At 69.9% G+C, this 55,790-nt stretch carries 59 protein-coding genes, 1 pseudogene and 1 riboswitch (1 of these 61 running past the window's edge); of the genes and pseudogenes, 40 read left to right on the forward strand and 20 right to left on the reverse strand.

Annotation, left to right across the window (positions count from 1 at the left end):
- Window positions 1–128: 128 nt before the first annotated feature.
- Entirely contained in the window at window positions 129–1,106 is a 978-nt protein-coding gene (locus tag AB0I53_RS15950; protein WP_358602584.1) for a glycosyltransferase family 2 protein, read from the reverse strand.
- Window positions 1,103–2,803, reverse strand: a complete 1,701-nt coding sequence (locus tag AB0I53_RS15955) for a hypothetical protein (RefSeq protein WP_358602587.1) — start codon at window positions 2,801–2,803, stop codon at window positions 1,103–1,105. The genes AB0I53_RS15950 and AB0I53_RS15955 overlap by 4 nt, the downstream gene beginning before the upstream one ends.
- Window positions 2,804–3,221: 418 nt before the next feature.
- On the opposite strand from AB0I53_RS15955, the gene rplU reads away from it, so the two are divergent.
- The 4 genes from rplU to proB all read left to right on the forward strand — a co-directional run bounded on the left by rplU (window position 3,222) and on the right by proB (window position 6,626).
- Window positions 3,222–3,530, forward strand: coding sequence for a 50S ribosomal protein L21 (rplU, locus tag AB0I53_RS15960; RefSeq protein WP_358377510.1), 309 nt, complete (start codon window positions 3,222–3,224; stop codon window positions 3,528–3,530).
- A gap of 14 nt (window positions 3,531–3,544) precedes the next feature.
- Complete coding sequence (gene rpmA / locus AB0I53_RS15965) at window positions 3,545–3,802, forward strand: 50S ribosomal protein L27 (protein WP_358602590.1); 258 nt, start codon at window positions 3,545–3,547, stop codon at window positions 3,800–3,802.
- Window positions 3,803–4,017: 215 nt separating this feature from the next.
- Entirely contained in the window at window positions 4,018–5,508 is a 1,491-nt protein-coding gene (gene obgE / locus AB0I53_RS15970; RefSeq protein WP_358602890.1) for a GTPase ObgE, read from the forward strand.
- A gap of 8 nt (window positions 5,509–5,516) precedes the next feature.
- Complete coding sequence (gene proB / locus AB0I53_RS15975) at window positions 5,517–6,626, forward strand: glutamate 5-kinase (RefSeq protein ID WP_358602892.1); 1,110 nt, start codon at window positions 5,517–5,519, stop codon at window positions 6,624–6,626.
- Between the two features lie 77 nt (window positions 6,627–6,703).
- Here the strand turns inward: proB and AB0I53_RS15980 are convergent, their stop codons facing one another.
- On the reverse strand, window positions 6,704–7,981 hold the full coding sequence (locus AB0I53_RS15980) for an MFS transporter (RefSeq protein WP_358602592.1): 1,278 nt from the start codon (window positions 7,979–7,981) through the stop codon (window positions 6,704–6,706).
- A 115-nt stretch (window positions 7,982–8,096) separates the two neighbouring features.
- Window positions 8,097–8,336, reverse strand: a complete 240-nt coding sequence (locus AB0I53_RS15985; protein ID WP_358602595.1) for a zinc finger protein — start codon at window positions 8,334–8,336, stop codon at window positions 8,097–8,099.
- Between the two features lie 250 nt (window positions 8,337–8,586).
- Between AB0I53_RS15985 and AB0I53_RS15990 the strand changes: the two genes are divergently transcribed.
- From AB0I53_RS15990 to AB0I53_RS16000, 3 genes are all read left to right on the forward strand, one after another.
- Window positions 8,587–9,438, forward strand: a complete 852-nt coding sequence (locus AB0I53_RS15990) for a helix-turn-helix transcriptional regulator (protein ID WP_358602598.1) — start codon at window positions 8,587–8,589, stop codon at window positions 9,436–9,438.
- Entirely contained in the window at window positions 9,435–9,632 is a 198-nt protein-coding gene (locus AB0I53_RS15995; protein WP_358602601.1) for a DUF397 domain-containing protein, read from the forward strand. Before AB0I53_RS15990 ends, AB0I53_RS15995 begins: the two co-directional genes overlap by 4 nt.
- Window positions 9,633–9,791: 159 nt before the next feature.
- Window positions 9,792–11,429: a DUF885 domain-containing protein gene (locus tag AB0I53_RS16000; protein ID WP_358602604.1), complete on the forward strand. Its 1,638-nt coding sequence runs from the start codon at window positions 9,792–9,794 to the stop codon at window positions 11,427–11,429.
- Between the two features lie 56 nt (window positions 11,430–11,485).
- On the opposite strand, the gene AB0I53_RS16005 is transcribed toward AB0I53_RS16000, so the two are convergent.
- Window positions 11,486–13,606: a RecQ family ATP-dependent DNA helicase gene (locus AB0I53_RS16005; RefSeq protein WP_358602607.1), complete on the reverse strand. Its 2,121-nt coding sequence runs from the start codon at window positions 13,604–13,606 to the stop codon at window positions 11,486–11,488.
- A gap of 88 nt (window positions 13,607–13,694) precedes the next feature.
- Between AB0I53_RS16005 and AB0I53_RS16010 the strand changes: the two genes are divergently transcribed.
- The 10 genes from AB0I53_RS16010 (at window position 13,695) to AB0I53_RS16055 (ending at window position 23,446) form a co-directional block, all read left to right on the forward strand.
- Window positions 13,695–15,035 (forward strand): glutamate-5-semialdehyde dehydrogenase, encoded by a 1,341-nt coding sequence (locus AB0I53_RS16010; RefSeq protein WP_358602610.1) that lies wholly within the window; start codon window positions 13,695–13,697, stop codon window positions 15,033–15,035.
- A gap of 2 nt (window positions 15,036–15,037) precedes the next feature.
- A complete protein-coding gene (locus AB0I53_RS16015; RefSeq protein WP_358602613.1) occupies window positions 15,038–15,622 on the forward strand; it encodes a TetR family transcriptional regulator in 585 nt (194 codons plus the stop codon).
- A gap of 81 nt (window positions 15,623–15,703) precedes the next feature.
- Window positions 15,704–16,909 carry a cytochrome P450 gene (locus AB0I53_RS16020; RefSeq protein ID WP_358602616.1) on the forward strand — a complete coding sequence of 402 codons (1,206 nt, stop codon included), beginning with the start codon at window positions 15,704–15,706 and terminating at the stop codon, window positions 16,907–16,909.
- A gap of 28 nt (window positions 16,910–16,937) precedes the next feature.
- Window positions 16,938–17,159, forward strand: coding sequence for a ferredoxin (locus AB0I53_RS16025; RefSeq protein ID WP_358602619.1), 222 nt, complete (start codon window positions 16,938–16,940; stop codon window positions 17,157–17,159).
- Between the two features lie 287 nt (window positions 17,160–17,446).
- A complete protein-coding gene (gene nadD / locus AB0I53_RS16030; RefSeq protein WP_358602622.1) occupies window positions 17,447–18,070 on the forward strand; it encodes a nicotinate-nucleotide adenylyltransferase in 624 nt (207 codons plus the stop codon).
- A gap of 211 nt (window positions 18,071–18,281) precedes the next feature.
- Window positions 18,282–18,680: a ribosome silencing factor gene (rsfS, locus tag AB0I53_RS16035; RefSeq protein WP_358576687.1), complete on the forward strand. Its 399-nt coding sequence runs from the start codon at window positions 18,282–18,284 to the stop codon at window positions 18,678–18,680.
- Window positions 18,677–19,291 carry a histidine phosphatase family protein gene (locus AB0I53_RS16040; RefSeq protein WP_358602625.1) on the forward strand — a complete coding sequence of 205 codons (615 nt, stop codon included), beginning with the start codon at window positions 18,677–18,679 and terminating at the stop codon, window positions 19,289–19,291. The genes rsfS and AB0I53_RS16040 overlap by 4 nt, the downstream gene beginning before the upstream one ends.
- 34 nt (window positions 19,292–19,325) lie before the next feature.
- On the forward strand, window positions 19,326–20,183 hold the full coding sequence (locus tag AB0I53_RS16045; protein WP_358602628.1) for a DegV family protein: 858 nt from the start codon (window positions 19,326–19,328) through the stop codon (window positions 20,181–20,183).
- 123 nt (window positions 20,184–20,306) lie between these two features.
- Complete coding sequence (locus AB0I53_RS16050; RefSeq protein ID WP_358602630.1) at window positions 20,307–21,098, forward strand: ComEA family DNA-binding protein; 792 nt, start codon at window positions 20,307–20,309, stop codon at window positions 21,096–21,098.
- Window positions 21,095–23,446, forward strand: a complete 2,352-nt coding sequence (locus AB0I53_RS16055; protein ID WP_358602632.1) for a ComEC/Rec2 family competence protein — start codon at window positions 21,095–21,097, stop codon at window positions 23,444–23,446. Before AB0I53_RS16050 ends, AB0I53_RS16055 begins: the two co-directional genes overlap by 4 nt.
- 98 nt (window positions 23,447–23,544) lie before the next feature.
- Here the strand turns inward: AB0I53_RS16055 and thrC are convergent, their stop codons facing one another.
- Window positions 23,545–24,813, reverse strand: a complete 1,269-nt coding sequence (gene thrC / locus AB0I53_RS16060; RefSeq protein ID WP_358602635.1) for a threonine synthase — start codon at window positions 24,811–24,813, stop codon at window positions 23,545–23,547.
- A 12-nt stretch (window positions 24,814–24,825) separates the two neighbouring features.
- A riboswitch (SAM riboswitch) is annotated at window positions 24,826–24,958 on the reverse strand.
- Between the two features lie 96 nt (window positions 24,959–25,054).
- Here thrC and holA point away from each other — a divergent pair.
- Window positions 25,055–26,041 carry a DNA polymerase III subunit delta gene (holA, locus tag AB0I53_RS16065; protein WP_358602638.1) on the forward strand — a complete coding sequence of 329 codons (987 nt, stop codon included), beginning with the start codon at window positions 25,055–25,057 and terminating at the stop codon, window positions 26,039–26,041.
- Between the two features lie 75 nt (window positions 26,042–26,116).
- Here holA and rpsT read toward each other — a convergent pair whose 3' ends face one another.
- The gene (gene rpsT, locus AB0I53_RS16070; RefSeq protein WP_358602641.1) at window positions 26,117–26,377 is read right to left on the reverse strand and encodes a 30S ribosomal protein S20; all 261 of its coding nucleotides are present in this window, start codon (window positions 26,375–26,377) and stop codon (window positions 26,117–26,119) included.
- A gap of 209 nt (window positions 26,378–26,586) precedes the next feature.
- Between rpsT and AB0I53_RS16075 the strand changes: the two genes are divergently transcribed.
- The 3 genes from AB0I53_RS16075 to AB0I53_RS16085 all read left to right on the forward strand — a co-directional run bounded on the left by AB0I53_RS16075 (window position 26,587) and on the right by AB0I53_RS16085 (window position 28,996).
- Window positions 26,587–27,393, forward strand: a complete 807-nt coding sequence (locus tag AB0I53_RS16075; RefSeq protein WP_358602644.1) for a TSUP family transporter — start codon at window positions 26,587–26,589, stop codon at window positions 27,391–27,393.
- 207 nt (window positions 27,394–27,600) lie between these two features.
- Window positions 27,601–28,464: an EamA family transporter gene (locus tag AB0I53_RS16080; protein WP_358602647.1), complete on the forward strand. Its 864-nt coding sequence runs from the start codon at window positions 27,601–27,603 to the stop codon at window positions 28,462–28,464.
- 142 nt (window positions 28,465–28,606) lie between these two features.
- The gene (locus AB0I53_RS16085; protein ID WP_358602650.1) at window positions 28,607–28,996 is read left to right on the forward strand and encodes a VOC family protein; all 390 of its coding nucleotides are present in this window, start codon (window positions 28,607–28,609) and stop codon (window positions 28,994–28,996) included.
- 100 nt (window positions 28,997–29,096) lie between these two features.
- Here the strand turns inward: AB0I53_RS16085 and AB0I53_RS16090 are convergent, their stop codons facing one another.
- Window positions 29,097–29,681 (reverse strand): class I SAM-dependent methyltransferase, encoded by a 585-nt coding sequence (locus tag AB0I53_RS16090; protein WP_358602653.1) that lies wholly within the window; start codon window positions 29,679–29,681, stop codon window positions 29,097–29,099.
- 129 nt (window positions 29,682–29,810) lie between these two features.
- On the opposite strand from AB0I53_RS16090, the gene lepA reads away from it, so the two are divergent.
- Window positions 29,811–31,661, forward strand: coding sequence for a translation elongation factor 4 (gene lepA, locus AB0I53_RS16095; RefSeq protein WP_358602656.1), 1,851 nt, complete (start codon window positions 29,811–29,813; stop codon window positions 31,659–31,661).
- Between the two features lie 49 nt (window positions 31,662–31,710).
- Here the strand turns inward: lepA and AB0I53_RS16100 are convergent, their stop codons facing one another.
- Window positions 31,711–32,574: a haloalkane dehalogenase gene (locus AB0I53_RS16100; RefSeq protein WP_358602659.1), complete on the reverse strand. Its 864-nt coding sequence runs from the start codon at window positions 32,572–32,574 to the stop codon at window positions 31,711–31,713.
- Between the two features lie 40 nt (window positions 32,575–32,614).
- Window positions 32,615–33,439: an NAD(P)H-binding protein gene (locus AB0I53_RS16105; protein WP_358602662.1), complete on the reverse strand. Its 825-nt coding sequence runs from the start codon at window positions 33,437–33,439 to the stop codon at window positions 32,615–32,617.
- Between the two features lie 98 nt (window positions 33,440–33,537).
- Between AB0I53_RS16105 and AB0I53_RS16110 the strand changes: the two genes are divergently transcribed.
- Window positions 33,538–33,933, forward strand: coding sequence for a helix-turn-helix domain-containing protein (locus tag AB0I53_RS16110; protein ID WP_358602665.1), 396 nt, complete (start codon window positions 33,538–33,540; stop codon window positions 33,931–33,933).
- 12 nt (window positions 33,934–33,945) lie between these two features.
- Here the strand turns inward: AB0I53_RS16110 and zapE are convergent, their stop codons facing one another.
- Window positions 33,946–34,998, reverse strand: coding sequence for a cell division protein ZapE (gene zapE, locus AB0I53_RS16115; protein WP_358602667.1), 1,053 nt, complete (start codon window positions 34,996–34,998; stop codon window positions 33,946–33,948).
- A 75-nt stretch (window positions 34,999–35,073) separates the two neighbouring features.
- On the opposite strand from zapE, the gene AB0I53_RS16120 reads away from it, so the two are divergent.
- On the forward strand, window positions 35,074–35,673 hold the full coding sequence (locus AB0I53_RS16120) for a TetR family transcriptional regulator (protein ID WP_358602670.1): 600 nt from the start codon (window positions 35,074–35,076) through the stop codon (window positions 35,671–35,673).
- 135 nt (window positions 35,674–35,808) lie between these two features.
- On the opposite strand, the gene AB0I53_RS16125 is transcribed toward AB0I53_RS16120, so the two are convergent.
- From AB0I53_RS16125 to AB0I53_RS16135, 3 genes are all read right to left on the reverse strand, one after another.
- Window positions 35,809–36,225: a hypothetical protein gene (locus tag AB0I53_RS16125; RefSeq protein WP_358602673.1), complete on the reverse strand. Its 417-nt coding sequence runs from the start codon at window positions 36,223–36,225 to the stop codon at window positions 35,809–35,811.
- A gap of 55 nt (window positions 36,226–36,280) precedes the next feature.
- The gene (locus AB0I53_RS16130) at window positions 36,281–37,348 is read right to left on the reverse strand and encodes an isocitrate/isopropylmalate dehydrogenase family protein (protein ID WP_358602676.1); all 1,068 of its coding nucleotides are present in this window, start codon (window positions 37,346–37,348) and stop codon (window positions 36,281–36,283) included.
- A 154-nt stretch (window positions 37,349–37,502) separates the two neighbouring features.
- A complete protein-coding gene (locus AB0I53_RS16135) occupies window positions 37,503–38,969 on the reverse strand; it encodes a helix-turn-helix domain-containing protein (protein ID WP_358602678.1) in 1,467 nt (488 codons plus the stop codon).
- Window positions 38,970–39,087: 118 nt separating this feature from the next.
- Here AB0I53_RS16135 and aceA point away from each other — a divergent pair, with 118 nt between their 5' ends.
- Together aceA and AB0I53_RS16145 are read left to right on the forward strand one after the other, a co-directional pair.
- Window positions 39,088–40,401, forward strand: coding sequence for an isocitrate lyase (aceA, locus tag AB0I53_RS16140; RefSeq protein ID WP_358602681.1), 1,314 nt, complete (start codon window positions 39,088–39,090; stop codon window positions 40,399–40,401).
- 263 nt (window positions 40,402–40,664) lie between these two features.
- Window positions 40,665–41,225 (forward strand): Uma2 family endonuclease, encoded by a 561-nt coding sequence (locus AB0I53_RS16145; protein ID WP_358602682.1) that lies wholly within the window; start codon window positions 40,665–40,667, stop codon window positions 41,223–41,225.
- A gap of 19 nt (window positions 41,226–41,244) precedes the next feature.
- Here the strand turns inward: AB0I53_RS16145 and AB0I53_RS16150 are convergent, their stop codons facing one another.
- The gene (locus AB0I53_RS16150) at window positions 41,245–41,874 is read right to left on the reverse strand and encodes a GNAT family N-acetyltransferase (RefSeq protein WP_358602685.1); all 630 of its coding nucleotides are present in this window, start codon (window positions 41,872–41,874) and stop codon (window positions 41,245–41,247) included.
- Window positions 41,875–42,060: 186 nt separating this feature from the next.
- On the opposite strand from AB0I53_RS16150, the gene AB0I53_RS16155 reads away from it, so the two are divergent.
- Entirely contained in the window at window positions 42,061–43,107 is a 1,047-nt protein-coding gene (locus AB0I53_RS16155) for a nitronate monooxygenase (RefSeq protein ID WP_358602688.1), read from the forward strand.
- Window positions 43,108–43,372: 265 nt separating this feature from the next.
- Entirely contained in the window at window positions 43,373–44,038 is a 666-nt protein-coding gene (locus tag AB0I53_RS16160; RefSeq protein WP_358602691.1) for an MOSC domain-containing protein, read from the forward strand.
- On the opposite strand, the gene AB0I53_RS16165 is transcribed toward AB0I53_RS16160, so the two are convergent.
- Together AB0I53_RS16165 and AB0I53_RS16170 are read right to left on the reverse strand one after the other, a co-directional pair.
- Window positions 44,005–45,009 (reverse strand): methyltransferase, encoded by a 1,005-nt coding sequence (locus AB0I53_RS16165; RefSeq protein ID WP_358602694.1) that lies wholly within the window; start codon window positions 45,007–45,009, stop codon window positions 44,005–44,007. The genes AB0I53_RS16160 and AB0I53_RS16165 overlap by 34 nt on opposite strands.
- 261 nt (window positions 45,010–45,270) lie before the next feature.
- Window positions 45,271–45,708, reverse strand: coding sequence for a VOC family protein (locus AB0I53_RS16170; RefSeq protein ID WP_358602697.1), 438 nt, complete (start codon window positions 45,706–45,708; stop codon window positions 45,271–45,273).
- Window positions 45,709–45,774: 66 nt separating this feature from the next.
- Between AB0I53_RS16170 and AB0I53_RS16175 the strand changes: the two genes are divergently transcribed.
- Entirely contained in the window at window positions 45,775–46,062 is a 288-nt protein-coding gene (locus AB0I53_RS16175; protein ID WP_358602700.1) for a metalloregulator ArsR/SmtB family transcription factor, read from the forward strand.
- Window positions 46,063–46,123: 61 nt separating this feature from the next.
- Window positions 46,124–46,561 carry an NUDIX domain-containing protein gene (locus AB0I53_RS16180; protein WP_358602703.1) on the forward strand — a complete coding sequence of 146 codons (438 nt, stop codon included), beginning with the start codon at window positions 46,124–46,126 and terminating at the stop codon, window positions 46,559–46,561.
- A 79-nt stretch (window positions 46,562–46,640) separates the two neighbouring features.
- On the opposite strand, the gene AB0I53_RS16185 is transcribed toward AB0I53_RS16180, so the two are convergent.
- Complete coding sequence (locus AB0I53_RS16185) at window positions 46,641–46,799, reverse strand: hypothetical protein (protein ID WP_358602706.1); 159 nt, start codon at window positions 46,797–46,799, stop codon at window positions 46,641–46,643.
- A gap of 439 nt (window positions 46,800–47,238) precedes the next feature.
- Between AB0I53_RS16185 and AB0I53_RS16190 the strand changes: the two genes are divergently transcribed.
- The 10 genes and pseudogenes from AB0I53_RS16190 (at window position 47,239) to AB0I53_RS16235 (ending at window position 54,406) form a co-directional block, all read left to right on the forward strand.
- A complete protein-coding gene (locus AB0I53_RS16190) occupies window positions 47,239–47,505 on the forward strand; it encodes a CGNR zinc finger domain-containing protein (protein WP_358602709.1) in 267 nt (88 codons plus the stop codon).
- Window positions 47,506–47,634: 129 nt separating this feature from the next.
- Complete coding sequence (locus AB0I53_RS16195; RefSeq protein ID WP_358602712.1) at window positions 47,635–49,134, forward strand: CoA-acylating methylmalonate-semialdehyde dehydrogenase; 1,500 nt, start codon at window positions 47,635–47,637, stop codon at window positions 49,132–49,134.
- 89 nt (window positions 49,135–49,223) lie between these two features.
- On the forward strand, window positions 49,224–50,393 hold the full coding sequence (locus AB0I53_RS16200; protein WP_358602715.1) for an isobutyryl-CoA dehydrogenase: 1,170 nt from the start codon (window positions 49,224–49,226) through the stop codon (window positions 50,391–50,393).
- Window positions 50,394–50,537: 144 nt separating this feature from the next.
- Window positions 50,538–51,572 carry an enoyl-CoA hydratase/isomerase family protein gene (locus AB0I53_RS16205; protein WP_358602717.1) on the forward strand — a complete coding sequence of 345 codons (1,035 nt, stop codon included), beginning with the start codon at window positions 50,538–50,540 and terminating at the stop codon, window positions 51,570–51,572.
- 48 nt (window positions 51,573–51,620) lie between these two features.
- Complete coding sequence (mmsB, locus tag AB0I53_RS16210) at window positions 51,621–52,511, forward strand: 3-hydroxyisobutyrate dehydrogenase (RefSeq protein ID WP_358602720.1); 891 nt, start codon at window positions 51,621–51,623, stop codon at window positions 52,509–52,511.
- Window positions 52,512–52,670: 159 nt separating this feature from the next.
- Window positions 52,671–52,907 carry a hypothetical protein gene (locus tag AB0I53_RS16215; RefSeq protein WP_358602723.1) on the forward strand — a complete coding sequence of 79 codons (237 nt, stop codon included), beginning with the start codon at window positions 52,671–52,673 and terminating at the stop codon, window positions 52,905–52,907.
- Window positions 52,904–53,329 carry a ribonuclease domain-containing protein gene (locus tag AB0I53_RS16220; RefSeq protein ID WP_358602726.1) on the forward strand — a complete coding sequence of 142 codons (426 nt, stop codon included), beginning with the start codon at window positions 52,904–52,906 and terminating at the stop codon, window positions 53,327–53,329. Before AB0I53_RS16215 ends, AB0I53_RS16220 begins: the two co-directional genes overlap by 4 nt.
- 50 nt (window positions 53,330–53,379) lie before the next feature.
- Window positions 53,380–53,748 carry a barstar family protein gene (locus AB0I53_RS16225; protein WP_235883795.1) on the forward strand — a complete coding sequence of 123 codons (369 nt, stop codon included), beginning with the start codon at window positions 53,380–53,382 and terminating at the stop codon, window positions 53,746–53,748.
- Between the two features lie 102 nt (window positions 53,749–53,850).
- A pseudogene (locus AB0I53_RS16230) lies at window positions 53,851–54,132 on the forward strand (Uma2 family endonuclease); the annotation flags it as partial.
- Between the two features lie 28 nt (window positions 54,133–54,160).
- Entirely contained in the window at window positions 54,161–54,406 is a 246-nt protein-coding gene (locus AB0I53_RS16235) for a hypothetical protein (protein ID WP_358602907.1), read from the forward strand.
- A gap of 3 nt (window positions 54,407–54,409) precedes the next feature.
- Here AB0I53_RS16235 and AB0I53_RS16240 read toward each other — a convergent pair whose 3' ends face one another.
- Window positions 54,410–55,186, reverse strand: a complete 777-nt coding sequence (locus AB0I53_RS16240; RefSeq protein WP_358602730.1) for an enoyl-CoA hydratase-related protein — start codon at window positions 55,184–55,186, stop codon at window positions 54,410–54,412.
- A gap of 265 nt (window positions 55,187–55,451) precedes the next feature.
- On the reverse strand, window positions 55,452–55,790 hold the 3' end of the coding sequence (locus AB0I53_RS16245; RefSeq protein ID WP_358602733.1) for an ADP-ribosylglycohydrolase family protein. It continues 2,019 nt past the right edge of the window; only the last 339 of its 2,358 coding nucleotides appear in the window; its start codon lies off the right edge, out of view; it ends in the stop codon at window positions 55,452–55,454.

Genomic DNA, 55,790 nt, shown 5'->3' on the forward strand with positions numbered 1-55,790 from the left:
CCGCCCTTGTCTGCGGCTACGACACGCCCTCACACGTGATCATCAGCCACATATCACAACCACACACAACCCCTTCCAAAACAGCCTCTATAGCAGCACAAAACACTCACGGGCTTGCCCGCGGAAACTCAGGCGGACTGCGCCGGGCTTTCGCTCGTCGTCTGGTCGGCCACCAGCACGTCCACATCCCGGTCCCGCCCGGTCCGGTGCAGCATCAGCTCCGCGAGCAGGCCCACGGAGATCATCTGCACCGCGAAGATCTCCAGCAGGATGCCCAGCGTCAGCAGCGGGCGGGTGCCGATCGACTGCTCGGTGAACAACCACACGCCACTCAGGTAGAGCAGGATCAGCGTGCCGATCGTCCCGGCCAGCAGCCCGAGCCCGCCGAAGAGGTGCGCCGGGCGACGCCCGTAACGGGTGAGAGCGACGACCGTGAGCAGGTCCAGCGCGCCGCGCACGTACCGCTCCAGCCCGTAGTTGGACTTGCCGTGCACCCGCGGTCGGTGGTGCACGGCAAGCTCGCGCACCCGGTAGCCCAGCTGGTGCGCCAGCGCCGGGATGTAGCGGTGCAGCTCGCCGTACAGCGGCACGCGCCGGTAAATCTCGGTCCGCGCGGCCTTCAGCCCGCAGTTGTGGTCCGCCAGCTTCAGGCCGGTGATCAGCCCGGTGACCCAGTTGAACACCTTCGAGGGCAGCCGCTTGCCCAGCGGATCCTGCCGCTGCGCCTTGTGGCCGCTGACCAGGTCGGCCCCGTCGTCGAGCTCGGCGAGCAGGCGCGGGATCTCGGCGGGGTCGTCCTGCAGGTCGGCGTCCAGCGTGACCAGCAATCGCCCGCGGACCTCGGCGACGCCCGCGGCCAGCGCAGCGGCCTTGCCGAAGTTGCGCCGCAACCGGATGCCGCGGAACCGGGAGTCCTGCCGGGCCTGCTCGGCGATCACCTGCCAGCTGTCGTCGGTGCTGCCGTCGTCGACGATCAGCAGCTCCCAGCTCCGATGCTGCTGCTGCATCGCGTCGCGGATCTCGGCGAACAGCCGGGGCAGGTTCTCTCGCTCGTTCTTGGCCGGGGCCAGTAGCGAGACCTCGACTTCCGGTGCGGCTTCCGTCATGGCTTGACCTGCGGGCTTTCCGTGAGGGGCCGGATCCACCAGCCGTCGGGGAAGTGGAAGGCGACGCGCAGCGGCCCGGGCTGCGCTGGGGCGACGGCCTCGAAGCCCAGGCCGATCTCGATGCCGGGTGTCTGGGCTTCCGCGTCCGAACGCGGGATGTCGACCACGCCACCGCCGATGACCGTGCCGGTCTGGTCGAGCATCGCGACGCACTCGGCCCGCTCGATCCCGGAGATCGCCCAGCCCTTGAGCATCCGGGCACCGCCCTGGATCTGGTCGGTCTCCACGTTGAGCACCACGTCGCGGCCGTCCGGACGCGGCTCGCGCAGCGCGCCGTCGCTGGGCGTCCGCCAGTCCGCGGTGCTGATCCGGTCGCCGATCTCCAGGCCATCGGGGCAGGCCAGCGTGAACTCGCCGGAGAACGGGTAGTGCCCGAGCGCCTGCAGCCGCGGCAGCAGGCGGTCCGGTTCGGGGAAGCGGTCCTCGAACGCGTCGGGGTGGCCGATGCGCGCGGCGATGGCGAGCAGGTTCTGGTTCGGCGCATCGGAGCGCACGCTCTGCGCCATGGGAGCGCCGAGCGCCACGGTGGCCAGCACCGTGCTCGCCACGGCGACGGTGCGGATCTTCGGCCAGCGGGGCCAGGCGACCACGATCACCAACACCGCGATCCACAGTGCGGCGGTCATGCTGTTGTACCGGCTCTGCAGCCCGGCGGCCTCGCCGAACGCGGCCCGCGAGCCGGAGATCATCACCGCGCAACCGGCCGCGTAGACCGCCAGCCCCCACCACGGCGCGGCGCTGCGGTATTCCTCGCGGCTCTGCCGCACGTGCAGCACGAGCACCGCCAGGCCCGCCACGCCCGCGATCAGCGCGATCGACGGCTCGGTGCCGGTCCACACCATGCCGAGCATGCTCAGCCCGGCGAGCAGCGCCTGCGCCGGATCGTCGGTCGGCGAAGCGCCGCCTCCGCCCTGCGGCCCGCGCAGCACCAGCCACGAGGCCACCACGAGGAACCCGACCACCAGCGGCGTCGCGACCCAGCGACGGCGGTCACCGCGCAGCCAGGCCACCAGTGCCAGTGCCGGCCACACCGCGAACGATGTGCCGTAGCTGATCGACGCCAGCAGCCCGAACACGATCGCCAGCACCCGGTGTTCGCGCTGCATCGCCAGCAGCGCGGCGAGCACCAGCATCAGCGCGAGGATCCACGACGCTCCGCTCATCGAGCGCACGTAGTTGTGGATGCCGTGCGGGTTGAACACCAGCGTCGAGGCGGCCGCCACCAGCCCGGCCCGCTGCCACGGGTTCAGCGACTTCGGCAGCATCGCCCATACCAGCAGGACGCTGGCGACGCCGAACGCGATGATCACCAGCCCGAGCGGCTGGTTGAGGCCGTGCCCGAACCGGGCGCTGAGCCAGAACAGCAGGCTGGGCAGCACGAACGGGTGTTCGTTGCGGAACCCGAACAGCGCCTCCGGGCGCAGCGAGCCGTCGTCGTTGGTGAGGTCGAGCAGGACCCACCAGTAGTCGTAGAAGTGCATCTGCGGGTAGCGCAGCACTTCCCGAAGCATCATCAGCGGCGGCACGAGCGCCGACAGGCCGAGCAGCACGGGGCCGAACCGCCGCACCGGGCCTGGAATGGGGGCTTCGGGGGTGGCGCGCTCGCCCCGGTTCGTCTCCGATGCGATGTCTGTCACGCTTTTGTTTCCCCAGTCCGAATCAATAGCGCCTCACCGTAGCAAGCGCAGGTCAGGACCTGGCAGATCAGACGGCGACCGTGGCTGGATTTGACCACGCGGATCCGGCGGTCGTACGCTGTCGCGGCTCGCTCGTCGCCGGCTCTCGCGGCCGGTCTCTCCCGCGGTGCGGCCCCGGTCGATAGGGGTTCGGAAAGCGGTCTGTATGATGGGTGAGAACTTCTCGCCGCCGGACGGGCGGAGAGATAAAACGCCTGTTTCGAATGCGATTGCCCGTGCGGCTCGGCTGCCGAGACAGGAACCCACCGAGGCGCTGCACCGGCGGCGTGGTAGGAATCCTCGATCCACGCGGTCGAGGTGGACGTCCGCCGCAGACCTGGTGAAGTAGCGAAACCGAGCAGCAGGAGACTTCCGACTCATGTACGCGATCGTCAAGACCGGCGGCAAGCAGTACAAGGTGGCTGTCGGGGACGTCGTCGAGGTCGAGAAGCTCGAGGGCGAGCTGGGCTCCGAGGTCAGTTTCCCGGCGCTTTTGGTCGTCGATGGCTCCGATGTCACGACCGACGCCGACGTGCTGGCCAAGGTGTCGGTGACCGGCAAGCTGGTCGAGCAGACCAAGGGCCCCAAGATCCGCATCCACAAGTTCAAGAACAAGACCGGCTACCACAAGCGTCAGGGTCACCGTCAGAAGCTGACCCGCGTTGAGGTCACCGGCATCACGAAGTGAGGACCTGAGTAGTCATGGCACACAAGAAGGGCGCATCCAGCTCTCGGAACGGCCGCGACTCTAACCCCAAGTACCTCGGGGTGAAGCGCTACGGCGGCCAGGTCGTCAAGGCCGGCGAGATCCTGATCCGGCAGCGGGGCACCAAGTTCCACCCTGGCCTGAACGTCGGGCGTGGCAACGACGACACCCTGTTCGCGCTGTCCGCCGGCACCGTCCAGTTCGGACGTTACCGCGGCCGCAAGGCTGTCAGCGTGGTGTTGGCCGAGGCCTGATCCGGCTCTCGGCTGCGAAGTACTTCCCGACGAGGGGCGGGTCCGGCTAGTCCGGCCCGCCCCTCGTCGTTTGCGTTGTGCGGGTGGTCACGCCTCCCGGCGGCAACGTGCCACGCGGGGCACCATCGAGGTAGGTGGCGTGCGGTGCTCGTGCGCATGCACGAGCGCGGCGCCCAGACTGTTTTTTCGCCGGGCCACGCTCGGCCGGAGTTTTCCTGGAGGCATTCGTGTCGCGGTTCGTTGACCGCGTGACCATCCACGTCGCGGCAGGCGACGGCGGGCATGGCTGCGCCTCGGTGCACCGGGAGAAGTTCAAGCCGCTGGGCGGGCCGGACGGCGGCAACGGCGGCAAGGGCGGCGACGTCCAGCTCGTCGTGGATCCCAACGTGCACACCCTGCTCGACTTCCACTACCGCCCGAACGCCCGCGCGGCCAACGGCAAGCCGGGCCAGGGCAGCATGCGCAACGGCGCGCAGGGCGGAGACCTGATCCTGTCGGTCCCGGACGGCACCGTGGTGCTGACCGAGGACGGCGAGGTGCTGGCCGACCTCATCGGCGTCGGCACCACCTTCGTCGCCGCCGCCGGCGGCCGCGGCGGGCTCGGCAACGCCGCGCTGGCGTCCAAGGCGCGCAAGGCGCCCGGCTTCGCGCTCCTCGGCGAGGCGGGGGAGCAGTTCGAACTGGTGCTGGAGCTGAAGTCGGTCGCCGACGTCGGCCTCGTCGGATTCCCGTCGGCCGGCAAGTCGTCGCTGATCTCGGTGCTTTCCGCGGCGCGGCCGAAGATCGCCGACTACCCGTTCACCACGCTGGTGCCCAACCTCGGCGTGGTCACCGCGGGCGAAACGGTGTTCACCGTGGCGGACGTGCCGGGGCTCATCCCGGGTGCCAGCGAGGGCCGCGGCCTGGGCCTGGACTTCCTGCGCCACATCGAGCGCTGCGCGGTCCTGATGCACGTGGTGGACTGCGCCACGCTCGAACCCGGCCGCGATCCACTGTCCGATGTGGACGCACTGGAGAACGAGCTGGCGCAGTACACCCCGGCGCTGAAGGCCGAGCAGGGCGGCCAGGACCTGGAATCCCGCCCGCGGATGGTCGTGCTCAACAAGATGGACGTGCCGGAGGCCCGCGAACTGGCCGAGCTGGTCAAGCCGGATCTGGAGGCGCGCGGCTGGCCGGTGTTCGAGGTGTCCACCGCGTCCCGCGAAGGGCTGCGCGAGCTGAGCTTCGCGATGGCCGCCGAGGTCGAGCGCTACCGCGCGCAGCTGCCGCCGCCGGAGCCGGCGCGAGTGGTGGTCCGGCCAGCGGCCGTGGACGCCGGCAGCTTCACCGTCGAGCCCGATCCCCAGTTCGAGGACGCGTTCGTGGTGCGCGGCGAGAAGCCGGAGCGGTGGGTGCGGCAGACCGACTTCGGCAACACCGAGGCGATCGGTTTCCTCGCCGACCGGCTGGCGAAGCTCGGCGTGGAGGAGGCCTTGGCCAAGCGCGGCGCGAAGCCCGGTAGCCAGGTGACCATCGGCAACATGACCTTCGACTGGGAGCCGTCCACGCCGGCCGGGGTGGCGGGCGTGCTCGGCCGCCGCGGCACCGACCTGCGCATCGACCACGACGACCGGATCTCGGCGACCGACCGCAAGGCGGCGAAGAAGGCGCGCCGCAGCAGCCTGGACGAGTTCGGCCGGTACGTCGAGGAGGAGGACGGCCGGTGAGCGATCAGCTGTCGGCGACCAGGAAGGCGGTCGCGGCGGCGCAGCGCGTCGTGGTGAAGGTCGGGTCGTCGTCGCTGACCACCACGAAGGGCGGCCTGGACGCCGAGCGGCTGACGGCGCTGGTCGACACCGTGGCCCGGCGGGTCGCCGCCGGTGGCCAAGTGGTGCTGGTGTCGTCGGGAGCGATCGCAGCTGGCATCGCGCCGCTGGGGCTGAGCCGCAGGCCGAAGGATCTCGCGACCCAGCAGGCTGCGGCGAGCGTCGGCCAGCAGGCCTTGGCGCACGCGTACGCCGAGTCCTTCTCGCGCTACGACCTGACGGTCGGACAGGTGCTGCTCACCGCGGACGACGTGGTGCGCCGCGGTCACTACCGCAATGCGCAGCGCACCTTGGACCGGCTGCTCGGCCTCGGCGCGGTGCCGGTGGTCAACGAGAACGACACGGTCGCGACGCACGAGATCCGCTTCGGCGACAACGACCGGCTGGCCGCGCTGGTGTCACACCTGGTGGGCGCCGACGCGCTGGTCCTGCTGTCCGATGTGGACGCCCTGTACGACGGTGATCCGCGCCGCGGCGACGCTTCGGCGATCCGCGAGGTCAACGGCGACGCGGACATGGAAGGCGTGCAAGCGGGCCGCACCGGCGCGTCCGGGCTGGGCACCGGTGGCATGGCGTCGAAGGTGGAGGCGGCGAGAGTCGCCTGCTCCTCGGGGATTCCGGTGCTGCTGACTTCCGCCGCGCTGGCCGAACGCGCGCTCGGCCCGGCCGATGTCGGCACCGCCTTCGCGGCGACCGGCAGCAGGCTTTCGGCGCGCCGCTTCTGGCTGGCGCACGCTGCCGGGGCCAACGGCCGCCTGTGGCTGGACGATGGTGCGGTGGCAGCGGTGGTCAAGCGCCGCCGTTCCCTGCTGGCGGCGGGCATCACGGCGGTGGAGGGCGCGTTCGACGGCGGCGACGTGGTCGAGCTGGTCAACCCGGCCGGCAAGGTGGTGGGCCGCGGCGTGGTCGCCTACGACGCTGCGGAACTGCCGGACCTGATCGGCCGTTCGACGCACGAGCTACCGGCGGAACAACGCCGAGAGGTGGTCCACGCCGACGACCTCGTCCCGCTCCGCTGAGGACGATCTCCTTGAAGTGAAGGGCACCGCCGACCGGGTGAGTCGGAGGTGCCCTTCACTGTTGAGCCGGTCGAAGGTCAGCGGAGTTCGGTGGCCTTGGTTTCGGGAAGCGTGCGGATCACGAAGAACGCGATCGCCGAGGCAATCGCGATGTACCAGAAGAACATCGTCGACAGGTCGTAGCGTGCCAGCGTCTGGATCACCAGCGGCGCGGTGCCGCCGAAGATCGCAACGGTGAGGTTGTACCAGGCGCCGATGCCCAGGCCGCGCAGCTCGGTCGGGAACAGCTCCGACATGATCGCCGGAGCGATCGAGGTCATCGCGGTGTACAACGCGATTCCGACGCAGAAGACCACCAGCAGGCCGCCCAGCCCGGGACCGACCAATGTGGAAAGCGGCACGATGAGGACCGCGGTCGCCGCCGACCAGACCAGCAGTTGCGGCTTGCGCCCGATGCGGTCCGACAGCGCGCCCATCGGGTACTGCAGCGCGATGAACAACGCGGTGGCGATCGACAGCGCGAGGAACACGTCGGTGGCGTCGGCGTGCCTGGTCTTCACCGCGAACGGCGTCAGCGCGCTGAAGAACGTGTAGTAGCAAAGCGTGGACAGCATGCTGAAGCCCACCAGCTGGCCGACCGCCTTGGGGTGGTGCTTGAGCGTCATCCACAGTGGATTCTTCAGCGCCTTGGCCTTGGCGCGGTTGTCCTCGAACTGCTCGGTCTCCTCGAGCGTGCGGCGCAACCAGATGCCGAGCAATCCGAGCACGCCGCCGATCAGGAACGGGATCCGCCAGCCGAAGTCGGTGAGCTGCTCCTCGGTGAGCAGCGCCGTCAGCGCGTAGCCGAGCAGCGAGGCGACGAGCAGCGCGGAGCCGGTCGAGATGTAGAAGAACGCCGAGTAGCGGCCGCGTTTGGCCGGCGGAGCGATCTCCGCCAGGTAGGCCGATGCGTTGGACACCTCGCCGCCCAGCGAGAGGCCCTGCCCGATGCGCGCCAGGATCAGCAGAATGCCCGCGGCCCAGCCGATCGACTGGAACGTCGGCAGCAGGCCGATGATCAGCGAACCACCGGCCATCAGCGAGATGGTCACCAGCATCGCCGTCTTGCGGCCCCGGAGGTCGGCGAACCGCCCGAGCAGCCAGCCGCCGAGCGGGCGGAAGAAGAACGCCAGCGCGAACGTGGCAAGCGTGTTGATCAGCGCGAGTTCACCCGGGAAGAACGCCGTGGCGAAGTAGACGCTGAAGGCGGTGTAGATGGTCCAGTCGTACCACTCGACCGCGTTGCCGATGCTGGCAGCGACCAGGGTTCGGACGGGTAGCCGGGAATCCTCGGCCGTCGCTGCTTCGTGCGCCATCGCATCCTCCGGTGTGGTGGCAGGACGCCCGTGCGCCGGAGATGCGGTTGTCCTCCGGACCTCGTACGGGTGACGACACAGTACGGTCTGCGTCGCCCGTACGGAAGATCCGAATTCACCCTGTGGGAGGAACTGGACTACAGGGCGCGATCGGGGTACCGGTCAGCTCGTGCGCGAACCTGTTGCACTCCGGACAGGTCGTCCACAGCCACGCGACGTCGGAGTTGTCCGTGGTGATCTGCTTGCCGCACAGCGTCTCGATCTGCGTGTCCGCCGGAAAGCCGCCACGGGGACGGGGTTTCAGAGTGGCATGACGCTGTCCATCGCCGGGTTGCCAGCGAAACGGGTGAGGCATGCAAGATCACCGCCTGTTCCAACTCGACTGAGGCGTCCGCCGCGTGTCGCGTCCGGCAGCCGGTTCCGGGGTACGACGCCGCCTGGAACGCGGTACTGGACACCGGGGCCGCACCGGGCGGCTGAGAGGCTGGTCGGTGCCCTCCTGGTCGGGCGTCGTCGCACGTACCATTCTGGTGGTACTGAAACGGCTGGCCAATTACCTGAACAGGTAGTAGTTACCAGACCCGAATTCTGTTTCGCTATGTTTCATGACCCGTACCACTGGCGGCACGCCGAAGGCCCGCGCGCTCGGGGCTGAGCTGCGCGAAGCCCGGGAACTGGTCGGCAAGAGCCTCCGCGCGCTGGCACAGGAGCTCGACACCAATCACGTCAAGCTGATGCGGTACGAGACGGGCAAGTCCGTGCCGCCGCCGGAAGTGGTGGCCGCGTTCGTGACGGCGCTGGGCGTTTCGGCTACCGAACGTGATCGACTCGTCGAGATGGCGCGCGACGCCGATGCGCCGAACTGGCTCACCGCGGATCGCGCCGGCGTGCGGCAGGAGCTGACCGCGCTGATCGAGTTCGAGCGCACCGCCACCCGCATCACCAATGTGGCCACCGGGCTGGTTCCGGGGCTGCTGCAGACTTCCGACTACGCGCGCGCCGTGATGCGCGGCCGGCCGGTCGGCGAGGTGGAGAAGCTGGTGTTGATGCGCGTTGGCCGCCGGGAGATCCTCTCCGCCCGAAACGGCCCGCGCCTGATGGCGATCATCAGCGAGCACGCGCTCCAGGAGCCGATCGGCGGGCACGCCGTGATGGCCGAACAGCTCCGCAAGGTCGCGGAACTGGCGGAGTGGTCCAACATCGACGTCCGTGTGGTGCCAAGCGGTTCGACGTCCTGGCATCCCGGGCACGTCGGCCCGTTCGTGGTGTTCGAATTCCCGAAGGCGCAACCGATCGTCCACTTGGAGCACTACCGATCCGCCGCCTTTCTGTACAACCCCGGACTAGCGCAGGAATACCTGGACGCGATCACTACCCTGCTCTCGTTCGCGATGGATCACGACGAATCGATCGGGTTCATCGCCAAGTGTGCGAACGAGATGGAGGCCATTGCGTGACTACGGCACAGCCGGTTGGTTGGCGGAAGTCGAGCCGGTCGGCGCAGGTGAGCGACTGCGTCGAGGTCGGCCGCTTCGGTGACGGCGCGGCCGTCCGGGATTCGAAGCACCGGACGGCCGGGTACCTCGCGGTTTCGGGCGATCAGTGGCGATCGTTCGTCGCCGGGGTGCGCGCCGGCCGATTCGATTCCTGACGCCAACTCCTGCGGTGCCCTCGGCCTCGGTTCGAGGGCACCGAGCCGGGTTTTCCGCATTTCGTTCGCCTTCGCACCTTTTCGCGACCTATTTCGGGTGAATTGCGCACGTTGGTCCAATTCGTTCAAATGCGTTGACGCGCCGGGCAGACTGGTCTGGTGATCACTGCGCGCGGGCTTGCCGACGAACTGATCGAGGTCCTGGCGGACGAGGATCCGCTGAACGAACTCCTCCAAGGGCTGCCGGGAATCGACCACCGGCTCGGCGATCTCGACGAGTCCGCGGAGTCCGAGATCCGGGAGCGCGCGCTGCGCATCGCCGCCGCGGCCCGCGAGCTCGATCCGCCGCCGGAGGACCGGATCACCCGCGGCGTGGTGGTGCAGCAGGCCGAGGCGGTCGCGACGCGGCTCGGCGCGCGCCTGGTCGAGCACACCATGCACGACCTGCTGATCTCGCCGATCGCCAAGCTGCTCGAACTGCTGCCCGCCGTCCGGCCGTCCGGGCCACAGCAGGAACGGGACTTCCTGGCCCGACTCGCCGCGATCCCCGATTTCCTGGCTAAGGCGGCGGAACGGCACCGCCGCGGCGTGGCGGCCGGGCGGCCGCCGGTCGCGCGCCGGGTCCGGGATGCGGTCGCGCACCTCGACGCGTATCTGTCGGCGCCGGAAAGCGATCCGCTGCGGCAAGCGCCGTTGCGCAGCGCCGACGAGCGGGACCGGTTGCTCGCCGAGGCGGTCCGACCGGCGCTCGCCGAATACCGCCACGTCCTGCAGACCGAGATCCAGCCGCACGGCCGGCCCGACGACCGGCCGGGGCTGTGCTGGCTGCCGGACGGGGCGGAAACCTACGCGGCCTTGGCCCGGATGCACACGACGGTCGACTGGACGCCGGAGGAATTGCACCGCACCGGGCTCGCGGCGATCGAGGAACTTGCCGAGGAGTACGCGGAAATCGGTTCGCGGGAGTTCGGGCTGCGAACCGCCGCCGAGGTGCAGCAACGGATGCGCACCGATCCGGCGTTGTGCTGGCAGAACGCGGCGGAACTGCTCGGCGCGGCCCGGGCGGCGATCCGCCGCGCCGAACAGGCGGCGCCGAACTGGTTCGGGCGGCAGCCAGCGCAGCGGTGCCGGGTGGAAGCCGTTCCGGCGGACCGCGAGGCGACCGCGACCGCGGCCGCGTACCTACCGGCGCCGCTGGACGGCTCCAGGCCGGGGATCTACTACGCCAACACCTACCGCGCCGAAGAACGCCCCCGGTTCCTGGCCGAGGCGACGGCGTTCCACGAAGCCGTTCCAGGGCACCACTTCCAGATCACCCTCGCGCAGGAGCTGACCGGGGTGCCGCAGATCCGGCGCGTCGCGTGGATCAACGCGTTCATGGAGGGCTGGGGCCTGTACGCCGAGCGGTTCGCCGACGAGGCCGGCCTGTACTCCGACGACATCGCCCGGCTGGGCATGCTCGCGATGGATTCGATGCGCGCGGCGCGGCTGGTGGTGGACACCGGGCTGCACGCCTTCGGCTGGAGCCGGCAGCAGGTGGTGGACTTCCTACGGGCGAACACGGTGATGCCGGAGGTCGAGATCCAGTCGGAAACCGACCGCTACATCGAAAATCCGGGGCAGGCGCTGTCCTACTTGGTCGGGCGCCTGGAGATCCAGCGGCTGCGCGCCAGGGCGGAAGCGGAGCTGGGCCCGGCCTTCGACCTCAGGGCCTTCCACGACGTGGTCATCGGCAACGGCCCGCTGCCGATGCCGGTCCTCGACGACGTCATCGCGGAGTGGAGTTCGGCCCGGTGAGTGCTCGTGAGCACTTTGGATCGGCATAGCGGTCCAAAGTGCTCACGAGCCCTGGCTCACGAGGTGGTGGCGAGGGTGAAGGGGAGGACCGCAGGGGCGCCCGCCTGCCGGAGCAGGCGGCTGACGACCGTGACGGTCCAGCCGGTGTCGGCGTAGTCGTCCATCAGCAGAATCGGTCCGTCCAGTGTGGACAGCTTGGCGGCGAGTTCCTCGGGCACCTTGAACTGCTGCCACAGCGAAGCCACCCGCTGCGCGCTGTTCGTGGCGCGCCGAGGCGTCGTGTTCGGGTTCGTCAGCACCTCGCCGAGCAGCGGCAGCCGGCCGATCGTGGCGATCCGCTCCGCCAGGCTGCGCACCAGCCGCGGCCGCGTTCGCGAGCCGAGCGCGACCACGCCTACCGGGCGCTGCGCCCACTCCCACGAGGCCAGCACCTTGATCCCGGCCTGGAACAGGTCGTCCGGCAGTTCCTGGTCGGGCGCGCCGGTGGCGAGCAGTTCGCGCAGCCGGTTGCCCCAGCCGATGTCGGTGAGCCGCCCGATCGCCCGGCCCGCGGTGGCCTGCTCCCCGGCGGGCACCTTGCCGGAGGCCGGGACGCCCAGCGCGTCCATGCCGCTCGGCCACATCTTGCGCGGCGAAACCTCCACACCGGGCCGCCGCAGTCGCTCCTCGGCCTGCTGCACGGCCTGCTCGTCGACGTCGCCGGAATACCCGGAGCCGGTGCAGTTGTCGCAGCGCCCGCAGGGTTCGGCCGCCGGATCGTCGAGCTGCCGCCGCAGGAACTCCATGCGGCACGACGACGTGCCGAGGTAGTCGAGCATCGCCTGCTGCTCGGACTTCCGCTCCGCGGCGATGCGGTTGTAGCGCTCGGCGTCGTAGTGCCACGGCTCGCCGGTGGCTTCCCAACCGCCCTTCACCCGGCGGACGGCCCCGTCGACGTCCAGCACCTTCAGCACCATCTCCAGCCGGGTGCGCCCCAGCTCGACGTGCGGCTCCAGCGCGGCCGTCGACATGCGCTCCTGCTGTGCCAGCGCGTCGAGCACCGCGCGCACCGTCGGCTCCGGCGGGAACGCCAGCGACGCGAAGTAGCTCCAGATGTCGCGGTCCTCCGGCCCGGGCAGCAGCAGCACCTCCGCCCGCTGCACGCCGCGCCCGGCGCGGCCGATCTGCTGGTAGTAGGCGATCGGCGAGGACGGCGCGCCGAGGTGGGCCACGAAACCGAGGTCGGGCTTGTCGAAACCCATGCCCAGCGCCGACGTCGCCACCAGCGCCTTGACCCGGTTCGCCAGCAGGTCCGCCTCGGCCTGCTGCCGCTCGGCGGGATCGGTGCGGCCCGAGTAGGACGCCACCTCGTAGCCCTGATCGCGCAGGTAGGCGGCGATCTCGTCGGTCGCCGCCACGGTCAGCGTGTAGATGATTCCGGAGCCGGGCAGCTCCTTCAGGTGGCTCGCCAGCCAGCCCAGCCGCGCCTCCGCCGAGGGCAACCGGACGACGCCCAGCCGCAGGCTCTCCCGGTCGAGGGTGCCGCGCAGCACCAGCGTTTCCTGCGGATCGGTGTACTCGCCGCCCACCCCGAGCTGGTCGGCGACGTCCTGCACGACGCGGTCGTTCGCGGTGGCCGTGGTCGCCAGCACCGGGACGCCCTCCGGCAGCTCGGTGAGCAGCGTCCGCAGCCGCCGGTAGTCCGGGCGGAAGTCGTGGCCCCAGTCGGAGATGCAGTGCGCCTCGTCCACCACCAGCAGGCCCGCGGTCTGGGTGAGCTCGGGCAGGATCGTGTCGCGGAAGTCGGGGTTGTTCAGCCGTTCCGGGCTGACCAGCAGCACGTCGATCTCGCCGGCGGCGACCTGTTCCTCGATGTCGGCCCACTCGTCGGGGTTCGCGGAGTTGATCGTGGCGGCGTGCACGCCGGCCGCCGCGGCCGCGTCGACCTGGTTGCGCATCAGCGCGAGCAGCGGCGAAACGATCACCGTCGGGCCCTCGCCGAGCTCGCGCAGCAGCGCGGTGGCGATGAAGTAGACGGCGGACTTGCCCCAGCCGGTGCGCTGCACCACCAGCGCGCGGCGGCGCTCCAGCACCAGCGCGCGGATGGCGCTCCACTGGTCCTCGCGCAGCGCGGCATCGGGGCCGGCCAGCGCGCGGAGTCGGTCGTCGGCGAGTTCGCGCAGCGCGTTTTCGTCCACGACCGATTCCTACCGGATGCCCACGACGTGCCACGTCCGGGGTGAAATCCGGTGCCGTGACGTTGTCCGAACGGACTAGTCTGGGCGGGTGACCACCACCGAGTCCACGATCACAGGCAAGGTGTCCGGCGACGAGCTGCGGGAGCAGGTTCGCGACGCGGCGCGGCGCGCCAAGCGGGCGGCGGCCGGGCTGGCGCAGGCCATCCGGGGCGACAAGGACGCGTTGCTGCACGCGATGGCCGAGGCGCTGGTGCGGCGAGCGCCGGAGATCATCGCCGCCAACGACCGGGACGTCGCCGCGGGCCGCGAGTCGGGGATGCCGGAAAGCCTGATCGACCGGCTGAGCCTGAGCACCGAACGCGTCGAGGCGATGGCCGACGGGTTGCGCACGGTCGCCGGCCTGCCGGATCCGGTGGGTGAGGTGGTGCGCGGCAGCGTGCTGCCCAACGGGTTGCAGTTGCAGCAGGTCCGGGTGCCGCTCGGCGTGGTCGGGATCGTCTACGAGGGTCGTCCCAACGTCACCGTGGACGCCGCGGGCCTGACGCTGAAGGCGGGCAACGCGGTGCTGCTGAGGGGCTCGTCCTCGGCGGAGCACTCCAACACCGTGCTGGTGTCGATCCTCGCCGACGTGGTCCGCGAGCACGGTCTACCGGCTGACGCCGTGCAGCTCCTGCCGTGCCACGACCGGGCGTCCGTGCAGCACTTGATCACCGCGCGCGGGCTGGTGGACGTGGTGATCCCGCGCGGCGGTGCCGGGCTGATCTCCGCCGTCGTGCAGAACGCCACGGTGCCCGCGATCGAGACCGGCGTCGGCAACTGCCACGTGTACGTCGACGCGACCGCGGACATCGACACCGCGCTGCGGATCCTGCTCAACTCCAAGGCCCGGCGCCCGAGCGTGTGCAACGCGGCTGAAACCGTGCTGGTGCACAAGGACATCTCCGAGGAGTTCCTGCCCCGAGCGCTTGCCGAGCTGCACGGCGCGGGCGTGACGGTGCACGGCGATGAGCGCGTCGTCGCCGTCGGCGGCTCCAACGTGGTCGAGGCGACCGACGAGGACTGGGACACCGAGTTCCTGTCGCTGGACATCGCGGCGGCGGTGGTGGATTCGCTGCCCGACGCCGTCGAGCACATCCGCGCCCATGGCTCCGGGCACACCGAGGCCATCGTGACCAGCGACGTCCGCGCGGCACGGCAGTTCACCGTCCAGGTGGACGCCGCGGCGGTGATGGTCAACGCCTCCACCGCGTTCACCGACGGCGCCGAGTTCGGGATGGGCGCCGAGATCGGCATCTCCACCCAGAAGCTGCACGCCCGCGGGCCGATGGGGCTGCCGGAGCTGACGTCCACGAAGTGGCTGGCCTTCGGCGACGGGCACGTGCGGCCGGGCTCCGCCCCGTCGAGCACCAGTTCCTGCCCGGGGAGCTGACTTTGACCCAGGCGCCGCGCCGCAAACGTGACTCGGCCGCCACCAAGGACGCGCTGTTGCAGGCCGCGTCGGCGCTGTTCGCCGAGCGCGGCTTCAACGCGACCACGGTGCGCGACGTGGCGGCGCTGGCGGGGGTGAACCAAGCCCTGCTGTTCCGCTACTTCGGTTCGAAGCAGGAGCTTTTCGCGGCGGTGCTCAGCCACAACAGCGCCCGGCTGCTAGAAGCGCAGCCGCCGGAGGAGCTGCCGCTGCGGATCCTCGGCAACCTCTTGTCCGCGGACCAGCTCAGCGGTGCCGAACATCCGATCGCGGCGATGCTGCGCTCCTACGGCGACGAGCGCGCCGCCCACGTGCTGCGTGAGGAGTTGGGCGCGCGCTATGCCGCCCGGCTGGCGGAGCTCACGGACGCGCCGGATGCCGAGCTGCGCGCGGATCTGGTGCTGGCGTGGCTGTTCGGGATCGGGATGGTCCGTTCGGTGCTGGGCAAATCCCCGTTGGCGGACGCCGATCCCGACGTCGTCGCGCGGCACGTGGCGCGCGGGATTTCCGTTCTGCTGGAGCGAACGGACCTTCCGGACGAAAAGTGATCAAGGCGTGCACCTGCACCGCGGCCCGCGTACGGTGATGATGTAAGCGCTCGCTTACATAACGTCCACCGGGAGCTGTGCATGACCACCACGGAGCCGAGGACCTATCCCTTCAGCGCGGCCGACAAGCTGAACCTGGATCCCCTCTACGCGCGACTGCGCGAGCAGGAACCGCTGACCCGGATCCAGCTGCCCTACGGCGAGGCGGCCTGGCTGGCGACCCGCTACGAAGACACCAAGATCGTGCTGGGCGATCCGCGTTTCAGCCGCGCCGCGGCGGTCGACCACGACGAACCCAGGCTGCGGCCGAGCGGTCCGCAAGGCGGGCTGCTCAGCATGGACCCGCCGGACCACACCCGCCTCCGCAAGCTGGTCGCGAAGGCCTTCACCGCGCGCCGCGTGGAACAGCTGCGGCCGCGCACCCAGGAGATCGCCGACGGCCTGGTGGACCGGATGGTCGAACGAGGCGAACCCGTCGACCTCGTCGAGGAATTCGCGCTGCCGCTGCCGATCACCGTCATCTGCGAACTGCTCGGCGTGCCCTACGCCGACCGCGGGGACTTCCGGGTGTGGTCGGACGCGTTCCTGTCCACCACGAAGCTCACCCCGGAGCAGGTGACCGATTACATCGACAAGATGTTCGGCTACATCGCCGGGCTGATCGCCCAACGCCGCGAGGAACCGGCCGACGACCTGCTCAGCGCGTTGATCGCGGCCCGCGACGAGCAGGACAAGCTGTCCGAGCACGAACTCGTCCGGCTGGCGTCCGGGATCCTGGTGGCCGGTCACGAGACCACCGCGACCCAGATCCCGAACTTCGTCTACGTGCTGCTGACGCACCCGGCACAACTCGCCGAGCTGCGTGCGGACCTCGACGTGGTGCCGCAGGCCGTCGAGGAGCTGATGCGCTACGTGCCGCTCGGCGTCGGCGCCGGCTTCCCGCGATACGCCACCGAGGACGTGGAGCTGGGCGGCGCGCTGGTGCGGGCCGGTGAGGCGGTCATGGTCAGCGCGTCGGCGGCGAACCGCGACGAGGCGGTGTTCAGCGATCCGGAACAGCTCGACCTGACCCGCCGGGAAGCGACGCACCTCGGCTTCGGGCACGGCCCGCACCACTGCCTCGGCGCCCAGCTCGCGCGGCTGGAGCTGCAGGTCGCGCTGCGCACGCTGCTGACCCGGCTGCCGGGGCTGCGCTTCGCGACGTCCGCGGAAGACGTCGAGTGGAAGAGCGGAATGCTCGTCCGCGGGCCCCAGCGGATGCTGCTGACGTGGCAAGGTGTCGAGTGATCTCGCTCATAACTGGAAGAGGTGGCGAATGAGCTGGTCGATCGAGGTCGACGCGGACACCTGCATCGGATCCGGCATGTGCGCCGGTGTCGCGCCGGATCACTTCGAGCTGGTGGACGGGTACGGCTGCGCCAGACAGGCGACGGTGGACCCGGCCGACCAGGTGGTCGACGCGGCGGAGTCCTGCCCGGTGGAGGCGATCCTGGTCAAGGACGCCGAAACCGGCGACGTAGTAGCCCCAGAAGAGTGATGTAGGACACGTTTGTGTCCGCGTCATGGGTGCCCGGGTGCGCGCGTCACACCGGTGCGCGCCTGAGAAATGGCAGCGCCGGCGACCCGAGGTGGGCCCCCAGCCGCCGAGGGGTCGTGTAGGGCCGTGGGGCCCGGCTCAGGGGGGAGCGTGGGCCGGGCTCCACGGTCGGCGTGGCGTGGGGCCCGGTTCGCAGGGGAGTGCGAGCCGGGCCGCACAGCCGGCGTGATGTGGCACGCACGCCCCGCCGACCATCGCGGGGCATCGACTTCCTAGGCTTGTCAGCTATGTCTCGTCGCAGGATCGGGGTCATGGGTGGCACCTTCGATCCCATTCATCACGGACACCTGGTCGCGGCCAGCGAGGTGCAGGCCCAGTTCGGCCTGGAACTGGTCGTCTTCGTGCCCACCGGCCAGCCGTGGCAGAAGAGCCACGAGGTGGTCAGCCCCGCCGAGGACCGCTACCTGATGACGGTCATCGCCACCGCGTCCAACCCGCGATTCCTGGTCAGCCGCGTCGACATCGACCGCAGCGGCCCGACCTACACCGCGGACACCCTCACCGACCTGCACCAGCAGTTCCCGGACGCGGAGCTGTACTTCATCACCGGTGCGGACGCGCTGGAGCAGATCCTGTCCTGGCACCGGGTCGAGGAGCTCTTCGACCTGGCGCACTTCATCGGCGTGACCCGGCCCGGCTACTCGCTCAACGGAGCCCACCTACCCGCGGGAGCGGTGTCGCTGGTGGAGATCCCGGCGATGGCGATCTCGTCGACCGGCTGCCGGGACCGGGTCCGGGCGGGCCTACCGGTCTGGTACCTGGTCCCGGACGGAATCGTGCAGTACATCACCAAGCGAGGCCTGTACCGGGAAGATTCCGGATCGGAATGGGGCCCGGCGTCGTCCTCCTGACCGGCGGCGAGTCCCGGTTCGCGCACCTGTTTGACCAGGTCGGCGTCGGATGTTCCCGCGTGCGGCCGGGCGTTGAAGGCGGCCGTGTGCTTCGGGCATGAAGGATGTCGCGGTCCGATGACCGTGGAGGCGGGTTCGGCCTGGTGTGGGGCGGGCTGGCTATCCTCTATCCGGCGTGGGCCGCACACCGGGCCCACCCGAGAGGAGTGACGTGGCAGCCACCGAGAACGCCCGACGGCTGGCTCTGATCGCGGCGCAGGCCGCGGCGGACAAGAAGGCCACCGACGTGGTCCTGCTGGATGTCTCCGAGCAGCTGGTCATCACCGACTGCTTCCTGATCGCATCCGCGCCCAACGAGCGGCACGTCGAAGCGATCGTCGACGCGGTCGAGGAGAAGCTGCGCGCCGCCGGCTCCAAGCCGGTGCGAAGGGAGGGCGCGCGCGAGGGCCGGTGGGTCCTGCTGGACTTCGTCGACGTCGTGGTGCATGTCCAGCACTCCGACGAGCGCGCGTTCTACCAGCTGGAACGGCTGTGGAAGGACTGCCCGCGGATCGAGTTCGAGGACCAGAACGCGCCCGCCGAGGCGGACTCGCCGGACGCCGAATCGTGAGCCTTGACCGGTTAGTGCTCTGGCGGCACGGAGAGACCGACTACAACGCGACGGGCCGCATGCAGGGCCACCTCGACAGCTCGCTGACCGAGGCCGGCCAGGAGCAGGCCCGGCGCGCCGCGCCGGCGATCGCCCGGTTCGCCCCGGACGTCGCGTTCAGCTCGGACCTTAACCGGGCCCGCACGACCGCGGCCGCGTTCGTCGAGGTCAGCGGGGCTTCGCTGCGGCTGGACAAGCGGCTGCGCGAGACGCACCTCGGGGAGTGGCAGGGGCTCAGCGTCGCGGAGGTCGAGCACGGCTGGCCCGGAGCTCTGAGCACGTGGCGGGCGAACCCGACGTGGGCGCCGCCGGGCGGCGAGTCCCGCGTCGAGGTGGCCGAGCGCGCGGAGGAGGTCGTCGAGGACCTGGACAACCAGCACCACGGCACCGCGTTGCTGTGCGCGCACGGTGGGCTGATCACCGCGCTGACCGCCAAGCTCGTCGGCTTGCCGCTGGACCTGTGGCCGGGGCTGGGCGGTATCGGCAACTGCCACTGGGTCGTGCTGAAGCGGCAGGGCGGCGAGGCCGACCGCTGGCGGCTGGTCGCTTTCAACGCCGGGGTCGAGGGCTGATCGCGTTCGGCTCGTGACGTCGTAGGGTTGCGGCGTGCCCATTGCAGTCGTCACCGATTCGACGGCGTACCTGCCGGCGGGATACGCCGCGCAGTACGCGGTGCGGACCGTTCCGTTGCACGTCAGCGTGGATGGGGCCGCCGCGGTCGACGAGTCCGATTTCGGTCCCGGTGATCTCGCGCGGGCCTTCGACCGCAAGCACCGGGTCACCACCGCGGGCGCGACGCCGCAGGAACTGGCGCAGGCATATCAGGACGCGTTGGACGGCGGCGCCGACGGAGTCGTGGCGGTGCACCTGTCCCGCCAGCTGTCGGGCACCTGGGACGCGGCGCGGCTGGCCGCCCGCGAGGTGGATCCCGAGCGGGTCCGGGTCGTCGATTCGCGGTCTACCGCCATGGGGTTGGGTTTCTCGGTGCTCGCGGCCGCTGAGGCGGCGAAGGCGGGAGCTGAGCTGACCGAGGTGGAGCGCGTCGCGGCTTCGACCGCCGAGCGCACGACGACGTTGTTCTCCGTGCAGACCTTGGAATACCTGCGGCGTGGCGGGCGGATCGGGACCGCCGCGGCGGTGTTGGGCACCGCGTTGGCCATCAAGCCGCTGTTGCACGTGCACGACGGTCGCATCGACGCGTTGGAGAAGGTGCGCACGACCACCCGGGCGATGGCTCGGTTGCTGGAGATTTCGTTGCGTGCGGCGGGTTCTCGCGCCGCGATCGCGGTGCACCACCTGGCCGCGCCGGAGCGCGCCGAGCGGCTCGCCGGTCAGATCCGGGCCGAGCTCGGGGATTCGGTGGACTGCGTCGTTTCGGAGGTGGGCGCAGTGATCGGCGCGCACATCGGGCCGGGCGCGGTGGGCGTCGTGGTGCTCCCGGACGGGTGGCGTTCGGACGCCTGAAAACCTTTCGGTGGGCGGATTCCACACCTTCGAGCTGAATCCGAGGCCGATTTGATCCACAGTGGTCTGAACTGCGAAAAATAAAGCTGCGGAACGTCTTTCGGTTGCTCTACCGTCGATAACATGTTCGGTGTCCAGAGTTTTCGTTCCAGTGCAGATGAATTCGACGAACTCGATCCGAGAAGCAGGCTGCAAACCCTGCAGCGCCATGCGTCCTACGACGATCCGGCGGAGCGCGCCGGGCCGAGCTACTCGGTGCCGCCACCGGATACCGGATCCGGCTCGCCCTGGCGGCGCCGGGCCGAGAGATGGCTACCTGAGTCCTTGCTGAGGTCCAGAGTGGACCCCGGCCGGATCGGGATGCTCGCGCTCGCCCTGGTGGCCTTGGTGGTGCTGGTCGGCATCGTGGCCGGGACGTGGGCGAGTCAGCCCACGGCCGAACCCGCGCCGCCACCCATAGTGCCAGTGCCGCCGCCGGTGCCGGTCACGCCGGCGGCGCCACCGGAACTCGTCGTCAGCGTCGTCGGCCGGGTGACCCGCCCAGGCCTGGTCACCGTGTCGTCGGGCGCCCGGGTGGCCGACGCCGTCGCGTCGGCCGGTGGTCCGCTGCCGGACACAGATCTGACGGGCCTCAACCTGGCCCGCCGGCTGGTCGACGGCGAGCAGCTCTACGTCGCCGTGCCGGCGCCGCCGCAGGCGTCGCCCGGGCAACCCGGCGGCGACGGAAAAGTCGATCTGAACATCGCGACGGAGGAAGAGCTCGATGAGCTACCCGGCATTGGCGAGGTCACCGCCAAGCGGATCGTGCAGTGGCGGACGGAACACGGCCGGTTCGACTCGGTGGAGCAGCTGAAGGAAGTCGGCGGCATCGGCGAAACCCGGTTCGACCGGCTGCGGGAGGTGGTGCGGGTGTGATCGCAAGACTCGACCTGCGCCTGGTGCCGACCGCACTCGCGGTTTGGGCCGTGACGTTGACCGGATTGCTGGCGGGATGGGTTCCGGCCGCGGTCGTGGCGCTGCTCGCCCTGCTGGCCGCGCCGTTGGTGTGGAAGGCGGTGCATGCCCGGCCGGTTGCCAGGGGAGCACTCGTGGTCCTGCTGCTGGCGGGCGTTGCCGCTATCGGGATCGCGGTTCGCGTCCACGCGGTTGAGCACCACCCGGTGCGGCTGGCCGCCGAGCACAGCGATAGAGCGACGCTGCGAGTCACGTTGACGAGCGCACCGACACCGTTGCGCGGTGCGTCCTTCGGCGCCCGGCGAGCGGCGGACAGATCACTGGTCCGCGCGCAGTTGCAGGCCGCTGAGTTCGCCGGGCGTCGGGTGCGGGCAGGCGGCGCGGTGGTGCTGCTGGTGCCGACTGCGGAGTGGCGGAATCTCATTGCCGGACAACAGGTAACGGCGACCGGCAAGGTCTCCCCGCCACGCACCGGTGAGCTCACGATTGCGGCGTTCCAGGTGTTCGGCCCGCCGGCCGACGTCGAGGCCGCGCCGGGTTGGCAGCGCGTCGCGGAGGACTTGCGGGACGGCCTGCGGCGGGTCTCGGCCGACGTGCTCGGCCCAGCGGCTGCCGGACTGCTGCCGGGGCTGGTGGTCGGCGACACCGGGCGGCTGCCGCCGGAGGTGGAGCAGAACTTCGAAACCGCCGGGCTGTCCCACCTGACGGCGGTTTCGGGCGCCAACCTCGCGATCGTGTGCGGCGCGGTGCTGGTGCTGCTGCACCTGGTCGGCGCGGGTCCGATCATGTCGGCCGTTGGTGCGGGCGCGGCGCTAGTCGGGTTCGTCGTCCTGGCGGGCCCGGAACCGAGCGTGTTGCGCGCGGCGGCGATGGGCGCGATCACGTTGCTCGCGTTGGTGTTGGGCAGGCAGCGGTCGGCGTTGCCGGTGCTGTCCGCGAGCGTGATCGGCCTGCTGCTGCTCCTGCCCGACATGGCGACCAGCGCGGGCTTCGCGCTATCGGTCGCGGCCACCGCCGGGCTGGTGCTGCTGGCACCGGTGTGGTCGTCGGCGCTGCGGGCGAGAGGAGTGCCGGTCGGGTTGGCGGAAGCGATCGCCGTCCCGCTGGCGGCGCACGTCGTCACGGCGCCGCTGATCGCGGCGCTCTCCGGCGAGGTCAGCCTGGTGGCGGTGCCGGCGAACATGCTGGCCGGGCCCGTCGTCGCACCGGCGACGGTGTTCGGAGTGCTGGCCACCGTGGCAGCACCGGTATCGACCTGGTTGGCCGGTGTGCTCGGCTGGCTGGCGGCACCGGAGCTGGAGTGGATCATCCTGATCGCCGATCGGGCCGCGGCGGTTCCCGGCGCGGCGTTCGACTGGCCATCGGGCACCGTCGGCGGGCTCGCGCTCGCGGTGATCGCGGCGGCTGGGCTGATCGCCTTGCGCGGCAAGCGGATTCGCTTGGTGGTCGCGGTGGCGCTGTTGCTCGTGGTGCTGGTGGTCGTGCCGGTGCGCACCATGCTGCCGGGCTGGCCGGTGCCGGGCTGGAGCATGGTCGCCTGCGACGTCGGCCAGGGCGACGGGCTGGTGCTGGCCACCGGTCGCCCGGACGAGGCCGTGGTGGTCGACGCCGGGCCGGATCCGCAACGGGCGGCGGAATGCCTGCGGCGGCTCGGGATTCGCCGAATCCCGCTGGCGGTGCTCACCCACCTGCACGCCGATCACGTGAGCGGGCTCGCCGCGCTGATGGGGAAGATCCCGGTCGACGCGGTCGCGATCGGTCCGCTGCGGGAGCCGGCGTGGGCGATGGGCGACGTCGCAAGGGATGCCCGCGCGCACCGGGTTCCGGTCGTGCCGCTGTTGTCCGGGCAGCGCGCGGCCTGGCCGGGGCTGGTCCTCGACGTGCTCGGCCCGGACCCGGTGCTGGCCCGCACGCAGTCGGCCGACGACGCCAACGACGCGTCGATCGTGCTGCTGGCGACCACCCCGGCCGGGCGAGTCCTGCTCACCGGCGACGTCGAACTGCCCGGGCAGGGGCGGCTGGTGTCGTCCGGCGCGGATCTTCGAGCCGATGTGCTCAAGGTTCCGCACCACGGATCCCGTTACACCGCACCGCGTTTCCTGCAAGCAGTGCGCCCGCGGCTGGCCGTGATCAGCGTCGGCGCCGGCAACACCTACGGACACCCGAGCCCGTTCGTCGTCGACAACCTCACCCGCGCGGGCACGAAAGTGCTGCGCACCGATCAGGAAGGAGATATCGCGATCCTGCCCGGCCCGCAGGGCCCCCGCTACGTCGCCAGAGGCGATCCGCTGCGCGCAGGCGAGTCGTAGAACGCGGCTCAAGCACCCGTGATTGTCCGTTGTGGACGAAAGCGCGGCGCCACCGCCGTGCGGTGACGCCGCGCCCTCGAATCAGGTTGCGGGTCGGCTCAGAGGCCCAGCGCCTGGTTGACCGCTTCGGTGGTCGGCGCGACGGTGGCCTTCGGGCCGATCTGGTCCTGCACCGCGTCCAGGGTCTTCAGCCCGTCACCGGTGATCAGCAGCACGGTCTCGGCGTCCGGGTCGATCTTGCCCGCGTCGATGAGCTTCTTCCCCGTGGCAACAGTGACCCCACCGGCCGTCTCGGCGAAGATGCCCTCGGTGCGCGCCAGCAGCCGGATGCCGTCGCGGACCTCGTCGTCGGTGACGTCCTCGATGGCACCGCCGGTCTTGCGCACGATGTCGAGCACGTACGGGCCGTCGGCGGGAGCGCCGATGGCCAGCGAGCGGGCGATGGTGTCCGGCCGCACCGGCTGGACCACGTCGTGGCCGCCCTTGTACGCCGTCGAAACCGGGGAGCAGCCGGTGGCCTGCGCGCCGAAGATCCGCACCGGGCTCGGCTCCACCAGGCCGACCTGGCCGAGCTCGTTGAATCCCTTGTAGACCTTGGTCAGCTGCGAGCCGGAGGCGATCGGTACCACGATCTGCTCGGGGATGCGCCAGCCGAGCTGCTCGGCGACCTCGAAGGCCAGCGTCTTCGAGCCTTCGGAGTAGTAGGGCCGCACGTTGACGTTGACGAACGCCCAGTCCTCGTGCTCCGCGGCGAGCTCGGTGGCCAGCCGGTTCACGTCGTCGTAGTTGCCGTCGACGGCCAGCAGCGAACCGTCGTAGACCGCGCTCATCAGGATCTTGGCGCGCTCCAGGGTCTTGGGGACCAGCACCACCGAGTCCCAGCCGGCGCGGGCCGCGGCGGCGGCTACCGCGTTGGCGAGGTTGCCGGTGGAGGGGCAGGCAAGCACCTTGAACCCGAACTCGCGGGCGGCGGCCAGCGCCACCGCGACGACGCGGTCCTTGAAGGAGTGGGTGGGGTTGCCGGTGTCGTCCTTGATCCAGATCCGCTTGACGCCCAACGCCTTCGCGAGGTTGTCGGCCCGGACCAGCCGGGTACAGCCCGGGTCGGTGTTCGGGTGCTCCTCGACGTTGGAGGGAACCGGGAGCAGCTGCTTGTAGCGCCAGATGGAACGCGGGCCGGACTCGATGTCTTCGCGGCGGATCCGGCCGAAGTCGTAGGCGACCTCGAGCGGGGAGAAGTCTTCCAGCGAGACGAATTCGGGGGCCAGCGGCTGCCGGTGGCCCTCTTCCTTGGACACCAGTTCGACGGCATTGCCCAGGTCGAAGGTCTTCTTCGCGGAGTTCTGGGCATGGGCAGCAGCGGTCATCGCGAGGTCCTCTCCTCATCTGTCCCGCGGACGGGTCGGAATTGGCACCGCTTTCGTCAGTGACCTCGCGGGTGAAAGCACGATTCGCTGACGAACGGTTGCCGGGGCTTCAACGGGCCGTTCCCTCTGCCCCTCTGGATGAGCTATTCGGTTGTGCTGGCAACGCTAGTGGACCGCGCCGGGTTCTGGCCAGCACGATCCAGATGGCGGGATCGTCGCGGGTGCGTGCGACGATGCGTGCATGAGCGCACCGGCCGTGGTCCCCGATCCGCTGCATCTGGTTCTCGGTGACGAAGAACTGCTGGTGGAACGCGCGCTCTGGGCCGCCGTCGGAGCCGCCCGCGCCGCGGACCCGGAGACCGAACTGCGCCGCGTGAAGGTGAGCGAGCTCACGCCCCCGGAGCTGGCGGAGCTGCTGAGCCCGTCGTTGTTCGCCGAGGGCCGGGTGCTGGCCGTGGAGTCCGCGCAGGACGCCGGCAAGGAGATCGCCGAAGCGCTGCTGACGCACGCCCGGCAGCCGGCGGACGGGGTCACACTCGTCATCGTGCACACCGGCGGCGGCCGGTCGAAGCACGCCAAGGAACTGCCCAATGCGCTGCGCAAACTCGGCGCGCACGTCACCGAATGCAACAAGATCACCAAGTCCGCCGAGCGGGAGGCGTTCGTCCGCGACGAGGTGCGCCGGGCCGGCGGGAAGACCGATGCGGCCGGCGTGGCCGCGCTGATCGAAACGGTCGGTTCCGACCTGCGCGAGCTCTCGGCGGCGGCGACGCAGCTGGTCGCCGACACGGGCGGCAAGGTCGACGAGACGGCGGTGCGCCGCTACCACCGCGGGCGAGCGGAGGTGACCGGGTTCGCGGTCGCCGAGAAGGCGGTGACCGGTGATCGGGCGGCGGCGCTGGAGGCGTTGCGGTGGGCGGTGCAGCTCGGTGTTCCGCACGTGCTGATCGCCGATGCCCTCGCGGATTCGGTGCGCACCATCGGCCGGGTCGCCGCCGCGGGCGGCCGGAACGATCCGTTCCGGCTGGCGGGTGAGCTGGGCATGCCCGCGTGGAAGGTGAAGAAGGCGCTGGCGCAGTCCCGGGGCTGGAACGCTTCGAGTCTCGCAGAAGCACTGCAGGCGGTCGCGGAGGTCAACGCCGGGGTCAAGGGCATGGCCGCCGACGCCACCTACGCCCTGGAGCGGACCGTCCTCCGCCTCGTGGAGCTCCGCAACCAGCGTTCGTGATCCAGGCGATTTTCCCCGTAATCGCAAACGGCCCCCTCCCCGTGGCGGGAAGGGGGCCGGAAGCTCGGCCTCAGCTCAGAGCTCGTTGGCGCGCTGCGCCAGAGCGGACTTCTTGTTCGCGGCCTGGTTCTTGTGGATGACGCCCTTGCTGGCGGCCTTGTCCAGCGCGCGGCTGGCGGCCTGCTGCAGCTCGATGGCCTTGTCCTTCTCGCCGGCGTCAGCGGCCTCGCGGAACTTGCGGATGGCGGTCTTGACCGCGGACTTCACGGCCTTGTTGCGCTGCCGGGCCTGCTCGTTGGTCTTGATCCGCTTCATCTGGGACTTGATGTTGGCCACTGTGGCGCCTCTTCTCGTCTGTCGAATCGATCGTGCCGCGCTTGTTGTCGGCCCTGCCCTCGGGCAGGTTTCCTCCACGGCGGAATGCCGCACGGCACGGTCGTCCATGTTAACAGCGGCCACCTGCGCCGATGGCGGGCGGTCGGGACGGGGCGACAGCGGTCACATCGGCTCGGATCCGGTGCCTGCGGACCATAGGGTCAATCTTCGTGCTCGATGCGTTGAACTGGCCCGGATTCGCCGAACTTTCCCTAGCCGGGCTGTTGTTCCTCTGCAGCGCCGCATTCCTGGCCGGGGCTGTCGACGCGATCGTGGGCGGCGGCGGCCTGATCCAGCTGCCCGCGATGCTGCTGCTCCTGCCCGGCGGCGAGGTGATCTATTCGCTGGCCACCAACAAGGTGGCGGCGATCGCCGGGACCGCGGCCGCCGCCCGGACATACGCGAAGCGGACGCCGATCGACTGGCAGGCCGCGCTGTCGATGGCGGTCGTCGCCCTCCTCGGATCGCTGGGCGGAGCGGTACTGGCCGGTGCTCTTCCTTCGCAGGTCCTCAACATCGTCGTGCTGGTCGCGCTGGGCCTCGTCGGTGTCTACACCTGGCGCAAACCCGAGTTGGGTTCGGCCGACGCGCCGCGTTTCCAGCGACGCGCGCAGTTGCTGGTGATGCTCGCCGGTGGCGCCGTGATCGGCTTCTACGACGGCATCGCCGGGCCTGGCACCGGCTCGTTCCTGGTGTTCCTGCTCGTCGGCCTGGTCGGTTTCGCGTTCGTCACGGCGTCGGCGACGGCGAAGGTCGTCAACGTCGCCACGAACATCGGCGCGCTGGCGTTCTTCATCCCGGCGGGCAAGGTGCTGTGGGGCTTGGCGCTGGTGATGGCAGCAAGCAACATGGCGGGCAGCGTCCTCGGCGCGATGGTCGCGGCGAAGCGCGGCTCCGGTTTCGTGCGGCGGGTTTTCCTGACGGTGGTCGTCGGGCTCGTCATCAGCCTCGGCTGGAAACTCGCCGCGGGCGTCTAGACGCGCGAATCGGACGGAGTAATATCAACGCCTGGTTGTGCCTAGGGTTCCGCTCCCGCTCCGCTGCAGGTCACCACAACGAGGAGCGCGGGGGACCGGTCCGAGCGGCACCGGCGACCGCGGCAGGAGCGCGGTCGCACATCTGACGGGACAAAAGCCTGGAGGAACCCGGATGCCGCGCGCCCGCGTGGCACGGAGAGGGTTCCCATGGGCCTGGCCGCCGTTCTTCTCGTCGTCACCGCCGCGTTCGCACACGCGGGGTGGAACTTCTTCGCCAAGCGCGCCGGGTCGGCCGGTGCCGGATTCGTGTGGCTGACCGCGACGTGCAGCGCCGTGCTGTACCTGCCGGTTGCGGCGGCAGCGTTGATCTGGACCGGGATGCCCGCACTCGGCGACTGGCTGTTGGGCGTGCTGGTCAGCGCGGTCGTGCACCTGGCGTACTTCCTGCTGCTGCAGCGCGGCTATGCGGTCGGCGACATGTCGGTGGTGTATCCGCTGGCCCGCGGCACCGGTCCCATGTTGGCGATGCTCATCGCGGTGTTGGTGCTGGGCGAACGCCCGGGCTGGCTCGGGGTGCTCGGCGGGCTGCTGGTCGTCGCCGGGGTGTTCGTGATCGGGCTGTCCGACGGGGTGCCGCGCTCCGGCGCGAGCCTGGCGGGTGTCGGTTTCGGCCTGCTGACCGGTTCGCTGATCGCGGTCTACACGGTGTGGGACGCGCACGCGGTGACGGGCCTGGCACTGTCTCCGCTGGTGTACGACTGGGCGAACAACCTTGCCCGGTCGGTGATGCTCGCCCCGTACGCGGCGACCCGGCGAACCCAGATCGCCCGGGCGTGGCAGGCGCACCGCCGCGAGATCCTGGCGGTGGCCGTGCTGTCGCCGCTGGCGTACATCCTCGTCCTGTTCGCGATGCAACTCGCCCCGGTGAGCCTGGTGGCCCCGGCCCGGGAACTGAGCATCGTCCTGGCGGGCCTCCTGGCCTGGCGCCTCTTGGGTGAATCCCAGCCAACCCGCCGGATGACGGGAGCAGTGGTGGTCCTAGCCGGGGTAGTGCTCCTCGGCATCGCCTGACGAGATGCGCGGCTGATCGGCGAAGCCGCGGAGCGCACCGACCCTGAGCCGGCCGGGAGAGCGCTGCTCGCGGCGCGCGATTTCCCGGCTAGTTGACCCCGGTTGCTCGGCGGAAGCCGGGCTGCGCGGGTAGAAACGGGGCATGGAGGTCTTGAACAGCCGATTGATCCTTCGTCCGCGCGATTGGGAGCGGTCGTTGCGGTTCTACCGGGACGTGCTCGGGTTGGCCGTCGCGCGGGAGTTTCCCGGCGGCACGGTTTTCTTCCTGGGGCAGGGTTTTCTGGAGATCTCCGGCATGGGCGGGCCGGGGCCGAGCCCGGACCAGGTGCTCTGGTTGCAGGTGCGCGATGTGCGGGCGGAGTTCGAGCGGCTTCGGGGCCGCGGCGTGACGGTCCTGGCGGAGCCGGCGAGGCAGCCGTGGGGTCTCGACGAGGGCTGGATGGCCGACCCGGACGGGATGCGAATCGTCCTGGTCGAAATCCCGGCCGACCACCCGATCCGAACCGATGTCCGCGATCCTTCCCCGGAGTGACCGCCCGCGCTGATACCGGCGCGATCACTCGAAGACCTGCTCACTGCGTCGAACGCATTGGGTTTCAGAGTCCTGATCCTGATGCGCGATTCGGACGTTCCTATTTCGGCCGGATGGCTCGGGTTTGGGCTTGGGTGGTGCCCCGGTTCGGTTGCCAGGCCCAGGTCTGCACGTCGGCGAAGCCCGCCGCCCGGACATCGGCGTGGAGGCCCGCGCGGCCGCCGGGCAGCCAGCGCTCGTGGGTCGACAGCAGCAACACGCCGCCGGGACGGAGCACGCGGTGCAGCTCGGCGAGCGCTGCGGCGCGGTCCGGCCACAGCTGGACGTTGTTCACGCTCAGGACTACGTCGAACGCGGCGTCCGGCTGCCCGGTCGCTTCGGCGGTGCCGTCCTCAACGGCGACGTTGGGCAGCTCCGCGCACCGGCGGCAGGATGCGTCCCGCATGGGCGCCGACGGTTCGACCGCGACCACCCGTGCCGCCATCTCGCCTGCGGCCCGCAATCCCACGCCGGGCCCGGGCCCGATCACCAGAACCTCTTCCGCGCCGGTCAGCCGGGCCAACCGCACCACCTGCTGCTCGGCTGCCGCGTTGCTGCGCGCCATCAGCGCGCCGCCCGCGGCACCCAGCAGACCGCTCGGGTGACCGAACGCACGATCCAGGGCGAAACCGGCGAAACGACTCATAGGGCCAGCTCAGCAGCCCGAAGCCGGTGGTCGCATCGGGGATGACCCGGAGTTGGACGCCGAGTACCAGGCGTGTCATGGGACTATGGGGTGAACCCCGCACCAGTCGACATCCGCGAGGAACACTGAGTGAGCAGTTTCGCCGACACCACGTTCACGCCCCCGGAGCGAATCCGGAACTTCTGCATCATTGCGCACATCGACCACGGCAAGTCGACGCTGGCCGACCGCATGCTGCAGCTCACCGGCGTGCTGGAGGAGCGCGCGTACCGAGCCCAGTACCTCGACCGGATGGACATCGAGCGGGAGCGCGGCATCACGATCAAGGCGCAGAACGTGCGCCTGCCGTGGACCTCCGACGGAGTCGACCACGTGCTGCACATGATCGACACGCCCGGTCACGTCGACTTCACCTACGAGGTCAGCCGGTCGCTCGCGGCCTGCGAGGGCGCGGTGCTGCTGGTCGACGCCGCGCAGGGCATCGAGGCGCAGACCCTCGCGAACCTGTACCTCGCGATGGAGCACGACCTGCAGATCATCCCGGTGCTCAACAAGATCGACCTGCCGGCGGCCGAACCGGACAAGTACGCCGCCGAGCTGGCGCACATCATCGGCTGCGAGCCGGAGGACGTGCTGCGGGTGTCGGCCAAGACCGGTGAGGGCGTCGGGTCGGTGCTCGACGAGGTGGTGCGGCAGATTCCGGCGCCGCAGGGCGTCGCCGACTCGCCGCCCCGCGCGATGATCTTCGACTCGGTCTACGACACCTACCGCGGCGTGGTCACCTACATCCGGGTGGTCGACGGCAAGATCACCCCGCGGCAGCGGATCCGGATGATGTCCACCGGTGCGACCCACGAGCTGCTGGAAGTCGGCATCATCTCGCCGGAGCCGAAGGTGTCGGCGGGCCTCGGCGTCGGCGAGGTCGGCTACCTGATCACCGGGGTGAAGGACGTCCGCCAGTCCAAGGTCGGTGACACGATCACCGCCGAGCGCAAGGGCGCCGAGCAGCCGCTCAGCGGCTACCGCGAGCCGAAGCCGATGGTGTACTCGGGGCTCTACCCGATGGACGGCACGGACTACCCGCTACTGCGCGAGGCGCTGGACAAGCTGCAGCTCAACGACGCCGCCCTGACCTACGAGCCGGAGACCTCCGGGGCGTTGGGCTTCGGGTTCCGCTGCGGTTTCCTCGGGCTGCTGCACCTGGAGATCACCCGGGACCGGCTGGAGCGCGAGTTCAACCTGAGCCTGATCTCCACGGCGCCGAACGTGGTCTACCACGTGGAGATGGAGGACGGGGCGGAGCTGGTGGTGACCAACCCGTCCGACTGGCCCGAGGGCAAGATCAAGGACGTCCTGGAACCGATCGCCAAGTGCACGATCATCGCCCCGTCGGAGTTCGTGGGCACGATCATGGAGCTGTGCCAGAGCCGGCGCGGGCAGCTGTCCGGGATGGACTACCTGTCGGAGAGCCGGGTCGAGCTGCGCTACACGCTGCCGCTCGCGGAGATCGTGTTCGACTTCTTCGACCAGCTGAAGTCGCGGACCCGCGGTTACGCCTCGATGGATTACGAGGAGTCGGGCATGCAGGCGTCGAACCTGGTGAAGGTCGACATCCTGCTGCAGGGCGAGCCGGTGGACGCGTTCAGCGCGATCGTGCACCGCGACGCCGCCTACGCCTACGGCACGAAGATGGCCTCGAAGCTGCGCGAGTTGATTCCGAGGCAGCAGTTCGAGGTGCCGATCCAGGCGGCGATCGGGTCGCGGATCATCGCCCGCGAGACGATCCGGGCGATCCGCAAGGACGTGCTCGCCAAGTGCTACGGCGGTGACATCAGCCGGAAGCGCAAGCTGCTGGAGAAGCAGAAGGAAGGCAAGAAGCGGATGAAGACCATCGGCCGCGTCGAGGTCCCGCAAGAAGCCTTCGTGGCGGCGCTGTCCACCGACGAGTCCAAGGACGACAAGGCCAAGGGCAAGAAGTAGCGCGCAGGCCCCGGTGCCGGCGATCGGAGCGCCGTCACCGGGGCGCCTGCTATGCCGTCCGCAGGTCGTGTTCGTCCAGCCAGGACGCGATTGCGGTGGCGATCGCTTCGGGGTGGTCTTCCGGGGTGTGGTGACCGGCGACGAGTTCGCGGTGGGCGATGTCGACGTTGGCGATGTTGGCCGCGCACCAGTCGATGAGCTGCTGGGTCATCATCGTTCCCGGTCCGGGTTCGAAGGTGAGCATCAACTTGGGCACGTCGGCGCTGGTCGCCAGCCACTCGTCGTAGTCGCGGACCCTGGCGGTGACGTCGGCCGGCTCTCCGCCGAGCGGCATCGCGCGCGTCCAGCGCAGCAGCGGCAGGCGGCTGTCGCGGGTGGCGTAGGGCTTGCGGTAGGCATCGAGGGTCTCGGTGTCGAGCCGGGTGGCGACGGTGCCCTGCAGCCCGTCGAAGAGGTCGCCGTCCAGAACCATCTCCTCGCCGACGCCCGGGGTCTTGAACGAGCGGAAGAGGTCGCGGCCCGCCGCCGGGAACTCCTGCCAGGACATCGGTTTCACGATCGTCTCGGTGAACGCGACGCCTCGGACCCGGCCGGGATGGCGCGCGGCCCAGTCGAATGCCAGCGCGCCGCCCCAATCGTGTCCGACTAGGACGATGGCGTCGAGGTCCAGCGCATCGAACCACGCGTCCACGTAGCGGGCGTGGTCGTCGAAGGTGTAGTCGATGCCGGGCTTGCCCGAGTCGCCCATGCCGATCAGGTCCGGCGCCAGCCGTCGGACGGGATCGCCCACGGCCGGCAGGACTCGCCGCCACAGGTATGACGAGGTGGGGTTGCCGTGCAGGAAGACGATCGGCACACCGGTGCCGGTCTCCCGGTAGAACATGGTCGAGTCGAGAACGCGTGCGACAGGCAAGATGTTGTCTCCGTGGCGGTTCAGATCGTGTTGGGCGCGGTCACTCGAAGGCCGCGATGTTGTTCGCCGCCCACTCGGCGAAGGTGCGGGCAGGCCGGCCGAGGAGCCGCTCGACGTCGGGGCTGACCTGCTGCAGGACGCCCGGCGTGCCCAGGATGTCGAGGGTGCCGTCGACGACCTGTTCGGGCATGGAGCGGATCATCCGGGCTTTGGCTTCCGCCCGGGTCTGCTCGACGAACCGCACCGGCTCGCCCAACGCCTCGCCGATCGCCGCGGCCTGCTGCCGGGGAGTGATCGCCGCGGGCCCGGTCAGGGCGTATGAGTGGCCGGCGTGGCGGGCGTCGCGCAGTGCGATGGCAGCGATCTCGGCGATGTCGGCCGGGTGGACGGCAGGCAGCCCGACATCACCGAACGGTGCGGCGATCGCTCGCTGCGCGCGGACCGTTTCGGCCCACTGGAAGGCGTTGGAGGCGAAGTTCCCTGGCCGCAGCAAGGTCCATTCCAGGCCCGACCGCTTGACCGCGTCCTCGAACACCGGCGGGTGGTGCCCGGTGCTGACGCCCTGCGAGGACAGCAGGACGACCCGCCGAACGCCGCCGGCCCGCGCTACTTCCAGGACGGTGTCGAGGCTGCCACCGGCTCCGGCGAAATCGCCCGAGGTCAGCAGGAAAAGGGCAGTGGCCCCATCGACGGCGGCTTCGAGCTTCGCCGGATCCGCCAGGTCGGCCTGCTGGTGCCGCACGCCCGCCGGCACGCCCTGGGCGGAGATCCGCCGGGACACCGCCGTCACTTCCTCGCCCGCCGCGACTAGGGACTGCACCAGCGGTCGCCCGACGTTCCCGGTAGCTCCGGTCACCACGATCATTTCGTGCTCCGTTTCCGAGTTCTTGCGTTGACTCGGCGAAGCTACTATCGGTGGGCTAGTAGGTACCTAGAGGAAAGTATTGGGCGAGAGGAGGAAATGTGCGGGAGGACACACGCCTGCGCGGGGGCGGAGAGGTCGCTCCGGAGAACGCCTGCCCGATCGCGCCGGTGGTCGACGTCGTCTTCAGCCGGTGGACCACGCCGATCCTGTGGGCGCTCCACGAGTACGGCCGCCAGCGGTTCGTGGAACTGCAACGCCGGATCACCTCGGTCACTCCCAAGGTGCTGACCCAGCGGCTCCGCGCCCTGGAGCGGGACGGTCTCGTCGTGCGCAGCTACTACGCCGAGGTCCCGCCGCGGGTGGAGTACGAGATCAGCGAACTCGGGCGCAGTCTGGCGCCGCTTTTCGCCGCGCTCGCGGAATGGTCGGTCAATCTGGACGAAGTCGAGCGGGCCCGCCAGGACTACGACGCCAGGAAACAGATTCGCGCGTGATCCGAGGGCCGGCTACGAACTCGCGGGAACGGCGGCGTCGCTTGCCGCTTCGCTGAGCGGAATCGGCCTGAGCAGGGCGAGTCGGCTGGCGGTGCGTGCGACGTCGGTGCCGTCCGCCAGCGTTCCGGCGATGCTGTGATCGGCCAGCACGTGCGTGGTGATGTCCTTGTCGCACAACACATCCACGACATTGGCGAAGCGCTGCCGGGCGTCCGGTCCGCAGTCGGCGAGCCTGGGCACGCCGCTGATCACCCAGGTGTCGAACCGGTCGGCGACGGCGAGGTAGTCGCGCGTCGAGGTGGGCGTCGCGCAGAGCTCGTGGAAGTCGAACCACACCAGCCGGTCCCGCACCGCCAGCGCGCGGAGGTTCCGGCCGTTGATGCGCAGCGTGCTCTGTTCTTCGTCGCCTGGCGGCGGGAATTCGCTCCCCAGCCATTGCCAGGTGCCTTCGGCGAAACGCCCTTGCCGGTTGGTGGTCCGGTAGTCGGTGAGGCCCGCGAGCACGAGGACTTCCTGGTGCGCCTCGATGAGTTCGATGGCGGGCAGGAACAGATGGTGGTACAGCGGGTTGGGCAGCAGCTCGGCCGGCGGGCAGTTCGAGGTCGTCACGAGCGTGACGCGGCGTGCGTGCAGGGCGCGCAGCAGGTGGGTGATCAGCCCCGCGTCGCCGGGATCGTGCACGTGGAACTCGTCGAAGCACACCAACCTGCAGCCGTCGAGCAGCTCGGCCACCGCCGCGTCCACCGCGCTCGATCCGCTCGACGAACGGTGTCGGGCGGCGGTGCGGTGCAGCCGGTCGAAGAAGTCGTGGAAGTGCACGCGCAGTTTGCCGCGGACGGGGACTTCGGCGAAGAACGTGTTCACCAGGAAGCTCTTGCCGCGCCCCACCGGCCCGTGCAGGTAGAGCCCGCGCGGCCGGTGGAAGTGCTTCCGCAGCTCGGTGCCCAGCGCGGCGAGCTTGTCGGCGACCGGTCGCTGCGCGTCGTCGAGTTCGAATCCTTGCTGCGTGGCCGCCAGGTCGAAGCGTGCGCGCAGTGCTCCGGGCGATCCGGTTCGGTCGATCAACTTCCCTCCCCGTTACTCTGCGGCCGTAGAGGCTCTATGGATGTAGAGTACGGGTGGTGTTGGGGAGGTTGGGCGATGTGTGAGCAGGACCGCCGAACGCGCATCGCGGATGCCGCGATCGAGATCGTCGCGGAGCAGGGCGTTCGGGCGTTGACGCACCTGGCCGTCGACGGTCGGCTGGGGCTGCCGCGCGGCTCGACGTCGTACTACGTGCGCACCAGGCGGGCGCTGCTGGAGGCCGCGGTGGCGCGGTTGGCGGTGCGGGCGAGAGCAGATTTCGACGCGATCGCGGGCCCGGTCTCGGATCAGCAGCCGGATGTTCGTGGCGCGGCCGACGGGATCGCGGTTCAGCTGGATCGGATGCTCGGGCCTCGCCGTCGCGACACGATCGCCCGGTATGCGCTCGTAGCGGAGGTAGCTGGGGCCGCGGAGCTGCACGAGCCGCTCGCCCGGGCGGCGTTCTCCCGGCCGCTGGCCGTCGAGCTGATGATCGCCTTGGGCGCGCCCGATCCGGAGTTCGCCGGCGCCGGCCTGGTCAGCCTGTGCGAGGGGCTGGTGTTCGACCGGGTCATCGGGAGCCGGTCGCTGGATGCACCGGAGCCCGGCAGCACGGCCAGCGTCGAGGAGCTTTCGCGGGTGGTGCAGGCATATCTGCGCGGCGTGCTCAGCGGTTGACGACGGGACTAGGCGTCCACACTGGACATTCTCCGAACTGGCGTCGCGCTGCTCGATCGCGGATCAGTGCTCGTCGGCTGCCCGGCTGGCGGCGAATTGAGCTCTGCACGGCCCGTGGCCGACGGTGGTCGTGTTTCAGTCCCAGACGAGGGAGAGGACGCGGCTGCCTGCGGGAACAGGTGGTTCGTCGCCGGGTTCCGAGATCGCGTAACCCTCGATGACGCCATCGGCGTGCAGGGATTCCGCGTCGAGGATTTCCTCGATCTCGTCAGGGTCCCGGTCGGTGCAGATCGCGATGGCTTCGGCGGTGATCTCGTCGATCTCGTGGGTGTCGTCGTGCAGTTGCAGCCGCACCCAGGCCACGCCGGGTTCCGCCGCGAGCGCGCGCAGCCGTTGCTCGATCTCCGCGAGCGGCGGTCGATCGTAGTCCCACTGGTTCGGTGCGATCGACTCCTCTTCGGTGTTGCCGACGAAGAACTCGTCGATGGTGAGCAGCGGGAGGGCGTCGTCCGCGGCCTCCGCGCGGGCGAGAACTTCGGCGTGCGAGATCACGACCGGGATAATAGGCAGGCCCCGGCGACAAACCGCCTGCGCATGCGGCCGGGGCTCAGTCGCCGAGCGCGTCGATCACGGCCCGGGTGGTGGCTTCGGTTCCGCTTTCGGGGCAGCCGTTGGGCAGCAGCCGGATGTCGCCCTGCCGGTATGCCCGGGTGACGGCGTTCCTGATGCGCGCCGCAGTCGAACGGTCGCCCAAGTGCTCCAGCATGAGAGCGGCCGCGAGGATCTGCGAGGTCGGGTTCGCCTTGTCCTGTCCGGCGATCGCGGGGGCGCTGCCGTGGATGGGTTCGAAGTAGGCGGCGTGGTCGCCGATGTTGCCGGACGGGCACATGCCGAGCCCGCCGACGGTCGCCGCGCCGACGTCGCTGAGGATGTCGCCGAGAAAGTTCTCCATGACGAGCACGTCGAAGTGCCCGGGATCGGCGACGAGATCGTGCCCGGCGGCGTCGGCGTAGCGGTAGTCCCGCTCGACGTCGGGGTACTCGTCGGCGATCTCGTCGAAGATCGCCCGGAAGAAGGCGAAACTGCGCAGCACGTTGCTCTTGTCCACGCAGGTCACGCGGCGGACGCGGTCGGCGGGAGCGCCGCTTCTCCGGCGCGCGAGGTCGAACGCGAAGCGGACCACGCGCTCGGTGCCTTCCCTGGTCATGAGCAGCTGGTCGGCGACGGCGCGGTCGTTGCCGACACCGCGCCCTCGGGAGAGGTAGAGCCCTTCGGTGTTCTCGCGCACGATGACGTAGTCGATGCCCGATTCCGCGGTGCGCAGCGGGGTGGCCGCTCCGGGGAGCAGGGTGATCGGGCGGACGTTGGCGTAGGTGTCGAGCCCGCCGCGCAGGATGCCGCCGAGGACTCCGGCTTCGGTGCCGTCGGGATGGCGAACATCGGGCAGGCCGACCGGGCCTTTGAGGACACCGTCGTAGGTGTTGCGGATTCGGTGCAGCGTCTCCGGGCTCAAGGCGGCTCCGGTGCGGCGGAAGGTTTCGGCGCCGCCGTCTTCGGTGGTGAAGTGCAGGTCGGCGGAGGCGGCCTGGAGCACTTCGACGGCGCTGCCGACGAGTTCGGGGCCGATGCCGTCGCCGGGGATCAGGGCGATCGAGAACCTTGGCCGGGAGCCCATTCTCCTCCTTCGGATCGTGGATCGGGCGCTGCGCCCGGTGCGGCGCGGTCGAGATGCTTTCGCCGCGCCGGCACCGGGCCCAGCGCCCGAGGCGGACGACTCCGTCCTCATTGGATGGATGTCGCCGGAGTTCAGGCGCCGAGACCGCCGCTGATCAACCCTGGTGCGCTTCCACGAACGCGTACACGTCGGCCTCGTCCACGCCGGGGAAGGTGTCCGACGGCAGCGCGGCGAGCACGTGCGAGTGCGCCCGCGCCGACGGCCACACCATGCCTTCCCAGCGGCTCGCGAGATCCGACGGCGGACGCTGGCAGCATTCGCCGTTCGGGCACTTCGACTTGGAGTGGTTGTTGGTGTCCCGGCCCCGGAACCACCGCGATTCCGTGTAGGGCACGCCGAGGGTGATCGCGAAGTCCCGCCCGCGGTTGGGGTCGACGTGCGCGACGCACCAGTGCGTGGCGCCGGGCTTGTCGGTGTACTGGTAGTAGGTCGAGTAGCGGTCCGAGGAGGCGAACACCTGCCGTCCCGCCCAGTACCGGCACATCCGCTGCCCCTCGATGGCGCCTGTCGGGTCGCTGGGGAAGACCAGCCCGTCGTTCTCGTACGCCTTGTAGATGATGCCGGTCTCGTCGTTGCGCACGAAGTGGCAGACGAGGTCCAGGTACTGGGTGGCGAGGTTGGTGAACCGGTGCGCGGCCATCTCGTAGGACACCGAGAACACGTCGCGCAGGTCTTCGACGGCGAGATCGCGTTCTGCCTTCGCGTCCTGCAGGAACGGCACGGCCGTCTGCTCCGGCACCAGGACCGCGGCGGCGAAGTAGTTCGCCTCCACGCGCTGCCGCAGGAAGTCGGCGAAGTCGCGGGGCTGCCGGTGACCGAGGCTGAGGTGGCCGAGGGTCTGCAGCAGGATCGTTCGCGGGCTGTGCATGCCCAGCGATTCGCGGCGCAGGAAGATCCGCCGGTTCTTCAGGTCGGTCACCGAGCGCACCGAGCGGGGCAGGTCGGTGACGAACCGCAGCCCGTAGCCGAGGTGCGTGGCGATCGACTGGATCATCCCCTCGGACAGCGGGCCGCCGTGGTAGCCGACCTTGTCGAGGATGTCGGCGGCGGTCTTCTCGATCTCGGGGAAGTAGTTGCCGTGCTCGCGCATCATGCCGCGCAGCTCGGCGTTGGCCTTGCGGGCTTCTTCGGGCGTGGCGACCTGCTTGGTCTCGCGGCGCTTGAGTTCCTCGTAGAGCGCGAGGACGTGTTCCAGGGCCTCGGTGGGGACGCGTTTGCCGACCTTCAGCGGCGGCACGCCGAGCCGCTGGTAGATCGGGTCGAGCTGGGCCTTCTCCACGGCGATCTCCAGCTCGGCGCGCCGGTTCGGCGGCTTCTTCGACAGCAGCTCGTCGACGGAGGTGCCCAGCGCTTCGGCCAGCGCGCGCAGCAGCGACAGCTTCGGCTCGCGGTGGCCGTTCTCCAACAGCGACAGCTGCGACGGCGCGCGCCCGACCCGCTCGCCCAGCTCAACGAGGGTGAGCCCGGCCGCCCGGCGCAAGTGCCGCAGCCGCTGACCGAAGACCAGAAGGTCGTGTTCTGTTGAAAAATTACGGTCTTCTTCGGTAGCGAACTCCGTCATGGCATTGATGTTAGCAGAAAAAACTCAAAAATTACCTCGGAATTTTGGTCGTGTTTCGCTGGATCAGGGCCAAGACTGGGATCAACAGGCCGCAGGGCGATCCCGGAAGGTGAACATCATGAGCATCCGCGAGCAGGCGAAGCAGGCCATCGAGGAACTCCAGCGCGACTGGGACACCAACCCGCGCTGGCAGGGCATCGAGCGCACGCACTCGGCCGAGACGGTCATCCGCCTCCGCGGTTCCGTGCGTGAGGAGAACACCCTCGCCCGGCAGGGCAGTGAGCGGCTGTGGAAGCTGCTGCACGAGACCGACTACGTCAACTCGCTCGGCGCGCTGACCGGCAACCAGGCGGTGCAGCAGGTCCGCGCCGGGCTGCAGGCCATCTACCTGTCCGGCTGGCAGGTCGCCGCGGACGCCAACCTGGCGGGCGAGACCTACCCGGACCAGAGCCTTTACCCGGCCAACTCGGTCCCGGCGGTCGTGCGGCGGATCAACAACGCCCTCAAGCGCGCCGACCAGATCAACTGGTCCGAGGCCCTGGACCCGCAGGGTGCCGGCGGTGAGAGCGAGGACATCCACTGGCTGGCGCCGATCGTCGCCGACGCCGAGGCCGGTTTCGGTGGCGTGCTCAACGCCTACGAGCTGATGAAGGGCATGATCGCGGCCGGCGCCGCGGGCGTGCACTGGGAGGACCAGCTGGCCTCCGAGAAGAAGTGCGGCCACCTCGGCGGCAAGGTGCTCATCCCCACCGGTCAGCACGTCAAGACCCTCAACGCCGCGCGCTTGGCCGCCGACGTCGCCGGTGTCCCCAGCCTGGTCATCGCCCGCACCGACGCGCAGGCCGCGACGCTGCTGACCAGCGACATCGACGAGCGCGACCAGCAGTACGTCACCGGGGAGCGCACTCCGGAGGGCTTCTACAAGGTGCGCAACGGCATCGAGCCGTGCATCACCCGCGCCCTGGCCTACGCGCCGCACTCGGACCTGATCTGGATGGAGACCTCCACCCCGGATCTGGAGGTCGCGCGCCGGTTCGCCGAGGCCGTCAAGGACAAGTTCCCGGAGCAGATGCTGGCCTACAACTGCTCGCCGTCGTTCAACTGGAAGAAGAACCTGGACGACAGCACCATCGCCAAGTTCCAGCGCGAACTCGGCCACATGGGCTACAAGTTCCAGTTCATCACGCTGGCCGGCTTCCACGCGCTGAACTACAGCATGTTCGACCTGGCCAAGGGCTACGCGGCGGACGGCATGACGTCCTATGTGGACCTGCAGGAGCGCGAGTTCGCCTCGGAGTCCCGCGGCTACACCGCGACCCGGCACCAGCGCGAGGCGGGCACCGGCTACTTCGACCTGATCAGCACCGCGGTGAGCCCGGACTCCTCGACCACCGCGCTGGCCGGTTCGACCGAGACCGCCCAGTTCCACTGATCCGGCTGACCAATTGAATCCGTGGTCGGCGCGCGGGCAGCGCGCCGACCACGCCCTAGACGCACCAGCGGCCCTGTGGCGGGGTGTCGGAAAATCGCGATGGTGCGAGTGGGCGGGAACCCAGGCGTCGGGTTCCCGCCCACTTTTTTCTTGCCCGATCCAGTGATCATCGGCGTCGGCTGTATCTGTACGGGTCCTTCGCTCCTCTTTATATGCGAGACCCCGAAACCTCGGGGCGTTGCACGAGAGCGGAGGAGCACGCGATGTCTATCGATCTTGGCGGGCGTCGGTTCACGGTCCAGGACCTGGAGGCGTTTCCGGAGGACGGTCGCCGGTACGAACTCGTCGACGGCGAGCTGCTGGTGGGCCCGGTGCCGGGTTGGCCGCACCAGGAGGCGCTCGGGGCGTTGTTCGTCCAGCTGCATCGGGCGAGTCCGCCCGAATACCGGGTGCTGGCCGCGCCGTTCGCGGTGCGCCAGGACCTGTGGACCGAGTTGCGGCCGGACGTCCTGGTCGCGCGCTATACCGACCTGACGATGAGGAACCTGCAGGCCGCGCCGGTGCTCGCGGTGGAGGTCGCGTCGCCGAGCAGCCGTCTGAACGACATCAGCCTGCGCAAGGCGGCCCACGCCAGGCTGGGCACCCAGCACTTCTGGCTGGTCGATCCGGATCTGGAGGTGCCGTCGGTGACGGCTTGGGAGCTGGTTGGCGGCAGCGACTACCAGCGGGTGGCGCGAGTGGTGGGCGACGAGCTGTTCGAGCCGAAACGACCATTCCCGGTCCGGTTCGCCCCGGTCGATCTGGTCGCCGGGTTGCGACCCTGACGCGGCTGGTCCTGGCAGGTCAGCGGGCGACCGGGCGCCACATGCCGTAGACGGTGAGGCCGCCGGCGACCGGGTACTCGTGGATCACGCGGAACCCGAACCGTTCGAAGCGGTCGACCGCGGCGTGCGCCGTGGCTTCCAGGTAGACCGGGGTGTCGTGGGCGTCGGCACGCGCCAGCCCGGACTCCAGCAGGGCGCGACCGATGCCGCGACCGCGAGCGTGCGGTGTGGTGCCGATCGCGGCCAGGTGCCAGTGCGGTTCGTCTGGCCGGTGGCTGTCGGTGGCGTTGAACGCCTGGATCGCCCGCCCGGTTTCGGGGAGCCGCCAGCGGAACACCGACAGCAGCGCCGGGAGGTGGACGAGGCGTCGGCCGAGCGGGGCGGCTTGGCTGCCCGGCCGATCCCACACCGCGACGGCCTGCGGGTGCCCGTTCAGCTCGGCGATCTCGGTGCCGTGGTCGAGGTGGTCTTGGTTCAGCAGAAGGGAGAACAGTGCACGGAGCTTTGCTTCTCGCTGCGCCTGGAGCGGCAGCAGCGCGGCCATCCGGGGCTCGTCGCGGTATGACGCGCTGAGCAGTTCGGCGAGCGCCGGGGTGTCTGCATTGCTGGCGGCGCGGAGCGCGAGGCCGTCGCGCGTGGTGGTTCGCATGGGGGGTGCCTTTCCGATCAGCTCCTCAACTCCGTTATGCCCAAACGAAAGGAGAAATGCCGCTGAAAGAGTGCCGGATCACGCAAGATTGAGCCGTCGGCTCCGGATGGTGGGCCGCGCGGGTGACGTTGTGGTGTGCGCGATGCTCTGATGCGCTCTCGATGAGGGCGGGACTACCGTCGAAACATGATCGCAGAGCGACGAATTCCTCTGATCGCCGCGCCGATGGCGGGCGGTGCTTCCACGCCGGAACTGGCTGCGGCCGTGAGCGCCGAGGGCGGCCTCGGTTTCCTGGCCGCCGGGTACCTGTCGGCGGACGCGCTGACCGCTCAGATCGCGGGGATGCGCGCGCTCACGTCGGAGCCGTTCGGGGTGAACCTCTTCGTCCCGGGCGAGCGGCGGGATCTTGATCTCGCCGACTACCGGGCGCGGGTCGAGGCGTCCGCCGCGCGGCACGGGGCCGAGGCGGGCTCGCCGAGCTGGGACGACGACAACTATCCGGCCAAGGTCGAGGTGGTGATCGCGGAGCGGATCCCGGTCGTGTCGTTCACCTTCGGGCTGCCCGATAGGTCCATTGTGGATCGGCTGCACGAGGCGGGTTCCGAGGTCGTGGCCACGGTCACGACGCCGCAGGAGGCGCGCGCTGCCGCTGACGTGGAGGCGGACCTGCTGTGCGTGCAGGGCATGGAGGCCGGCGGGCATCGCGCGGTGTTCAACGACGATCCGACGTTGCCGGGCGGCGGGCAGCTGTTCGGCCTGTTGGCGGCGATCCGGCTGATCCAGGCCGAGGTCGATCTGCCGATCATCGCGGCGGGTGGCCTGGTGCACGGTGCGGATGTCGCGGCGGTGCTGGCCGCGGGCGCGGTGTCGGCGCAGTTGGGCACTGCGTTCCTGGTGTGCGACGAGGCGGGCACACAGCCGATGCAGCGCGCCGAAATCGCGGCGGGGCAACGGGAAACCGCGCTGACGCGGGCGTTCAGCGGCCGCCCGGCGCGGGGACTGGTGAACCGGTTCCTGGCCGACAACGGTGACGCCCCGGCGGCGTACCCGCAGCTGAACAACCTGACGAAGCCGATGCGGGGTGCGGCGGGCAAGGCTGGTGACGCGGAGCTGATGTCGTTGTGGGCGGGCCAAACCTACGCCCGAACGCGCCCGCTGCCCGCAGCGGAACTGGTGCGCCGCCTGACCGAGGAGGCCCGCCTGGCACTGCAGCAGGCCAGCGCCCGGCTGTAGCCACGGCGTTGATCGCGCCCGCCCGACAACCGGGCGCGATCAACCGAACACTGCCGCGCGGCAGCAATGGGGAGGGTGGGGGGAGGGAGGGGAGGCCCCAAGGAAACCGCGTGCAAGTGGCTCGGTGGAGTCGCGGCGCTGCTCGGCGGGGCGGAATTTCGGCCTCGTCGGCCGAGCTCCGCGTGACGGGTCGGTTACCGTTCGGAAGTGCCGTTTTCAGCGGATACTCGCTCAGTTCCGCTGGTCGCCCGCGTAGGTTGGGGCCATGGGGATTGTGCAGTCGGCGAACCTCGCGGTGGTGCGGACCGGGGATTGGACCGGGCGCGTCGGGCGCAGCGGTATCGACAAGCGCCCGGCCGGGGAACCGGTGCGGTTCGAGCAGGCCGGGGTGCGCGGCGACGCGGTGTGCGACGTGAAGCACCACGGGGCTTGGTATCAGGCGGCCTACGCGTTCGACAGCGAGGAGCTCCGGTACTGGTCGCGGGAGCTGGGGCGCGAGCTGGTTCCCGGCAATGCCGGCGAGAACCTCACGTTGGTGGGGTGTGACAGCAGTTCCGCGGTGATCGGTGAGCGGTGGCGGATAGGCGGGGCGGTGCTGCGGGTTACGGGGCCGCGCACACCGTGCCGGGTTTTCGCCGGGTTCTGGGACGCCAAGGGCTTGGTCAAGCAGTTCACCGAACACGGCCGGACCGGCGCGTACCTGGCGGTGGAGGAGCCGGGCGAGATCACGGCCGGCGATGCGGTCGAGGTGCTCTCCCGGCCGGAGCACGGGGTGCAGGTGGCCGAGGTGTTCGCCCTGAAGATGCAGGATCGCGGAGACCTGGCCGAGCATGTCGCGGGTGGCCTGGCCGATCTGCCGGAGAAGTGGCGGGAGTCGATCGCCGCGAGAGTGCAGCGCTACCGTTCGGGGCGGCATTCGACGATGGCGTAGCCGTTGTCCAGCGGCGTGAAGTCCTCGACGGTGAGCCCGGCCGCCGCCGCGACCAGCTGGGTTCGGTCGAGATCGCGCATCCGGCCGCCGACGTAGATCATCATCCGCAGGTCCATCTCGGTGAACAGCGCCATCTGGTCCCGGTCGGGCAGCAGTTCAATGATCAGCAATCGCCCGCCCGGGTCGATCGCCTGCTTGCAGTGCTCGAGGATGCGGGTGGCGTCCTCATCGTCCCAGTCGCCGAGGACGTCGCAGACCACCACCGCGTCGGCCCGGATGGGCAGCGGGTCGAAGAAGCTCGCGGTGACCACTTCGGCGCGATCGCCGACTCCCTGTTCTCGCAGGTAGTCGGCGGCGTTGCGGGCCGGTCCCATCAGGTCGATCAGGATGCCGCGCGCCTTCGGGTTGGCCCGGAGGATCTCGGCGAGCAGCACGCCCTTGCCGCCGCCGACGTCGGCGATCCGGGCGTATGCGCTCCAGTCGTGCGCGACGGCGATCAGCGGCGCGATCCCGTATGTCTTGGTCTCCATCAGGGCGTCGAACGAGTCCGACAGCTGTGGGTTGTGCGCCAGGTCCTCCCAGAAAGATCGGCCGAATGCGGCCGGATAGGCGGGGTGGCGGCCGCGGACCTGCTCGATGAGCTCGACGAATGCGAGGTCGGCGCGGCCGATGGCGCCGTCCAGGTCCAGCCAGGGCTGCGGGCCGTCGGCGAGGTCGCTGCGCAGCGCCTCCGAGGCGTCGTTCGGGCCGAAGACGTCCGGTTCGGGTTCGGTGAACATGTCGCGGTACACCAGGAATCGCAGCACGCGCCCGAGCGGATCGGCCTCGGCCTTGCAGCGGTGCGCGATCTCGGCGAGCGGGAGCGGGCCGTCCTTGACCACGTCGGGCACCCGGAGGGTGGCCGCGGTGCGAACCGCGAACGGCGTGGCCAGGTCGGCCATTGCCCAGACGTCCGGCGACTCGGGGGGCATGCGTTGCAGGGTAAGCCCGTCAGGCCTGCTCAGCGCGCCGCGATCGGCCGCCAGGGCTGAACGCGTTTTCGATCGGGCCCGGCTGTTCTTTGTGGACAGCTCGCCGATGTCATGTGGCGGTCCCGTGGCGCAGGAGATCGTCTGCAGCGAAACCGTTGTACCTGAAGGGAAAACCCGCGAGCAGTGGGCTGTTCTGCGGCAGCTGAGCGGCCCCGCGAGTCCTTCAGGCTGCGACGGCAACCCAAAGGACTCGCTGGTCCGCTAGAGCCCGAAGACGTCTTCGCTGATCGCGCTCGGCGCCCCGGGGCTGCCCTGCTTCACGTCCCAGGTCCAGAACTCGACGACGTTGTGGTCTGGGTCGGCCACGTACGCCGAGCGGGCGTTGCCCGGGCCGAACTCCACCTCGTCGACCGTTGCACCGCGTGCGCGAATCCGCTCGACGGTCGCGTCGTACTCGCTGTCGCTCACCGACAGGGCGTAGTGGACGTGCACGCCGCCCCGAGCGCGGGCGATGCCCAGCGCCGGCTTCCACAGGCCGATCCTGGTGGCACCGGCCAGCACCCACACCGCTTCGCGGTTGCGCCAGTGGTCGCCTTCCCAGCGTTCGATGACCGGGAAACCGAGCACCTCGGTGTAGAAGCGCTCCGAGGCGGCCAGGTCCGTCACCTCAAGGACCAGTTCGTTCACACCGGACGTCATCGACATCCTCCTATATAGGTAAATCCCTATTCTCTGTATATAGGAGAATAGCGATACGATGTCCGGGTGGGCAACGATGATCTGGCGCACACCGCCGGCCTGTTCCGGGCGATGGGGCATCCCATCCGGCTCGGCGTCCTCGACCGGCTGCGCCGCGAGGGCGAGATCTGCGCCTGCGACTTCACCGAGTACTTCGGGGTGAGCCAGCCGACGATCTCCGGTCATCTGCGCACGTTGCGCGAGGCCGGGCTGGTGCGAACCCGCCGGGACGGCACCCAGATCTGCTACTCGCTCGAACCCGGAGCGCTGGAAGTGGTCCGGCGGATGTCCGCCTCCCTCGTCTCGGCCGTGTAGGGGCGTGCGAGTCGCCGGGGTGGCCCGGTACGGTGGCGAAGAGCCCGGGAGGACGGTCCGCATGCACCTGGCCGAAGTGGCCGATCTGGCCCGCCGAGACGCTGCCGACGGCGTGCAGCAGCAGATCGTCGCGGCTGTCATCGACGCTGGCGGGCGGGTCCTGCTGGTGCGCCGTCGCGAGACGGATTCCCGTGGCGGCGAATGGGAATTCCCCGGCGGCAAGGTCGATCCAGGTGAAGACCTGAACACCGCGCTGCACCGCGAGGTGGTCGAGGAAACCAGCCTCCGGATCGCCGAGATCACCGGATACCTCGGCGCGTTCGACTACGTCACCCGGAGCGGCACGTACAACCGCCAGCACACCTGGTCGGTCACCGTCACCACGACCGAAGACGTGCGGCTGACCGAGCACGACGCCTACGCCTGGGTCTCGGCGGCCGACGAGATCCCGCTCGGTGCCGACCTCGAAGCCATCCTGGAAAAGCACTTCAAGTCCTGACCGTCCTGAGTGGACGGCGTGCGGTGGAGGCCGCCTCTGGCCGGCAGGTCGGGCAAAGGAATCCTCCAGCCGATAAGGATCACCCGATCCGGCGGAGGAACGCGCGGATGTGGGCGGCGATCTCCGGTCCGTGGGTCTCCAGGGCGAAGTGGCCGGCGTCGATGAGGTGGATCTCGGCGGGAAGGGTGCGAGCGCCGTCGGGGCCGAAGATCTCGTTGTGCTCGACCCGGATGATCAAGGCTGGCGGTCGGCGGGTGCGGAAGAGCTCCTGGAAGGCCGGGTTGATCGGTGGCCCCAGAACAGCTGGAGCCGGAGCTCCTTGTTGCCCGGGCGGTCCGAGCGGGCCTGCTCCGGTCCAGCAGGTCCAGCGTCGTGCGGGTCGGCTGCTCGAAGCTGTATTCGAACTCGGTCGAACGGCGGCATCGCGGACCGGCCGAAGCCGATGCGGTCCGGGGTGAGCAGGTGCTCGAGGTTCGAACCGTGATCCGGCAGTTCCTCGACGAAGGTTCTGAGGGGGAGCTCGACCGCGTGCTGCGGCACGGCGGGCTGACGTTGGGGCTCGCCGAGGTGTGCCGATCGAATATCCCGACGTCGACTCGGAAAGCCTGGCGGCCCGTGTGGGAAGTCGCCCGCGCCTTCCTGGAACTGGTCGGGTCTTCACCGCGAGATAGGCCGAGTTGCGCCCCGATACGTCGCGCAACAGGTACTGGTGCTCGATGGCCGGATGTGGCAGCCGCGCGAAGGCCAAGGGCCACTACGACCGGGTGAAGTCATCGCTGACGCGGCCCGAAGTCGCGCCTCCGGAGCTCTGGCGATGCGGAAGTTCCGCGGTCGTTGGTGGCCAGGCGCCCGCCTGTCGGCTGGGTGAGCCAGGTCCTGGGGCGGCGGAGAACGCCGGCTGCCTGCGGCAAGCCTCCCGTCGCGTGCCTGAAGTCCTGCCGTGACCGAGACCCGATCGGGCCTGTGATGCAGCGCACCCTGTTGCATTGGGCTGGTTTCTGGGAAAGATTGGAGTACCAAAGGTTTGGCTTCCTATTAATTACCGACCGGTTCGGCGGAAGGTGCGTTGCGACATGACCAACGAGCTGGAGCACTTCATCGGCGGCAAGCGCGTGGCGGGGACGTCCGGGTCCTTCGGTGACGTGTTCGATCCCAACACCGGGCAGGTGCAGGCCAGGGTGCCGCTGGCCTCGGCGGAGGAGGTCGCGGCGGCGGTCGACAACGCCGCCGAGGCGCAGCCGGCGTGGGCCGCGATGAACCCGCAGAAGCGGGCGCGGGTGCTGATGCGGTTCCTCCAGCTGGTCAACGACGAGATGGATTCGCTGGCCCGGCTGCTCGCCTCCGAGCACGGCAAGACCGTCGCCGACGCCAAGGGCGACATCCAGCGCGGCCTGGAGGTCGTCGAGTTCGCCGTCGGCATCCCGCACCTGCTCAAGGGCGAGTACAGCGAGAGCGTCGGCACCGGCATCGACGTGTACTCGCTGCGGCAACCGCTGGGCGTGGTCGCCGGCATCACCCCGTTCAACTTCCCCGCGATGATCCCGCTGTGGAAGGCCGCGCCGGCCATCGCCTGCGGCAACGCGTTCGTGCTCAAGCCCTCCGAACGCGATCCCTCGGTGCCGCTGAGGCTGGCCGAGCTGTTCATCGAGGCCGGGCTGCCGCCGGGGATCTTCAACGTGGTCAACGGCGACAAGACCGCGGTGGACGCGATCCTGACCGAACCTCGCGTCGAGGCCGTCGGGTTCGTCGGCTCGTCGGCGATCGCCGAGTACATCTACACGACCGCCGCGGCCCACGGGAAGCGCGCGCAGTGCTTCGGCGGCGCCAAGAACCACCTGATCGTGATGCCCGATGCCGACCTCGACCAGGCCACCGACGCCCTGATCGGCGCCGGCTACGGCTCCGCCGGGGAGCGTTGCATGGCGATCTCGGTCGCCGTGCCGGTCGGCGAGGCCACCGCCAACGCGTTGGTCGAGAAGCTCGTCGAGCGGGTGCACCAGCTGACGATCGGCACCAGCTTCGACGAGGCCGCCGACTTCGGCCCGCTGGTGACCAAGCAGGCCTGGCAGCGGGTCCGCGACCTGATCGGCGTCGGCGTCGACGAAGGCGCGAAGCTGCTGGTCGACGGCCGGGACTTCAAGCTCGCCGGGCACGAGGACGGGTTCTTCCTGGGCGCCTCGCTGTTCGACCACGTCACCCCGGACATGCGGATCTACCAGGAGGAGATCTTCGGGCCGGTGCTGTCGGTGGTCCGCGCCGCCGACTACGACGAGGCGGTCCGGCTGCCCAGTGAGAACGAGTACGGCAACGGCGTGGCGATCTACACCCGCGACGGCGACGCGGCGCGCGAGTTCGTCTCCCGCGTCAACACCGGCATGGTCGGTGTCAACGTGCCGATCCCGGTGCCGATCGCCTACCACACCTTCGGTGGCTGGAAGCGGTCCGGATTCGGCGACCTCAACCAGCACGGGCCGGACTCGATCCGCTTCTACACCAAGACCAAGACGGTCACCTCGCGCTGGCCCTCCGGCCTCAAGGAAGGCGCCAGCTTCACCATTCCGACGATGCACTGAACCGGGTGGGTGCGGCGGCGGTTTCGCGTGAAATCGCCGCCGCACCCGCGCCGGTAGGCGCGAAATCGCTCACGGGGAAGGGAGTGGACGTGTCCGTTGCAGCCGTAGCCGGTCCGGTGTCGCCGTTCGAGCTCACCGAGGACCAGCGCGCGATCCAGCAGACCGCGCGGGAGTTCGCCACCGAACAACTCGCCCCGCACGCCATCGAATGGGATCAGGCCAAGCACTTCCCCGTCGAGGCGCTGCGCGCCGCCGGGCAGCTCGGCATCGGCGGCATCTACGTCGACGAATCGGTCGGCGGCAGCGGGCTGAGCCGGTTCGACTCGGTGCTGATCTTCGAGGCGCTGGCCGCCGGCGACCCGTCGATCGCCGCCTACATCTCCATCCACAACATGTGCGCGGGCATGATCGACCGCTTCGGCACCGCCGAGCAGCGCGCCCACTGGCTGCCGGGGCTGTGCTCGATGGAACGCCTGGCCAGTTACTGCCTCACCGAGCCCGGCGCGGGCTCGGACGCGGCGGCGCTGGAGACCCGTGCGGTCCGCGACGGCGACGACTACCTGCTGACCGGGGTCAAGCAGTTCATCTCCGGCGGCGGCACCTCGGACGTCTACGTGGTGATGGCCCGCACCGGTGAACCCGGCGCGAAGGGCATCTCCACCTTCATCGTCGAGGGCGACGCCGAGGGCCTGTCCTTCGGCGCCAACGAGAAGAAGATGGGCTGGAACGCCCAGCCCACCCGGCAGGTGATCTTCGACGGCGTCCGGGTGCCCGCCGGCCAGCGGCTCGGCGACGAGGGCATCGGCTTCCGGATCGCCATGACCGGCCTGGACGGCGGCCGGCTCAGCATCGCCGCGTGCTCGCTCGGCGGCGCGCAAACCGCTCTCGACAAGAGCCTCGCCTACGTGCGGGAACGCAGCGCCTTCGGCGCCAAGCTCAGCGAGTTCCAGGTGCTGCAGTTCAAGCTCGCCGACATGGCCACCGAACTGGAGGCCGCCCGGCTGCTGTTGTGGCGGGCTGCGTGGGCGCTGGACGTCAAGGACCCGGCGGCCACCCGGTTGTGCGCGATGGCCAAGCGACTGGCCACCGACGCGGGATTCGCGGTGGCCAACGAGGCACTTCAGATCCACGGTGGTTACGGCTACCTTGCCGAGTACGGCCTGGAGAAGATCGTCCGCGACCTGCGGGTGCATCAGATCCTGGAAGGTACCAACGAAATCATGCGGCTGATCATCTCCCGGGGACTGCTGGCGGCCTGACCGCCGACGGGCCGGGCGGGCAGCGCATCAGTTGCACGGATCGGGGGGTGCGGTGTGCACAACGCGAGCCGGGCGGTCATGTTCGCGACTCGCACCGCCGCGCAAGCCGTTCCGCGCACATTGACAGAAACTTGGAGTCGCATCATGACGGAGCCCGAGATCCTGGTTCGCGAACAGGGCTCGCTCGGCCGGATCACGCTCAACCGCCCCAAGGCGCTCAACTCGCTGACGCTGGGGATGGTCCGGGCGATGGCGCAGGCGGTGGAGCAGTGGCGCACCGCCGAGCACATCCAGGCGATCCTGATCGACGGGGCCGGCGAGCGCGGGCTGTGCGCGGGTGGCGACGTCCGCGCCCTGCACGACGCGGCGAAGGCCGGTGACGAGTCGCTGCCCGCCGCGTTCTGGGCCGAGGAGTACCAGCTCAACTCGGCCCTGGCGGGCTATCCGAAGCCGGTCATCGGGATCATGGACGGCATCTGCATGGGCGGCGGCGTCGGCATCTCCGCGCACGGCTCGCACCGGGTGGTCACCGAGCGCTCCAAGGTCGGCATGCCCGAGGTCGGCATCGGTTTCATCCCCGACGTCGGCGGCACCTACCTGCTCTCCCGCACTCCCGGCGAGCTCGGCACGCACCTGGCGCTGACCGGCGCGCCGGTCAGCGGCGTCGACGCGCTCTACTGCGGGATCGCCGACTACTACGTCAACAGCGCGAACCTGCCGGAACTCGTCGAGGCGCTGGCCGGCGGCGAGGTGGACGAGGTGCTGCAGAAGTTCTCCGAACCCGCGCCGGAGGCACCGCTGGCCGCGCAGCGGGAGTGGATCGACGCGGCGTACTCGGCGGACAGCGTCGAGGAGATTCTGCGGCGCCTGCGCGAGCGGCCGGAAGAAGCCGCCCGCGAGACCGTCGAGGCGATCGGGCACAAGTCGCCGACCGCGCTCAAGGTCACCCTGAAGGCCCTGCGCAGCGACTACGGCTCGCTGGAAGAGGCCCTCGTCCAGGAATACCGGCTGGCCATGGCGTGCGTGCGCATCGGCGACTTCGTCGAGGGCGTGCGCGCAACGCTGGTGGACAAGGACCGCAACCCGCAGTGGTCGCCGGCACAGCTGTCCGATGTGGACGAATCTCGGGTGGAGAAGTTCTTCGAACCGGTCGCGGGCGAGCCGAACCTGTTCGGCTGATCCGCGGCGGCCTTGACGGAAGTTCCAGCGCAGAAGGGGAAAATGACAATGGCTGTCATCGGATTCATCGGGCTGGGCCACATGGGCGGCCCGATGTCGGCGAACCTCGTCAAGGCCGGTCACGCGGTGCAGGGGTTCGACCTGATCCCGGCGGCGCTGGAGGTCGCCGACCGGCACGGCGTGACCACCGTCGCATCGGTGGCCGAGGCCGCCGCCGGCGCCGACGCGGTGATCACCATGCTGCCCAGCGGCAAGCACGTGCTGGCCTGCTACGACGAGGTGCTCGCCGCGGCGAAGCCCGGCACCCTGCTCGTCGACTCGTCCACCGTTGACGTCGCGGACGCCCGCCGGGCGCACGAGCGGGCCGCCGAGGCGGGCTTCGGCTCGATCGACGCCCCGGTCTCCGGCGGCACCGCCGGCGCCGAGGCGGGCACCCTGACGTTCATGGTGGGCGGCTCCGAGGAGGACTTCCACCGCGCCGAACCGCTGCTGGAACCGATGGCGCGCAAGGTGATCCACTGCGGCGGGCCCGGCAACGGCCAGGTCACCAAGATGTGCAACAACCTCATCCTCGGCGCGTCCATGGTCGCGGTGAGCGAGGCGTTCGTGCTGGGGGAGCGGCTTGGGCTGTCGCACCAGGCGCTCTACGACGTGGCGTCCATCTCGACCGGGCAGTGCTGGGCGCTGACCACCAACTGCCCGGTGCCGGACCTGGTGGAGACCAGCCGGGCCAACCACGACTACGAGCCCGGCTTCGCCGCGGCGCTGATGCTCAAGGACCTCAGGCTGGCAACCTCGGCGGCGGAGCAGAGCGGCACCGACGCCGCGATCGGCCGCCTGGCCACCGAGCTCTACCAGCGGTTCAACGAGGAGGGCGGCGGCGACCTGGACTTCGGCGCCATCATCAAGTCCGTCCGGGAGCACTCCGACCAGAGCTGACGGTCGATGTCGGTTTCGCGAGGAATTCCCGTTCTCCCAGGTGGCGGTGGGTTCCTCGCGAAACCGTGCCGTCCTGCGGAGACATGTGCACGTGCGGTAGTCGCGGATGGGGCCGGGGCGGCGCACGGCGTCATCGGACCGGGCGTACCCTGACGCTCTGTGTTGGAGTGGCTGGTCGAGTGGTACGACGGCGTCGAGCTGTGGCTCGTGCAGCTCGTCTACCCGCTGCAGGTGACGCTGGTGCTGGCGGTGCTGCTGCCGTTGTGCTGGGGGCTCGCCCGCGTGATCGACCGCGGCATCGACCGCCTCGGCGCGAAGCTGACGAGGGTTCGCGACGCGGAACCCCCGGTCGGACGCCGGGACGGCGAGACCGGGCGGAAGGGGACGGCGGCGTGACGTCGCGCAAGCGCATCTCGGTGGCGTTGGTGGGGCTGATCGCCCTGGTCGTCATCGGCTGGTTCGTCCGCGACTACGTGGAGGTCGATCCCAGCGCGGCGACGCAGCAGCGGGCCGTGCCCGGTGCGGAGTCCGGCCTGCCGGTCAAGGCGCTGTCCACGCTGCCGCCGGAGGCCGGGAAGACCTGGCAGCTGATCATCAAGGGCGGCCCGTTCCCGTACCCGGGCAAGGACGGCTCGGTGTTCGGCAACCGGGAAGGCGTCCTGCCGGACCAGAAGTCGGGTTACTACCACGAGTACACCGTGCCGACGCCGGGTTCCAAAGATCGCGGCGCCCAGCGGCTGGTCACCGGCAGCCATTCCGAGCTTTACTACACGAGCGATCATTACGAGTCATTTGTGGTTGTCGACGCCGCGGGTTGAGTGCGATGTTTGCGACGAAGTGGGCCAGCAAGGTGCGGAAGGAGCCGACGGTGAGCGAGGTGGAGCAGCCGTCCGCCGACATCACTGCGCGCGAGGCCGTGCAGGAAGCCGAGCAACGGGGCGCGGTCGCGCACGTGCTGGACGGCTCCGACCTGATCAGCAAGCGGACCACGCTGGACGGGATCGCCGCGGTGCTGAACTTCCCGGAGTGGACGGGCCGCAACCTGGACGCCCTCTACGACTGCCTGACGGACCTGTCCTGGCTGCCGGAGGGCGAGCACGTGCTGGTCTGGTCGGGCTTCCAGGCGCTGGCGGAGCACGACCCGAAGGCCTTCGGCCGGATCAACGCGGTGCTCCGCGACGCCTCCGAGCACCCCATCTGCGGCCGCGAGTTCACGGCGGTGCTGACCAGGTCCTGATCGCCCGTTGGTGATCAGACGCGCCTCGCAATACTGCCTCCCGTACAGAACGGGAGGCAGTATGACTGTCGTGAACATGCGGGCGCACGAGCAGCACGACCGATGACCGTCGACGACTTGGAGCGGCTACCCGACGACGGACGCCGCTACGAGCTGGTCGACGGGAGGCTTGACGTGTCTCCGTCGCCGGCGCGGAAGCATTCGCGCATCGTGAACAGGCTGGCGTACCTTCTCACCGATTCGGCTCCTGACGAGTACGAGGTCCTGCCGGGAGCCGGTATCAACCTCAACGCCGATCGAACCCACCACCGCATCCCGGACGTGCTGGTACGTCGCGATGAGGATGACGAACTGCATCTCACGCGTCCCCCGCTCCTCGCAGTAGAGGTCGTCTCGCCGGAGAGCATCCTTCGTGATCATCACACCAAGCGGCGAGAATGCCGCGTTCGGTATCGAGGCGTACTGGATCATCACGACGACCGAGGAAAAGCCGGTGATCGTCGAGCTTCGGCTGAAGGACAGCGAGTACAGGGAAGCGCAGCAGGCTCTCGGCGAGGACGTCTTCGCCACCGATTTCCCGTTCCCGGTCAGGCTCGTTCCGCACTGGCTGCTGGCCAAGGGACCGTGGCGCGAGCGGATCGGCGGCGAAGGCGCCTGAGCGTCACTTCAGGGCGTCGGGCACCCAGGCGGGCTTGCGCTTCTCCGCGAAGGCCCGCATGCCCTCTTGACCTTCCTCGCCCGCGAAGTGCTTCGCCGACAGCTCCAGCATCTGCGCGAACGCCTCGCCCATGCTCGACGGGCGCTGGCCGATGAGCATTTCCTTCGTGGCCGCCAACGCGTTCGGCGCGCCCAGGGCGAGCATGTCGGTGTAGCGCTTGACCTCCGCGTCCAGCTCGTCGGCGGCGACCGCGGAGTTGAGCAGGCCGATTTCGGCGGCGCGGCGGGCGTCGAAGGTCTCGCCGGTCAGGAACAGCTCGTGCGCCTGACGGGCGTTGAGACGCGGCAGCACCGTCACCGAGATCACCGCAGGCACGACACCGATGCGAACCTCGGAGAACGCGAAGGTCGCCGTGTCCACCGCGACTGCGATGTCGCAGGCCGCGGCGATGCCTACGCCGCCGGCGCGGGCCGGCCCGGCGAGCTTGGCGACCACCGGCTTCGGGCTGGTCCAGATCTGCTCCAGGATCGCCGGGAACTCGTTGACGCCCTGCTTCTCGGAGTCGGCCGAGCGCGATTCCTTGAGGTCCATCCCGGCGCAGAACACCTTGCCGGTGTGGTCCAGGACGATCACGCGCACCGCGTCGTCGGCGATCGCCGCGCTCAGGTGGTCCCGCAGTTCGCGCCGCAGCTGCGCGGACAGCGCGTTGCGGTTGTGCGGCGAGTCCAGCGTGATCGTCGCGATGCCGTCGGCGACGGCGAGGTGCACGAGTTCATCCATGACAGGCACGTTAACCGTCGTTAGCCCCGGCGGGCGAGTGAGCAACATCCCACTTCGACCCCAGGCGCGACGCCTCCACCGCAGGTCACGGGCCGTGAGTACTTTGAGTCGCTATAGCAGCCCAAAGTACTCACGGGTCCTGACCAGCAGAGATGTGACCGTGCGTGGCCACGGTCCCGGGGGCAGGTCGGCCACCACGCGGCTTCGCCGCTCGTGAGTGGTCGTTCCGGTAAGAACCGGAACTTTCACTCACGAGCCTTGGGCGTCACGTCAGCGGGTAGCGGTCTGCCCACTCGGGTGGGCGGGGGCCGAACTCCAGGACCGCGTCGTGGGCGAGGCGCTCGATCACGTCGTAGAGCTCCAGCTCCACCGTCCAGCGCTCCGGGATCCGCTCCGCGCCGGACGCCGCGCCGATCAGGCTGCCGCAGACCGCTCCCGTCGTCGCGCTGTTCCCCGAGTGGTTCACCGCCACCGGCAGCGCCGCGTCGAAGTCCCCGTCGCAGGCCAGCGCCGCGTACAGCCCGATGCCCAGCGCTTCGGCCGCAGTCGATCCGCTGCCCAGGGCGCGCTCGAGATCGCCTGGCGGCACGCGACCGCTGCGGGC

It is taken from the genome of Saccharopolyspora sp. NPDC050389, assembly GCF_040655595.1.
GTDB lineage: Bacteria > Actinomycetota > Actinomycetes > Mycobacteriales > Pseudonocardiaceae > Saccharopolyspora.

Coding starts and splice junctions, on each gene's coding strand:
- AB0I53_RS15950 (WP_358602584.1), bottom strand. CDS start 1,106: ATGACGGAAGCCGCACCGGAAGTCGAGGTCTCGCTACTGGCCCCGGCC.
- rplU (WP_358377510.1), top strand. CDS start 3,222: ATGTACGCGATCGTCAAGACCGGCGGCAAGCAGTACAAGGTGGCTGTC.
- rpmA (WP_358602590.1), top strand. CDS start 3,545: ATGGCACACAAGAAGGGCGCATCCAGCTCTCGGAACGGCCGCGACTCT.
- AB0I53_RS15980 (WP_358602592.1), bottom strand. CDS start 7,981: ATGGCGCACGAAGCAGCGACGGCCGAGGATTCCCGGCTACCCGTCCGA.
- AB0I53_RS15985 (WP_358602595.1), bottom strand. CDS start 8,336: ATGCCTCACCCGTTTCGCTGGCAACCCGGCGATGGACAGCGTCATGCC.
- AB0I53_RS15990 (WP_358602598.1), top strand. CDS start 8,587: ATGACCCGTACCACTGGCGGCACGCCGAAGGCCCGCGCGCTCGGGGCT.
- AB0I53_RS16020 (WP_358602616.1), top strand. CDS start 15,704: ATGACCACCACGGAGCCGAGGACCTATCCCTTCAGCGCGGCCGACAAG.
- AB0I53_RS16025 (WP_358602619.1), top strand. CDS start 16,938: ATGAGCTGGTCGATCGAGGTCGACGCGGACACCTGCATCGGATCCGGC.
- nadD (WP_358602622.1), top strand. CDS start 17,447: ATGTCTCGTCGCAGGATCGGGGTCATGGGTGGCACCTTCGATCCCATT.
- AB0I53_RS16050 (WP_358602630.1), top strand. CDS start 20,307: ATGTTCGGTGTCCAGAGTTTTCGTTCCAGTGCAGATGAATTCGACGAA.
- thrC (WP_358602635.1), bottom strand. CDS start 24,813: ATGACCGCTGCTGCCCATGCCCAGAACTCCGCGAAGAAGACCTTCGAC.
- holA (WP_358602638.1), top strand. CDS start 25,055: ATGAGCGCACCGGCCGTGGTCCCCGATCCGCTGCATCTGGTTCTCGGT.
- AB0I53_RS16080 (WP_358602647.1), top strand. CDS start 27,601: ATGGGCCTGGCCGCCGTTCTTCTCGTCGTCACCGCCGCGTTCGCACAC.
- AB0I53_RS16085 (WP_358602650.1), top strand. CDS start 28,607: ATGGAGGTCTTGAACAGCCGATTGATCCTTCGTCCGCGCGATTGGGAG.
- AB0I53_RS16090 (WP_358602653.1), bottom strand. CDS start 29,681: ATGAGTCGTTTCGCCGGTTTCGCCCTGGATCGTGCGTTCGGTCACCCG.
- AB0I53_RS16105 (WP_358602662.1), bottom strand. CDS start 33,439: ATGATCGTGGTGACCGGAGCTACCGGGAACGTCGGGCGACCGCTGGTG.
- AB0I53_RS16120 (WP_358602670.1), top strand. CDS start 35,074: ATGTGTGAGCAGGACCGCCGAACGCGCATCGCGGATGCCGCGATCGAG.
- AB0I53_RS16130 (WP_358602676.1), bottom strand. CDS start 37,348: ATGGGCTCCCGGCCAAGGTTCTCGATCGCCCTGATCCCCGGCGACGGC.
- AB0I53_RS16135 (WP_358602678.1), bottom strand. CDS start 38,969: ATGACGGAGTTCGCTACCGAAGAAGACCGTAATTTTTCAACAGAACAC.
- aceA (WP_358602681.1), top strand. CDS start 39,088: ATGAGCATCCGCGAGCAGGCGAAGCAGGCCATCGAGGAACTCCAGCGC.
- AB0I53_RS16145 (WP_358602682.1), top strand. CDS start 40,665: ATGTCTATCGATCTTGGCGGGCGTCGGTTCACGGTCCAGGACCTGGAG.
- AB0I53_RS16150 (WP_358602685.1), bottom strand. CDS start 41,874: ATGCGAACCACCACGCGCGACGGCCTCGCGCTCCGCGCCGCCAGCAAT.
- AB0I53_RS16155 (WP_358602688.1), top strand. CDS start 42,061: ATGATCGCAGAGCGACGAATTCCTCTGATCGCCGCGCCGATGGCGGGC.
- AB0I53_RS16160 (WP_358602691.1), top strand. CDS start 43,373: ATGGGGATTGTGCAGTCGGCGAACCTCGCGGTGGTGCGGACCGGGGAT.
- AB0I53_RS16165 (WP_358602694.1), bottom strand. CDS start 45,009: ATGCCCCCCGAGTCGCCGGACGTCTGGGCAATGGCCGACCTGGCCACG.
- AB0I53_RS16170 (WP_358602697.1), bottom strand. CDS start 45,708: ATGACGTCCGGTGTGAACGAACTGGTCCTTGAGGTGACGGACCTGGCC.
- AB0I53_RS16180 (WP_358602703.1), top strand. CDS start 46,124: ATGCACCTGGCCGAAGTGGCCGATCTGGCCCGCCGAGACGCTGCCGAC.
- AB0I53_RS16195 (WP_358602712.1), top strand. CDS start 47,635: ATGACCAACGAGCTGGAGCACTTCATCGGCGGCAAGCGCGTGGCGGGG.
- AB0I53_RS16205 (WP_358602717.1), top strand. CDS start 50,538: ATGACGGAGCCCGAGATCCTGGTTCGCGAACAGGGCTCGCTCGGCCGG.
- mmsB (WP_358602720.1), top strand. CDS start 51,621: ATGGCTGTCATCGGATTCATCGGGCTGGGCCACATGGGCGGCCCGATG.
- AB0I53_RS16240 (WP_358602730.1), bottom strand. CDS start 55,186: ATGGATGAACTCGTGCACCTCGCCGTCGCCGACGGCATCGCGACGATC.